This window comes from Kitasatospora sp. NPDC049285 (assembly GCF_040678815.1).
GTDB lineage: Bacteria > Actinomycetota > Actinomycetes > Streptomycetales > Streptomycetaceae > Kitasatospora.
The window spans coordinates 1-56,050 of sequence record NZ_JBFAQR010000025.1; the positions used below are offsets into that span (position 1 = coordinate 1).

Annotated in this window: 51 protein-coding genes and 2 pseudogenes (1 of these 53 cut by a window edge); 17 read left to right on the plus strand and 36 right to left on the minus strand. The window is 73.5% G+C overall.

Translation table 11 applies throughout. The features are described from left to right. Positions 1–466: 466 nt before the first annotated feature. Positions 467–1,732, minus strand: a complete 1,266-nt coding sequence (gene tyrS, locus AB0K51_RS17905) for a tyrosine--tRNA ligase (RefSeq protein ID WP_363455882.1) — start codon at positions 1,730–1,732, stop codon at positions 467–469. A gap of 226 nt (positions 1,733–1,958) precedes the next feature. On the opposite strand from tyrS, the gene AB0K51_RS17910 reads away from it, so the two are divergent. Continuing rightward, positions 1,959–2,468 (plus strand): HNH endonuclease, encoded by a 510-nt coding sequence (locus tag AB0K51_RS17910; RefSeq protein WP_363455885.1) that lies wholly within the window; start codon positions 1,959–1,961, stop codon positions 2,466–2,468. 78 nt (positions 2,469–2,546) lie between these two features. Here the strand turns inward: AB0K51_RS17910 and AB0K51_RS17915 are convergent, their stop codons facing one another. The 6 genes from AB0K51_RS17915 to AB0K51_RS17940 form a co-directional block, all read right to left on the minus strand. Then, positions 2,547–4,430: a PQQ-binding-like beta-propeller repeat protein gene (locus AB0K51_RS17915; RefSeq protein ID WP_363455888.1), complete on the minus strand. Its 1,884-nt coding sequence runs from the start codon at positions 4,428–4,430 to the stop codon at positions 2,547–2,549. Positions 4,431–4,530: 100 nt separating this feature from the next. Then, entirely contained in the window at positions 4,531–4,827 is a 297-nt protein-coding gene (locus AB0K51_RS17920; protein ID WP_363455890.1) for a 4a-hydroxytetrahydrobiopterin dehydratase, read from the minus strand. A gap of 68 nt (positions 4,828–4,895) precedes the next feature. Continuing rightward, on the minus strand, positions 4,896–5,663 hold the full coding sequence (locus AB0K51_RS17925) for a sulfite exporter TauE/SafE family protein (RefSeq protein ID WP_363455893.1): 768 nt from the start codon (positions 5,661–5,663) through the stop codon (positions 4,896–4,898). Between the two features lie 139 nt (positions 5,664–5,802). Continuing rightward, positions 5,803–6,831 (minus strand): SPFH domain-containing protein, encoded by a 1,029-nt coding sequence (locus AB0K51_RS17930; protein ID WP_363455896.1) that lies wholly within the window; start codon positions 6,829–6,831, stop codon positions 5,803–5,805. Positions 6,832–6,841: 10 nt separating this feature from the next. Continuing rightward, positions 6,842–7,252, minus strand: a complete 411-nt coding sequence (locus AB0K51_RS17935) for an NfeD family protein (RefSeq protein ID WP_363456104.1) — start codon at positions 7,250–7,252, stop codon at positions 6,842–6,844. Positions 7,253–7,375: 123 nt separating this feature from the next. Beyond that, positions 7,376–8,167: an ABC transporter ATP-binding protein gene (locus AB0K51_RS17940; RefSeq protein ID WP_363455899.1), complete on the minus strand. Its 792-nt coding sequence runs from the start codon at positions 8,165–8,167 to the stop codon at positions 7,376–7,378. A gap of 133 nt (positions 8,168–8,300) precedes the next feature. Here AB0K51_RS17940 and AB0K51_RS17945 point away from each other — a divergent pair, with 133 nt between their 5' ends. Next, positions 8,301–9,098 (plus strand): hypothetical protein, encoded by a 798-nt coding sequence (locus AB0K51_RS17945; RefSeq protein WP_363455902.1) that lies wholly within the window; start codon positions 8,301–8,303, stop codon positions 9,096–9,098. A gap of 40 nt (positions 9,099–9,138) precedes the next feature. Here AB0K51_RS17945 and AB0K51_RS17950 read toward each other — a convergent pair whose 3' ends face one another. From AB0K51_RS17950 to AB0K51_RS17960, 3 genes are all read right to left on the minus strand, one after another. Beyond that, positions 9,139–9,783, minus strand: coding sequence for a response regulator transcription factor (locus AB0K51_RS17950; RefSeq protein WP_363455905.1), 645 nt, complete (start codon positions 9,781–9,783; stop codon positions 9,139–9,141). Continuing rightward, positions 9,776–10,915, minus strand: coding sequence for a GAF domain-containing sensor histidine kinase (locus tag AB0K51_RS17955; RefSeq protein ID WP_363455908.1), 1,140 nt, complete (start codon positions 10,913–10,915; stop codon positions 9,776–9,778). The genes AB0K51_RS17950 and AB0K51_RS17955 overlap by 8 nt, the downstream gene beginning before the upstream one ends. Positions 10,916–10,986: 71 nt before the next feature. Continuing rightward, on the minus strand, positions 10,987–13,671 hold the full coding sequence (locus AB0K51_RS17960; RefSeq protein ID WP_363455911.1) for an FHA domain-containing protein: 2,685 nt from the start codon (positions 13,669–13,671) through the stop codon (positions 10,987–10,989). Between the two features lie 191 nt (positions 13,672–13,862). On the opposite strand from AB0K51_RS17960, the gene serB reads away from it, so the two are divergent. Further along, positions 13,863–15,122, plus strand: a complete 1,260-nt coding sequence (serB, locus tag AB0K51_RS17965; protein ID WP_363455913.1) for a phosphoserine phosphatase SerB — start codon at positions 13,863–13,865, stop codon at positions 15,120–15,122. 179 nt (positions 15,123–15,301) lie between these two features. Here the strand turns inward: serB and AB0K51_RS17970 are convergent, their stop codons facing one another. From AB0K51_RS17970 to AB0K51_RS17980, 3 genes are all read right to left on the minus strand, one after another. Beyond that, the gene (locus tag AB0K51_RS17970; RefSeq protein ID WP_363455916.1) at positions 15,302–15,829 is read right to left on the minus strand and encodes a histidine phosphatase family protein; all 528 of its coding nucleotides are present in this window, start codon (positions 15,827–15,829) and stop codon (positions 15,302–15,304) included. A gap of 99 nt (positions 15,830–15,928) precedes the next feature. After that, positions 15,929–16,051 carry an SGM_5486 family transporter-associated protein gene (locus AB0K51_RS17975; protein ID WP_363455918.1) on the minus strand — a complete coding sequence of 41 codons (123 nt, stop codon included), beginning with the start codon at positions 16,049–16,051 and terminating at the stop codon, positions 15,929–15,931. Positions 16,052–16,061: 10 nt separating this feature from the next. After that, a complete protein-coding gene (locus AB0K51_RS17980) occupies positions 16,062–17,318 on the minus strand; it encodes an MFS transporter (RefSeq protein ID WP_363455921.1) in 1,257 nt (418 codons plus the stop codon). 78 nt (positions 17,319–17,396) lie between these two features. On the opposite strand from AB0K51_RS17980, the gene AB0K51_RS17985 reads away from it, so the two are divergent. Next, positions 17,397–18,068: a FadR/GntR family transcriptional regulator gene (locus AB0K51_RS17985; protein WP_363455924.1), complete on the plus strand. Its 672-nt coding sequence runs from the start codon at positions 17,397–17,399 to the stop codon at positions 18,066–18,068. Positions 18,069–18,140: 72 nt separating this feature from the next. Here AB0K51_RS17985 and fabI read toward each other — a convergent pair whose 3' ends face one another. After that, complete coding sequence (gene fabI, locus AB0K51_RS17990; RefSeq protein WP_363455926.1) at positions 18,141–18,908, minus strand: enoyl-ACP reductase FabI; 768 nt, start codon at positions 18,906–18,908, stop codon at positions 18,141–18,143. Between the two features lie 2 nt (positions 18,909–18,910). Then, positions 18,911–19,630 (minus strand): 3-oxoacyl-[acyl-carrier-protein] reductase, encoded by a 720-nt coding sequence (fabG, locus tag AB0K51_RS17995; protein WP_363455929.1) that lies wholly within the window; start codon positions 19,628–19,630, stop codon positions 18,911–18,913. A 243-nt stretch (positions 19,631–19,873) separates the two neighbouring features. Here fabG and AB0K51_RS18000 point away from each other — a divergent pair, with 243 nt between their 5' ends. From AB0K51_RS18000 to AB0K51_RS18030, 7 genes are all read left to right on the plus strand, one after another. Next, on the plus strand, positions 19,874–21,004 hold the full coding sequence (locus tag AB0K51_RS18000; protein WP_363455932.1) for an MBL fold metallo-hydrolase: 1,131 nt from the start codon (positions 19,874–19,876) through the stop codon (positions 21,002–21,004). A 117-nt stretch (positions 21,005–21,121) separates the two neighbouring features. Beyond that, positions 21,122–22,687 (plus strand): TldD/PmbA family protein, encoded by a 1,566-nt coding sequence (locus AB0K51_RS18005; RefSeq protein WP_363455934.1) that lies wholly within the window; start codon positions 21,122–21,124, stop codon positions 22,685–22,687. Next, complete coding sequence (locus AB0K51_RS18010) at positions 22,687–24,081, plus strand: metallopeptidase TldD-related protein (RefSeq protein WP_363455937.1); 1,395 nt, start codon at positions 22,687–22,689, stop codon at positions 24,079–24,081. The genes AB0K51_RS18005 and AB0K51_RS18010 overlap by 1 nt, the downstream gene beginning before the upstream one ends. Positions 24,082–24,111: 30 nt before the next feature. Beyond that, positions 24,112–24,660, plus strand: coding sequence for an RNA 2'-phosphotransferase (locus AB0K51_RS18015; protein WP_363455939.1), 549 nt, complete (start codon positions 24,112–24,114; stop codon positions 24,658–24,660). 100 nt (positions 24,661–24,760) lie between these two features. Further along, on the plus strand, positions 24,761–25,114 hold the full coding sequence (locus AB0K51_RS18020) for a DUF3099 domain-containing protein (RefSeq protein ID WP_363455942.1): 354 nt from the start codon (positions 24,761–24,763) through the stop codon (positions 25,112–25,114). 224 nt (positions 25,115–25,338) lie between these two features. Continuing rightward, positions 25,339–25,569 (plus strand): hypothetical protein, encoded by a 231-nt coding sequence (locus tag AB0K51_RS18025; protein WP_363455945.1) that lies wholly within the window; start codon positions 25,339–25,341, stop codon positions 25,567–25,569. A gap of 78 nt (positions 25,570–25,647) precedes the next feature. Then, on the plus strand, positions 25,648–29,415 hold the full coding sequence (locus AB0K51_RS18030) for a tetratricopeptide repeat protein (protein WP_363455947.1): 3,768 nt from the start codon (positions 25,648–25,650) through the stop codon (positions 29,413–29,415). Between the two features lie 16 nt (positions 29,416–29,431). Here the strand turns inward: AB0K51_RS18030 and moaA are convergent, their stop codons facing one another. The 4 genes from moaA to AB0K51_RS18050 all read right to left on the minus strand — a co-directional run bounded on the left by moaA (position 29,432) and on the right by AB0K51_RS18050 (position 33,783). After that, positions 29,432–30,421 carry a GTP 3',8-cyclase MoaA gene (gene moaA / locus AB0K51_RS18035; RefSeq protein WP_363455950.1) on the minus strand — a complete coding sequence of 330 codons (990 nt, stop codon included), beginning with the start codon at positions 30,419–30,421 and terminating at the stop codon, positions 29,432–29,434. A gap of 137 nt (positions 30,422–30,558) precedes the next feature. Beyond that, the gene (locus AB0K51_RS18040) at positions 30,559–32,166 is read right to left on the minus strand and encodes a cation acetate symporter (RefSeq protein WP_363455953.1); all 1,608 of its coding nucleotides are present in this window, start codon (positions 32,164–32,166) and stop codon (positions 30,559–30,561) included. Beyond that, entirely contained in the window at positions 32,163–32,540 is a 378-nt protein-coding gene (locus AB0K51_RS18045) for a DUF485 domain-containing protein (protein WP_363455956.1), read from the minus strand. Before AB0K51_RS18045 ends, AB0K51_RS18040 begins: the two co-directional genes overlap by 4 nt. Before the next feature lie 199 nt (positions 32,541–32,739). Then, entirely contained in the window at positions 32,740–33,783 is a 1,044-nt protein-coding gene (locus tag AB0K51_RS18050) for a zinc-dependent alcohol dehydrogenase family protein (RefSeq protein WP_363455958.1), read from the minus strand. Positions 33,784–33,906: 123 nt separating this feature from the next. Between AB0K51_RS18050 and AB0K51_RS18055 the strand changes: the two genes are divergently transcribed. Next, positions 33,907–34,887, plus strand: a complete 981-nt coding sequence (locus AB0K51_RS18055) for a DEDDh family exonuclease (protein ID WP_363455961.1) — start codon at positions 33,907–33,909, stop codon at positions 34,885–34,887. Positions 34,888–34,918: 31 nt separating this feature from the next. Next, the gene (locus AB0K51_RS18060) at positions 34,919–35,713 is read left to right on the plus strand and encodes an SURF1 family protein (RefSeq protein WP_363456105.1); all 795 of its coding nucleotides are present in this window, start codon (positions 34,919–34,921) and stop codon (positions 35,711–35,713) included. On the opposite strand, the gene AB0K51_RS18065 is transcribed toward AB0K51_RS18060, so the two are convergent. Beyond that, positions 35,703–38,054: a SpoIIE family protein phosphatase gene (locus AB0K51_RS18065; protein WP_363455964.1), complete on the minus strand. Its 2,352-nt coding sequence runs from the start codon at positions 38,052–38,054 to the stop codon at positions 35,703–35,705. The genes AB0K51_RS18060 and AB0K51_RS18065 overlap by 11 nt on opposite strands. Positions 38,055–38,226: 172 nt before the next feature. Here AB0K51_RS18065 and AB0K51_RS18070 point away from each other — a divergent pair. The 3 genes and pseudogenes from AB0K51_RS18070 to AB0K51_RS18080 all read left to right on the plus strand — a co-directional run. Then, positions 38,227–38,649 (plus strand): annotated as a pseudogene (locus AB0K51_RS18070) (carbohydrate binding domain-containing protein); the annotation flags it as partial. Positions 38,650–38,808: 159 nt separating this feature from the next. Beyond that, positions 38,809–39,708 (plus strand): annotated as a pseudogene (locus AB0K51_RS18075) (right-handed parallel beta-helix repeat-containing protein); the annotation flags it as partial. Between the two features lie 42 nt (positions 39,709–39,750). Continuing rightward, positions 39,751–40,506: an SDR family oxidoreductase gene (locus AB0K51_RS18080; RefSeq protein WP_363455967.1), complete on the plus strand. Its 756-nt coding sequence runs from the start codon at positions 39,751–39,753 to the stop codon at positions 40,504–40,506. Between the two features lie 8 nt (positions 40,507–40,514). Here the strand turns inward: AB0K51_RS18080 and AB0K51_RS18085 are convergent, their stop codons facing one another. The 9 genes from AB0K51_RS18085 to AB0K51_RS18125 all read right to left on the minus strand — a co-directional run bounded on the left by AB0K51_RS18085 (position 40,515) and on the right by AB0K51_RS18125 (position 47,305). After that, the gene (locus tag AB0K51_RS18085) at positions 40,515–41,165 is read right to left on the minus strand and encodes an alkaline shock response membrane anchor protein AmaP (RefSeq protein WP_363455969.1); all 651 of its coding nucleotides are present in this window, start codon (positions 41,163–41,165) and stop codon (positions 40,515–40,517) included. Continuing rightward, positions 41,162–41,830, minus strand: a complete 669-nt coding sequence (locus tag AB0K51_RS18090) for a DUF6286 domain-containing protein (protein WP_363455972.1) — start codon at positions 41,828–41,830, stop codon at positions 41,162–41,164. Before AB0K51_RS18090 ends, AB0K51_RS18085 begins: the two co-directional genes overlap by 4 nt. Then, positions 41,827–42,171, minus strand: a complete 345-nt coding sequence (locus tag AB0K51_RS18095; protein ID WP_363455974.1) for a hypothetical protein — start codon at positions 42,169–42,171, stop codon at positions 41,827–41,829. Before AB0K51_RS18095 ends, AB0K51_RS18090 begins: the two co-directional genes overlap by 4 nt. Then, complete coding sequence (locus AB0K51_RS18100) at positions 42,171–42,362, minus strand: hypothetical protein (RefSeq protein ID WP_363455977.1); 192 nt, start codon at positions 42,360–42,362, stop codon at positions 42,171–42,173. Before AB0K51_RS18100 ends, AB0K51_RS18095 begins: the two co-directional genes overlap by 1 nt. Positions 42,363–42,400: 38 nt before the next feature. After that, positions 42,401–42,877, minus strand: coding sequence for an Asp23/Gls24 family envelope stress response protein (locus AB0K51_RS18105; protein ID WP_363455980.1), 477 nt, complete (start codon positions 42,875–42,877; stop codon positions 42,401–42,403). Positions 42,878–43,067: 190 nt separating this feature from the next. Beyond that, entirely contained in the window at positions 43,068–43,871 is an 804-nt protein-coding gene (locus AB0K51_RS18110; protein ID WP_363455983.1) for an enoyl-CoA hydratase/isomerase family protein, read from the minus strand. 243 nt (positions 43,872–44,114) lie between these two features. After that, positions 44,115–44,348 (minus strand): helix-turn-helix domain-containing protein, encoded by a 234-nt coding sequence (locus AB0K51_RS18115; RefSeq protein ID WP_363456107.1) that lies wholly within the window; start codon positions 44,346–44,348, stop codon positions 44,115–44,117. Positions 44,349–44,711: 363 nt separating this feature from the next. After that, on the minus strand, positions 44,712–46,310 hold the full coding sequence (locus AB0K51_RS18120; protein WP_363455986.1) for an ABC-F family ATP-binding cassette domain-containing protein: 1,599 nt from the start codon (positions 46,308–46,310) through the stop codon (positions 44,712–44,714). A gap of 86 nt (positions 46,311–46,396) precedes the next feature. Continuing rightward, a complete protein-coding gene (locus AB0K51_RS18125) occupies positions 46,397–47,305 on the minus strand; it encodes a hypothetical protein (protein WP_363455988.1) in 909 nt (302 codons plus the stop codon). Positions 47,306–47,679: 374 nt separating this feature from the next. Here AB0K51_RS18125 and AB0K51_RS18130 point away from each other — a divergent pair, with 374 nt between their 5' ends. Continuing rightward, positions 47,680–48,768 (plus strand): glycosyl hydrolase, encoded by a 1,089-nt coding sequence (locus AB0K51_RS18130; protein WP_363455991.1) that lies wholly within the window; start codon positions 47,680–47,682, stop codon positions 48,766–48,768. On the opposite strand, the gene AB0K51_RS18135 is transcribed toward AB0K51_RS18130, so the two are convergent. The 7 genes in view from AB0K51_RS18135 to AB0K51_RS18165 are tightly spaced (at most 33 nt apart) and all read right to left on the minus strand, a layout consistent with a single transcriptional unit that may run on beyond the window. Beyond that, positions 48,745–49,926: a GNAT family N-acetyltransferase gene (locus tag AB0K51_RS18135; protein WP_363455994.1), complete on the minus strand. Its 1,182-nt coding sequence runs from the start codon at positions 49,924–49,926 to the stop codon at positions 48,745–48,747. The two genes, AB0K51_RS18130 and AB0K51_RS18135, sit on opposite strands and share 24 nt — an antisense overlap. Then, a complete protein-coding gene (locus AB0K51_RS18140; protein ID WP_363455997.1) occupies positions 49,923–50,609 on the minus strand; it encodes a lipopolysaccharide biosynthesis protein in 687 nt (228 codons plus the stop codon). The genes AB0K51_RS18135 and AB0K51_RS18140 overlap by 4 nt, the downstream gene beginning before the upstream one ends. Positions 50,610–50,642: 33 nt before the next feature. Further along, positions 50,643–51,788: a glycosyltransferase gene (locus tag AB0K51_RS18145; RefSeq protein WP_363456000.1), complete on the minus strand. Its 1,146-nt coding sequence runs from the start codon at positions 51,786–51,788 to the stop codon at positions 50,643–50,645. After that, positions 51,788–52,573 carry a polysaccharide deacetylase family protein gene (locus AB0K51_RS18150; protein ID WP_363456002.1) on the minus strand — a complete coding sequence of 262 codons (786 nt, stop codon included), beginning with the start codon at positions 52,571–52,573 and terminating at the stop codon, positions 51,788–51,790. Before AB0K51_RS18150 ends, AB0K51_RS18145 begins: the two co-directional genes overlap by 1 nt. Beyond that, positions 52,563–54,284: a lipid II flippase MurJ gene (locus AB0K51_RS18155; protein ID WP_363456005.1), complete on the minus strand. Its 1,722-nt coding sequence runs from the start codon at positions 54,282–54,284 to the stop codon at positions 52,563–52,565. The genes AB0K51_RS18150 and AB0K51_RS18155 overlap by 11 nt, the downstream gene beginning before the upstream one ends. Beyond that, positions 54,281–55,603 carry an O-antigen ligase family protein gene (locus AB0K51_RS18160; protein ID WP_363456008.1) on the minus strand — a complete coding sequence of 441 codons (1,323 nt, stop codon included), beginning with the start codon at positions 55,601–55,603 and terminating at the stop codon, positions 54,281–54,283. The genes AB0K51_RS18155 and AB0K51_RS18160 overlap by 4 nt, the downstream gene beginning before the upstream one ends. Positions 55,604–55,607: 4 nt before the next feature. Continuing rightward, positions 55,608–56,050 carry the 3' portion of a sugar transferase gene (locus AB0K51_RS18165; protein ID WP_363456011.1) on the minus strand. The gene runs 1,057 nt beyond the window's last position, so the window shows 443 of its 1,500 coding nt (coding positions 1,058–1,500); its start codon lies beyond the right edge, outside the window — the gene reads right to left on this strand; it ends in the stop codon at positions 55,608–55,610.

The window sequence follows — 56,050 nt, forward strand, 5'->3', positions numbered from 1 at the left end:
GTTGACTTTTGGCACGCTGTTGAGTTCTCAAGGAACGGACACTTCCTTCAGGCGGCCTTCCGACCGACCCTCCGGGCGCTTCGTTCTTTCGTGTTTCCAGCTTATCAGATCCGAGCTTGTGCTCTTTCCCGACTCGCTTTCGCCCTGGGGTTTCCCTTTGAAGGTTTTTCCCTTTCGGCGCCCCCGAACTCTAGCAGACTTATCCGGTCCGCATTTCCCAGTCGGAATTCGAATGGGCGCGCGACGGATCGCTCAGCAGGGTTTGGGGTTCCGCCTCCCGGTCACGGCCGGAAGAGGCGACTCGGACTACGTTAGGTGACGGATCCGGGAGAGTCAAACACGACGGGCCGGATCTGGCTGGATCCGGCCCGTCGTTGGTGGGTCAGCAGGTCAACTGGCGTGTGTTTCAAGCCACCTGATGGTCCGTTCGGGTTCGATCCGGACTCATGGGAACTCTCAACTACCTTCAGGCGCTGGTGAGTTCGATGGCGGCGAGGTTGCGCTTGCCGCGCCGGAGGACCAGCCAACGGCCGTGCAGCAGGTCGGAGTCGGCCGCGGTGGCCTCCTCGTCGGTGACCTTGGCGTTGTTGAGGTAGGCGCCGCCTTCCTTGATGGTGCGGCGGGCGGCGGAGCGGCTGGGGGCCAGGCCGCATTCGACCAGGAGGTCGACGAGCTGGCCGAGCTCGGTGACGGTGGCCTTGGGGACCTCGGCGAGGGCGGCGGCCAGGGTGTCGGACTCCAGGTCGGCGAGGTCGCCCTGGCCGAAGAGCGCCTTGGAGGCGGCGACGGCGCGCTCGTACTGGTCCGCGCCGTGGACGAGGGTGGTGAGTTCCTCGGCGAGGGCGCGCTGGGCGAGGCGCGCGGCGGGGCGGTCGGCGGTCTCGCGCTCCAGTTCCTCGATCTCCTCACGGGAACGGAAGGAGAAGATGCGCAGGAACTTGGCGACGTCGCGGTCGTCGGCGTTCAGCCAGAACTGGTAGAAGGCGTACGGGGTGGTGAGTTCGGGGTCGAGCCAGACGGTGCCGGACTCGGTCTTGCCGAACTTGGTGCCGTCGGCCTTGGTGATCAGCGGGGTGGCGAGGGCGTGCACGGACTTGCCGTCGGCCTTGCGGATCAGGTCGGTGCCGGCGGTGAGGTTGCCCCACTGGTCGCTGCCGCCGGTCTGCAGGGTGCAGTTGTGGCGGCGGTTCAGCTCCAGGTAGTCCATGCCCTGGAGGATCTGGTAGCTGAACTCGGTGTAGCTGATGCCGGCGTCCGAGTTGAGGCGGCGGGCGACCGCCTCCTTGGCGATCATGTTGTTGACCCGGAAGTACTTGCCGACGTCGCGCAGCAGGCTGATCGCCGACATGCCCGAGGTCCAGTCCAGGTTGTTGACCATGCGGGCGGCGTACGGGCCGTCGAAGTCGAGGAATCGGGAGATCTGGCCGCGCAGGCGGTCGACCCAGCCGGCCACCGTCTCGGGGTCGTTGAGGACGCGCTCGGCGGTGGGCTTGGGGTCGCCGATCAGGCCGGTGGCGCCGCCGACCAGGCCGAGCGGGAGGTTGCCGGCCTGCTGGATGCGGCGCATGGTCAGGATCTGGACCAGGTTGCCGAGGTGCAGGCTGGGCGCGGTCGGGTCGAAGCCGCAATAGAACGTGACCGGGCCGTCCGCGAACGCCTTGCGCAGTGCGTCCTCGTCAGTGGACAGGGCAATCAGCCCGCGCCACTGCAGCTCGTCGACGATGTCGGTCACGGTCCCGCTTCTCCTTCGGTCGGGGGTCCGGCGCGCCGGCGGCCCGTCGGGCCCGCGCCTGGACGACTCCAGCGTCGTAGAGCCTACGCGTTCCGGGCCAGGGGGTTTCCGCGCAGGGCGGGTGCCGGGCCGGGCGGGTCGGAAATTCCGTTGTCGGGCGGGGTGCGGGCGTTCAGAGTGGTGCCACCGCCGAGCGGCGGGGGGTGAGCACTGGAGGTGGCCCGGGATGCGCAACACATTGGTACTGAACGCGAGCTACGAACCGCTGACCACGGTGCCGCTGCGCCGCGCCGTGGTCTTGGTGCTCCAGGACAAGGCGGTGGTCGAGCAGGCGCATCCGCTGCGGGTGGTGCGGGGCACGGGCGTCCAGGTGCCGGTGCCGCGGGTGATCCGGCTGAACCGGTACGTGCGGGTGCCGTTCCGACAACAGGCGCCGTGGTCGCGGCGGGGCGTGCTGGCACGGGACCAGCACCGCTGCGCGTACTGCGGGCGGCGGGGCACCACGGTGGACCACCTGGTGCCGAAGTCGCGCGGTGGCGCGGACAGTTGGCTGAACACGGTGGCGGCCTGCGCGGAGGACAACCAGCGCAAGGCGGACCGGACGCCGGAGCAGGCGGGGATGCGGCTGCTGCGGCGGCCGTTCGAGCCGACGCCGGAGGCCACGTTGATGCTTGCGCTCGGGCTGCGGGCGGGCGAGCTCGGGGAGCTCGCCGCCTGGCTGCCGGCGAGCGCGTGAGAGGCCGACGGGCCCGACCTGATCAGGGGACAGGTCGGGCCCGTCTTCCATGTGGGCCGTGCGGTGGCTGACGGGGGGTCAGCCCTTGCTGGTGAAGCCGGTGGCGATGCCGAAGTTGGTGGAGTGCTCGGGGACCGCGACCAGGTGGCCGCCGCCGCTGAGCACCCGGCCCGCGCCGAGCAGCGAGCCGGTGCCCTGCGGGAAGGCGCCGCCCTGGGTCTCCTGGCCGCCGGCCAGTGCGAAGCGGCTGAGGTGGGCGGGCTGGTCGAGGCGTTCGTCGACGGCGAGCAGCAGGCCGCCCGCGTCGACGCCGGCGGGGCGGGCCTTGCCCTTCTCGGCGATGGGGGTGCGCCACTGCGGCTTGCCGGTGGTGAGGTCGTAGGCGGCGACGGCGGCGGGGCTGCCGCCGCCGCCGGGGACGACCCCGGTGAACATGGTGTGGTCGTGGAAGTAGACGCCGGGGACGGCGGCGAAGGTGCCGTGGGCGACGTCCAGCCGGCCGCCGCCCTCGACGGCGAGCGGGATCTCGACCGCCGGGTCGCCCTCGGCGCCCCAGGCGAAGACCCGGTCGTCGGCGGGCTGGGCGCCGGTGGTGAGCACCACGGCGGGTTCGGCGGAGAGCACGGTGACGGTCTTGGGCTGGTTGTTGAGGCCGCGCCAGTACTTGACCTTGCCGTCGGCGGCGTTGAGGGCGACGGCCTGGTCGACCGGGTTGGAGTCGGCGCAGCTGCTGTGCAGCAGGACGGTTGCGCCGCCGGCGCCGCCGGAGAGGGTGCAGTACTTGCCCTGGCCGGCGTACTGCCAGGCGTCCTTGCCGTCGGCGGCGGCCCAGGCGACGGCCTTGTCGTCGCCGATCGCGATCACCTTGTCGTCGGTGACGGCGACGTGCGCGGCGTAGTTCTCCTTGGCGTCGGAGAAGCCCTTGCTCCAGGCGGCCTTGCCGGTCTTGGTGTCGACGGCGACGGCGGTGCTGCAGGGGCTCTTGGGGTCGGCGCTGCCGCGGTAGACGACGGCGCCGAGGCCGGACGGGTTGACGGTGGGTGAGAGTCCGCAGGGGACGGCGCCGTCGGCGGGCGGGGCGAGGGTCCAGGCGGGCTTGCCGTCGGCGAGGGCGTAGGCGCGGACGCCGGTGGCGTCGGCGCGGACCACGGTGTCGGCGAGCAGCCAGCTGCCGGCGAGGGTGTCGTCGGCGCCCTGCGCGGCGGCGGGGTCGACGGCGGCGGTCCAGGCCTTGGTGTGGGCGACGGCGATGTTCTGGGTGGTTCCCTGGTCGCCCTTGGCGGTGGGCTTGTCGTCGCCGCCCGAGGTGGCGAGCACGCCGGCGGTGACCAGGACGGCGAGGGCGGCGACGCCGGCGCCGACCCGCACCGCGAGGGCGCGGCGGCCGAGGGCCGGCTTGCCGCCGCCGCGGCGGCGGCCGGCGGGGCTGTCGGCGGTGTCCTGGTAGATGGTTGACGTTCCGTCGGATCCGGGCGCGAAGGGGTCCGCGGCGCTGGTCTGCGGGTAGTCGGTGGCGGTGACCGGTCCGGGGTCGGTGGTCTGCGGGGCCGGCTCGGCCTGCTGCTGCCCGGGGGCGGCGGCGGTGTAGAGCTGGGCCGCCGGGTCCTGGTAGCCGGTGTGCTGCTGGTAGCCGTGGTTCGGGTCGGCGTAGGCCTGCTGCTGGTAGGCCTGGTCCTGGTAGGCCTGCGCGGGGTACGCCTGCTCGGCGTAGCCCTGCTGCTGGGGGAAGGGCTGCTGGTACGCCTGCTGCGGGTCCGCGTACAGCTGCTGCTCGCCGTAGACCTGCTGCTGGTAGTAGAGCTGGGTGTCGGGGTCCACGTATCCGGGCTGCTGGTAGCCGCCGTAGGCCTGCTGCTGCGGGTCCTGGTAGGCGGCCTGCTGCTCGCCGTAGACCTGCTGCTGCGGTGGGGGGTACCAGGGCTGCTGGTGGTCGTACCCGGGCGTCGTGGGGTCCTGAGCCATGCGTTCCGTCCGTCCCGACTGCGGTCTGGCAAGCAGCCAGCATCTCACGGTCGGGGCACGGGTTTTGCCGGAACTTTGCGGGCCCGGGGGTGGGCCGGGGTCAGGCGGTGGCCTCCAGGGCCTGGTCGATCAGGTGTGCGAGGGTGACGTCGAGGCTGGTCAGGCCGCCTGCGCTGTGGGTGGAGAGGACGAAGGTGAGGGTGCGCCAGCGGATGTCGATGTCGGGGTGGTGGTCGAGCCGCTCGGCCTGCTCGGCGACGGCGTCCACGACCCGGATCGCGGTGGGGAAGCTCGCGGTCTCGGCGGTGCGGGCGATGGCCTCTCCGGTGCGCTGCCAGTCCGGGAGTTCGGCGAGGGCGGCGGTGATCTGGTCCTCGGTCAGGCGGGTGCGGCTCATGGCGTGGCTCCGTCCGGTGCGGGAGGCGGCTTCCATCGCCGAGCCTACGTCGGGTCGCGGCGCGCCGGTCACAGGAAGAGCAGCTTGGTGACGGCGGCGAGGCCGACGACCACGATCAGTGCGCGCAGGGCGGGCGGGGGCAGCCGGCGGCCGACCTTGGCGCCGAGCACGCCGCCGAGGGTGGCGCCGACGGCGATCAGTGCGGCGGCGGTCCAGTCGATGGTGGAGGTGAAGACGAAGAAGACCGCGGCGACGCCGTTGACGATCAGCGCGAGGACGTTCTTGATGCCGTTGATGGTGTGCAGGTCGTCGGGGAGCAGCATGCCCATCAGGGCGAGCAGCAGGACGCCCTGGGCGGCGCCGAAGTAGCCGCCGTAGATGCCGGTGAGGCCGACGCAGACGGTGAGCAGCCAGCCGCCGTCGCCGGCCGGGCGGGCGGTGCCGGCGGCGCGGCGGGCGGCCATCGCGCGGGCGACCCGGGGCTGCAGCACGACCAGGACCAGCGCGGTGAGGATGAGGACCGGGACGATGGCGTCGAAGGCCTTGCTGGGCAGGGTGATCAGCAGGACGGCGCCGGTCAGGCCGCCGATCAGCGAGGCGGTGCCGAGGCGGAGCAGGCGGCGGCGCTGCGTGGCGAGTTCGGCGCGGTAGCCGAGGGCGCCGGCGAGCGAGCCGGGGGCGAGGCCGAGGGTGTTGGAGACGTTGGCGGTGACCGGGGGGAGGCCGACGGCCAGCAGGGTGGGGAAGGTGATCAGGGTGCCGGAGCCGACGATGGTGTTGATGGTGCCGGCGGCGACTCCGGCGAGCAGGACGGCGAGCGCCTCCCAGACTGTCATCTGCTTTCCCCTCGGTTGGTGCTGTCGGCCGGTTGATCATGCCGGACCGTCTCAGCGCTTGGCCAGGGGGCGTCCGCGATCCGGAACGCGCGCGGGCCCCGCCCGACGCGTGGTCGGACGGGGCCTGCGGGGCGGCTGACTACTCGTCGATCTTCGGGTACTCGCGGGTCGGCTCGACCCGCGGGCGGGCGGTCTTGTTCTCGGTGTCCACCGGACGCGGACCGCTGGCCGGGTCGACCGGGACGCGGCTGGCGGGCGGCGGGACGGCTGCCGCGCCACCACCGTTGCCGTTGCCGCCGGCCATGCCGGTGAAGGCGCCGCCGAGGCCCTTGAGCGCGTCGCCGACCTCGCTGGGGATGATCCACAGCTTGTTGGAGTCGCCCTGGGCGAGCTGCGGCAGGGTCTGCAGGTACTGGTAGGCGAGCAGCTTCTGGTCGGCGTCGCCCTCGTGGATGGCCTCGAAGACGGTGCGGATCGCGGCGGCCTCACCGTCGGCCTTGAGCACGGCGGCCTGCGCCTCACCCTCGGCCTGCAGCACGGCGGCCTGCTTCTCACCCTCGGCGCGCAGGATCTGGGCCTGCCGGGCGCCCTCGGCGGTGAGGATCGCGGCGCGCTTGTCGCGGTCGGCGCGCATCTGCTTCTCCATCGAGTCCTGGATGGAGGTCGGCGGCTCGATCGCCTTCAGCTCGACCCGGTTGACCCGGATGCCCCAGCGGCCGGTGGCCTCGTCGAGGACGCCGCGCAGGCCGGCGTTGATCACCTCACGGGACGTCAGGGTGGATTCCAGGTCCATCGAGCCGATGATGTTGCGCAGGGTGGTGACGGTGAGCTGCTCGATGGCCTGGATGTAGCTGGCCACCTCGTAGGTCGCCGCCCGCGGGTCGGTCACCTGGTAGTAGATGACGGTGTCGATGTTGACCACCAGGTTGTCCGAGGTGATCACCGGCTGCGGCGGGAACGGGACGACCTGCTCGCGCAGGTCGATCCGGTTGCGGATGGTGTCGATGAACGGGACGACGATGTTCAGGCCCGCGCTGAGGGTGCGGGTGTAGCGGCCGAAGCGCTCCACGATCGCCGCGCTCGCCTGCGGGATCACCTGGATCGTCTTGATCAGCGCGATGAAGGCCACCACGACCAGGACGACCAGCACGATGAGGACGGGTTCCAACGCTTCTCCCCTAGACGACCAGGGCGGTGGCGCCCTGGATTTCCACGACGTCGACCTGCTGCCCGGGTTCGAAGACCGCCCCCGGATTGAGCGCACGGGCCGACCAGATCTCGCCGTTGAGCTTGATCCGGCCGCCGTTCCCGTCGACTGTTTCCTGTACGACTGCGGTGGCGCCGGTGAGCGCCGCCACGCCCGTGCGGTACTCCGGGCCCTTGTTGAGCAGGCGGTAGGCGACCGGCCGGACGAACACCAGCAGCGCCGCCGACACCCCGACGAAGACCAGGAACTGGGGTACCACGCCGCCGCCCAGACCGGCCGTCAGCGCGGCGGCGCCGGCGCCGGCCGCGAACAGCGCGAACTCGGGCATCGCGGTGACCACCAGCGGTATGCCGAGGCCGACGGCGAGCAGAAGCCACCAGATCCAGTTGTCCACAGATCCATCCTAGGGAGGTGCGGGCTCTCCCCGTGTGGCTTCCCGCAGGTGGACGGGCGGAAACCGGCCGTATGTACGATCGGTTTCCGCCGCCGCGCCGAACGGCGGGAATCAGCCGAGCGGGAGGCCCTGCGCGGTCCACCGGTCGCCGTGCCGCTCGACGGTCAGCGGCAGGCCGAAGCAGTGCGACAGGTTGCGCGAGGTGAGCGCGGTCTCGATCGGACCGGCCGTCAGCACCTTGCCCTGACGGATCATCAGCACGTGGGTGACGCCGGGCACGATCTCCTCGACGTGGTGGGTGACCATCACCATGGACGGCGCGAACTCGTCCTGGGCGAGCGCGCCGAGCCGGCGCACCAGGTCCTCGCGGCCACCGAGGTCGAGGCCGGCGGCCGGCTCGTCGAGCAGCAGCAGCTCGGGGTCGGTCATCAGGGCGCGGGCGATCAGGGTGCGCTTGCGCTCGCCCTCGGAGAGGGTGCCGAACTTGCGGTCGGTGAACGCCGCCATGCCCATCCGGTCGAGCAGCACCAGCGCGCGGTCCTCGTCGGACTGCTCGTAGGTCTCCTGCCAGTGCGCGGTCATCCCGTACGCGGCGGTGAGGACGGTCTGCAGCACGGTCTGCTCCGGCGGGAGCTTGTCGAACATCGCGGCGCTGGCCAGGCCGACCCGGGCGCGCAGCTCGAAGACGTCGACGCTGCCGAGCTTCTCGCCGAGCACGGCCGCCTCGCCGGAGGTCGGGAACAGGTAGGTGGACGCGACCTGGAGGAGCGTCGTCTTGCCCGCGCCGTTCGGGCCGAGCACCACCCAGCGCTCGCCCTCCTTGACCGACCAGGACACGTGATCGACGAGTGCGCGACCCTCCCGGACCACGGAAACGTCCACCAGCTCCAGCACGTCGCTCATGCCTACGCCTTCCCCAAATGCAAGAATCCGGCCGTCCGTGGGACCTGCGGGTACGGTCCTTCGGGGTGCGGTCCACCTGTGTCAGGCCAAACCTACGCCACCCGCCTGGCCCGGTTGTCCGTAGGCTGGTCCGATGCTCGCCACTCCTGCCGACAATCCGTACCAAGAACCCCGTTCGGGACGCCTCACCGCGTGGGGCAACGCGCTGCTGGCCGGGGCCGCCTCCCCCGACGACGCGGTCACCGCGGTCCAGGGCGTCGACGACGCGCACCGCGTCACCGGGCTGCCCGGGGAGCCGCCGGACTCGCTGCACGGGCTGACCTGGGCGCTGGGCCGGCTGCGCGCCCAGGGCGTCACCGGCCTGCGCCTGGCCCTCCCGGTGGCCGGACACCCGCTCGGGCTGTGCGGGCCGCCCGCCTTCAACTCCCTTGCCATGGGCGCCGGCGAGGCCGTCCTCGCGGTCGGCGCCCCGCTCGGCCTGGTCCCCGAGGTCGAGGTGTACGGCCCGGCCGGCGACCAGGGCGTCCGGGTGCTGTGGCAGTGCCTGCCGGTCGACGACGGGCGGCCCGCGGACGTGCCGTCACTGGACGAGGCGGAACGCGAACTCGCCGACGGGCTGCGCGAGGCCACCGCGCTGCTGACCCGGCTCGACGTCGCCGGGGCCGGTCCGGAGACGCTGCGCGCGCTGGAGGCCTTCCGCCGCCGCGGCCACAGCGAGCTGCTAGCCCCCGGCTACCCGCCGCGCGCCGTACGGGTGCTGGAGTCCGCCCGGCAGGTCGCCGCGCTGCTGTCGATCGCCTCCGACGGGCACGGCGCAGCGGTCTCCGCCGCCGAGATGGCCGCCCGCCGGGAGATCCTCGCCCCCCTGGACCGCACCGCCCGCCGCGCCCAGGTAGCCGCCTACAACGCCGCGGTCGACGAACGCGGCTGACACCAGGTCACCCCTGGGGCGCAGCGCGGCTGAGGACGCGTCAGCCCTGGTGGCGGACGGCCCAGAGGGCGGCCTGGGTGCGGTCGGCGACGTCCAGTTTCATCAGGATGTTGGAGACGTGGGTCTTCACGGTCTTCTCGGACAGGTGCAGGGTGCGGGCGATCTCCCGGTTGGAGCGGCCGTCGGCGATGTGCGAGAGCACCTCGCGCTCGCGGTCGGTGAGGTTGCCGCCCCGGCCCTGCGGGACGGCCGGGGTGTCCTCGGCGAGCAGCGCGGCGGCCAGCTCCGGCTGCAGCAGCACGTGTCCGGAGTGCACCGAGCGGATCGCCCCGGCCAGCGCCTCCGGGTCGACGTCCTTGTACACGTAGCCGGCCGCGCCCGCCCGCAGCGCCGGGACCATGGTGCGGTGCTCGGTGAAGCTGGTGACGATCAGCACCCGGGCCCCGCTGCCGCGTTCGCGCAGCAGCCGGAGCGCCTCGATGCCGTCCACGTTCGGCATCTTCAGGTCCATCAGCACCACGTCGGGGGCGAGCGCGGCGGCCTGTTCGACCGCCTCCGCGCCGTCCGCGGCCTCCCCCACCACCTCGATGTCGTCCTGCACCTCCAGGAAGGTGCGCAGGCCGCGGCGGACCACCTGGTGGTCGTCCACCAGCAGCACGCGGATCGGTGACGTCGTGTCAGGCACCGGGGACCTCCAGTTCGACCAGGGTGCCCCGGCCCGGGGCGGATTCCAGGGTGAGCCGGCCGCCGACCGCGGCCGCGCGGTCGCGCATCGACACCAGGCCGAGGTGCCGGCCGGCCCGCCGCACCGACTCCGGGTCGAAGCCCCGGCCGTCGTCACGGACCGTCAGCAGCACCCCGCGGGTCGGGGTGGCGGTCAGGGTGACGGCGACCTGCCCGGCCTCCGCGTGGCGCAGCGCGTTGTGCAGCGCCTCCTGGGCGACCCGCAGCAGCGCCGCCTCCTGCGCGGCGGGCAGCGCCCGCACCCCGGTGGCGGTGAAGTGCACCTTGGCGGTGTGGGCGCGGTCCAGCACCTGGACCTGGGAGGCGAGGGTGGCGACCAGGCCGTCCTCCTCCAGCGCGGCGGGGCGCAACTCGATCACCACCGCGCGCAGTTCGTCGGCCGCCTCGGCGGCCAGCCGGGCCACCTCGGCGAGTTCGGCGCGGGCCCGGGCGGGGTCGCGGTCGACGAGCTTCGCGGCGGCGCGGGCGGTGAGCCGCAGCGAGAACAGTTTCTGCGACACCGCGTCGTGCAGGTCGTGGGCGATCCGGGCCCGCTCGCCGGAGAGGGTCAGTTCGCGGCTGCGCTCGTACAGGCGGGCGTTGGCGAGGGCGAGGGCGGCGTGCGCGACCAGGATGCGCAGCAGTTCCTCGTCCTGGTCGGTGAAGCCGCCCGGCTTGTTGGCCAGGAACAGCGCACCGGCGATCTCGCCCTCGTCCATGATCGGCATGCCGAGGAAGTCGGTGAGTTCGGGGTGCGCGTCCGGCCAGCCGCCGAAGTCGGGAGCGGTGCGGACGTCGCCGAGCCGGGTCGGGCCGCGGTCGTGCAGCATCGTCGCCAGCACCCCGTGCTGGCGGGGCAGCGGTCCGATCGCGCGCCACTGCTCGTCGCTGACGCCGTCGACCACGAACTGGGCGAAGCCGCCGTGGTCGTCCGGGAGGCCGAGGGCGGCGTACTCGGCGCCGAGCAGGGTGCGCGCGGAGGCGGTGATCCGCTGCAGCACCTCCCGCACCTCCAGCGGGCGGCTCATCGCGAGGACGGCGGCGCTCACCGCCTCGATCGCGCGAAGCGACGGGTCGCGTCCCGGGGTGTCCATACCGCCACACGCTACCCCGGTGATCACGCCCGCCGCCTCGGCCGCAGGACCTACGTCGTAGGTCAGAGCGGCTAGCCCTTCTGCATGACCTCCGGCTCGTGGCGCTTCTGGAAGCGCTGGATGGCGAAGGCCAGACCCACCGAGATCACGATCATCGCGATCCAGTTGAGGATCATGTAGCCGATCGAGTGGTCCCACAGCGGGTCGACCGGGGAGGTCTCCGGCGGGCGGGCCACCACGACCGGGGAGATGTGCGCGAGGTCGAGCGTGTTGCCGCTGGCGGCGACGCCCCAGCGGGCGGGCATCAGCCAGGCGAACTGCTCCAGGCCGGGCTTGTCGAAGAGCTGGAAGATCGCGCCGGTGAAGACCATCTGCACGATGGCGAACATCACCAGCAGCGGCATCGTCTTCTCGGCGGTCTTCACCAGCGAGGAGATCGCCAGGCCGACCATCATCGAGGAGAAGCTCAGCAGGATCACGCCGATCGCCATCTCGGCGGCCGGCATGTGCTTCAGCAGCAGGCCCTCGGCGGGCAGGGTGCGGACCTTGAAGGCGATCGCCGAGATGATGCCGCCCTGCAGGAAGCTGATCGCGCCCAGCACGATGATCTTCGACAGCAGGTACGCGGACCGGGAGAGCCCGGTGGCGCGTTCGCGTTCGTAGATCGCCCGTTCCTTGATCAGCTCACGGACCGAGTTGGCCGAGCCGGACAGGCAGGCGGAGAACGCCACCACCATCAGGATCAGCCGGGCGACGTCGTTGCGGCCGTTGCCGCACGGTGCCAGGCCGCACTTGTCGGGGATCACCGCGGAGACCGCGCCGAGCACCAGCGGCAGCAGCACCGACAGCGCGATGAAGCCCTTGTCGGAGGCGATCACCGACAGGTAGCGGCGGATCAGCGTCCACAGCTGGGAGCCCCAGCTCTGCGGCTTCGATGGACGCATCTGGGCGTGCACGTTGGGCTGCGCCTGGGTGGCCACCGCGTCCACGTCGGCCGAGTACTGCCGGTGGTGCACCGAGTTGCGGTAGCGCCCGGCCCAGTCGTGGTCGGGGTAGTTCTCGAACGCCTGGAAGACGTCCGCCCAGGTCTCGTACCCGAAGAAGTGCAGCGCCTCGCCGGGCGGGCCGAAGTACGCCACCGAGCCGCCCGGGGCCATCACCAGCAGCCGGTCGCAGAGCGCGAGTTCGGCGACCGAGTGGGTGACCACCAGGACGGTGCGGCCGTCGTCGGCGAGGCCGCGCAGGGTCTGCATCACCTCGCGGTCCATGCCCGGGTCGAGGCCGGAGGTCGGCTCGTCCAGGAAGATCAGCGACGGCTTGGTGAGCAGCTCCAGGGCGACCGAGACGCGCTTCTGCTGGCCGCCGGAGAGCGCGGTGATCCGGTTGTCGGCGCGCTTGTCCAGGCGCAGCTCGTACAGCACCTCGTCGATCCGGCGCTCGCGCTCGGCCGACTCGGTGTCGCCGGGGAAGCGCAGCCGGGCCGCGTACTTGAGCGCGGTGCGGACGGTCAGCTCCTTGTGCAGGATCTCCGACTGCGGCACCAGGCCGATCCGGGACCGCAGTTCGGCGAACTGCCGGTACAGGTTGCGGCCGTCGTACAGCACCTCGCCGCGGTCGGCGGGCCGGTAGCCGGTCAGCGCGCGCAGCAGGGTCGACTTGCCGGAGCCGGACGGGCCGATCACCGCGACCAGCGACTTCTCCGGGACGGAGAAGCTCACGTCGTTGAGCAGGATCTTCTTGCCGCCCTTGTGCTCCACCTCCACCGTCAGGTGGTGCGCGGAGAAGGTGACGGCGCCGTTGTCGACGAACTCCTGCAGCTGGTCGCCGACCAGCACGAAGGAGGAGTGGCCGACGGTGAGCCGGTCCTGCGGGCCCATCAGCTGGCGCTGCACCGGCTGGCCGTTCAGGAAGATCCCGTTGTGGCTGCCGAGGTCGACGATCTCCCAGCGCCCGTCCGGCAGTTGCCGCAGCTCGGCGTGGTGCCGGGAGACCTGCAGGTCGGAGACGACGATGTCGTTGTCCAGCGCGCGGCCGATCCGGATGGTGCGCATCCCGGCGGCCAGGCTGCGCACCATGGTCGGGTTGCCCAGACCGCCGCCCTGCTGCGGCTGCCCGCCGAGCGGGTGGACCGGAGGCTGCGGCTGGACCGGCGGCTGACCCGGCGTCACCGGCGGCTGCTGGTACGGCGCCTGCGGCGGCACGGCCGGCTGCTGCACCGGCGCGCTCTGCTGCTGCGGGAAGCCGGGCCGCGGGGTGGGGGCGTCCCAGCTCTGCGGGATCGGCTGCTGCACCGGCGGCGGCCGGTGGCCCTGCGGCGCGGCCGGCCCGCCCGGGAACGGCTGCTGCTGGTACGGCGCCTGCTGCCCGGGGGTGGCCCGGCTGGTGGCGGCCTCGTGGATGTCGCTGGGCGCGGCCGGCGCGCCGGCCGGGGCGCTGAACGCCAGCCGGGGCCCGTTCTGCCCGTTTCCGAGGTGGATCACCCCGCCCGGGTGGACGGCGGTCTGCGCGACCCGGGCGCCGCCCACGAAGGTGCCGTTGGTGGAGCCGTGGTCGGTGAGCTGCCAGCCGGTGCCGTCGAAGGTCAGGCTGGCGTGCCGCCAGGAGACCCTGGCGTCGTCGAACGGGAAGTCCGAGTTCGGGTCGCGCCCGATGGTGTAGGACCGGCCGGGCTCCAGAACCCGCTGCCGGCCGTCAATCTCTAGTACGAGTTGCGGCAACTGTCCGCCCGCCCCGCTCTCCGGCCCCAGGATGTGCATCTGACGGGGGGAATCATTCCAGCCGCCGCGCTCCCCTCGAAAGTCGGGCCGCTGGACTGTGACCGCCCGGCAACACTGTCCGGAGCATGTCGCAAAGGGCCTACGGGTGTCCGGCGGGGGTACGCCCGGCGTCCCACGGGGCGGACGGGTGGCGTGGCCGCGCGGGCGGGCCCGGTAGCGTGGGACGCACCATGAACGGAACAGATCCGGCCGCTCAGGCCCTCCCCGCCGCCCCGTCCCGGAGCTCCGAGGACGAGCGCACGCTGCTGGTCAAGGTGTTCGGCAAGGACCGCCCGGGCATCACCGCGGGCTTGTTCACCACCCTGGCGGACTTCGGCGTCGAGGTCATCGACATCGAGCAGGTGGTCACCCGGGGCCGGATAACGCTGTGCGCCCTGGTCACCCCGCCGCCCGCGCCGGGCGTCGAGGGCACCCTGCGGGTCACCGTCCACCGCTGGGCGGAGGAGAACCGCCTGCAGGCCGAGATCATCTCCGGCACCGGCGACAACCGCCCGCGCCGCGAGGGCCGTTCGCACGTCACCGTGCTCGGCCACCCGCTCACCGCCGCCGCCGTCGCCGCACTCACCAGCCGGGTCTCCGCCGCGGGCGGCAACATCGACCGCGTGTTCCGCCTCGCCAAGTACCCCGTGACCGCGGTCGAGCTGGCCGTCTCCGGCGTCCCCACCGAGGAACTGCGCACCGTGCTGGCCGCCGAGGCCGCCGCCCAGCGCGTGGACATCGCCGTGGTGAAGGCCGGACTGCACCGCCGGGCCAAGCGCCTGGTGGTGATGGACGTCGACTCCACGCTGATCCAGGACGAGGTGATCGAGCTGTTCGCCGCCCACGCGGGCTGCGAGGAGCAGGTCGCCGAGGTGACCGCGCAGGCGATGCGCGGCGAACTGGACTTCGCCGAGTCGCTGCGCGCCCGCGTCGCCTTGCTGGCCGGCCTGGACGCCACCGTCACCGAGAAGGTCCGGGCCGAGGTCCGCCTCACCCCCGGCGCCCGCACCCTGATCCGCACCCTGAAGCGACTCGGCTACCAGGTGGCGATCGTCTCCGGCGGCTTCACCCAGGTCACCGAGCACCTGGTCGAACGCCTCGGCCTGGACTTCGCGGCGGCCAACACCCTCGAGGTGGTCGACGGCCGCTTCACCGGCCGGGTCACCGGCGAGATCGTCGACCGCGCCGGCAAGGCCCGCTGGCTGGCCCGCTTCGCCGAACAGGCCGGCGTGCCGCTGGAGCAGACGGTGGCGATCGGCGACGGCGCGAACGACCTCGACATGTTGAACGCGGCCGGCCTGGGCGTGGCGTTCAACGCCAAGCCGGTGGTGCGGGAGCAGGCCGACACCGCGGTCAACGTGCCGTTCCTCGACACCGTGCTCTACCTGCTCGGCGTCACCCGGGAAGAGGTCGAGGCGGCGGACGAGCTGGACGGGGCCACTGACCACTGAGGGGGCATTTCAGGGGCTCGGAGAACTGCGAGGCGAGTGTCTGACGGTCTCGGCTTGGCTGGTGGTTTTTGGAGACCTCCATGCGCCCGGACCTCGCAGCGCCCTCGTACCCCCACCGTCACGCACTCCCGCCGTTCCCCGGGCCCCTGAAGGGCCCCGGAGGGCCCCTTTCGGGGCTCTCAGTCTTGGGGGAGGAAGTAGGAGTCGAGCCGGGCGATTCCGGGTTCGACCTGCTTCCAGGAGGCGTTGAGGCTCAGGACGGCGACTGCGGCCGGGGGGAAGCCGTTGAGGCGCAGGCGGTTGAGGGCCTCCGTGTCGCCCTCGTCGCCGGCCAGGACCTGGGTGAGGCCGAGGACGCCGGGGTTGTGGCCGACCAGCAGGAGGTCGGTGTGCTCCTCGGGGGTCTCCTGGATCACTTCGATCAGCTGCCCGGGCTGGGCTTCGTAGACCCGGTCCTCGTAGACCGTCCTGCGGGGCCGCTTGGGCAGCTCGTGCGCGACCAGCTTCCAGGTCTCGCGGGTGCGCAGGGCGTCGGAGCAGAGCACGTGGTCGGGATTGATCCCGGAGTCGGTGAGCCAGCGGCCCGCGTCCGTGGCCTGCCCGCGTCCGCGGTCGGCCAGCGGCCGCTCGTGGTCGGTGACCTGGTTGGGCCAGTCGGCCCGGGCATGGCGGAGAACGATGATCCTACGAGGAGTGTCGGCGCTCATACCCCTAGAGCTTCGCAGAAAACCGCCGCCGGGTCGCGTGGTCCGCGAAGCTGCCACCCGCAGGGGTGGCGGCTTCGGCAAAGGGCCCCGAACTGCGGGTCAGCCCAGGTTCCGGGCGACGGTGGCCACGATCGAGATGACCACCACGATCGCGGCGATCAGGCCGAGCATCTGCAGCAGCTTCTTCTGGCCGTTCTGGGGGTTCGGGTCGAGTACGGGCATGCCCGCGAGCCTAGCCGACGACCTCGTCCTCGATGTGCCGGGCCCTGGCCGCCCGCAGGCCGACCAGGATCTGCGGCACCAGCAGCGCGGCCAGCAGGCCCAGCGGCAGGTACCAGTCGCCGGTGCGCTGGTACAGCGCGCCGACCAGGATCGGGCCGGGGATGGAGATCAGGTAGCCCACACTCTGCGCGAACGCGGACAGCTGGGTCACCCCGCCGGGGGTGCGGGCGCGCAGGCCGAGCATGGTCAGCGCGAGCGGGAAGGCGCACATCGACAGGCCCACCAGCACCGCCCACAGCCACGGCACCGTCCCGGCCGCGAACAGCAGGCCCAGGAAGCCGGTGATCCCGCACAGCCCCAGCGCCACCACGTACCGGCGCTGGTCGCCGCGGCGGGCGGCCAGGTTGGGCAGCAGGAAGGAGACCGGGACGCTGATCGCCATCACCACCGCGAGCAGCACGCCGGACGCCGACTCGGAGACCCCGGCGTCCTGGTAGATCTTCGGCAGCCAGCCCATCGCGCTGTACGCGCTGGTCGACTGCAGTCCGAAGAACGCGGCCAGCGCCCACGCGGTGCGGCTGCGGACGATCGGCAGCCGGGTGTGCGCACCGGCCGCGGTCCGGCCGCCGCGCTCCCGGCGCAGGAACCACACCACCAGCCAGATCCCGAGCGCGGCGACCGCCAGCACGCCCCACAGCCCGAGGCCGACCCGCCAGCTGCCGCCCAGCGCGCTGGTCAGCGGCACGGTCGCGGCGGCCGCCAGCGAGGTACCGACCGACAGCGCCATCGAGTAGAGGCCGATCATCGGGGCGACCCGGTCCGGGAAGTACCGCTTGATCACCACCGGCAGCAGCACGTTCGCCAGCGCCACCCCGGCCAGTGCCACCGCGGTCAGCAGCAGGAACAGCGCGGCGGACCCGGTGAACGAGCGGGCCAGCACGCCCGCGGCGATCGCCCCCATGCCCGCGGTCACCACGGTGAGCGGGCCCATCCGGCGGGCCAGCGAAGGCGCCGCGAAGCCCACCGCGGCGAAGCACAGCGGCGGCACGGCGGTCAGCAGGCCCGCCATGGTCGCGCTCATCCCCAGGTCCTCGCGGACCCGGTCGAGCAGCGGCCCGAGGCTGGTCACCACCGGGCGCAGGTTGAGCGCGGCGGCGGCCACCGCCACGGCGAGCAGCACGGCGGCGCCGCCGCTGCGGGCGGGGGCGGACGAGGGGAGGTCGACGGTCTTCGGCTGGGTGGCGGTGCGGTCGGCTGCGGTCGGCATGGGCGTAATCATAGAATCATGGGATGACTTATCGCACGCCGGTATCCTGATGACGTAGACCACAGAAGGAGTCCGACCTTGGCGCTGTCGACCACTCGCCGCACCCCGCTCTCCGACCAGGTGATCGCCCAGCTGCGCTCGCAGATCACCTCGGGCGAATGGCCGGTCGGCTCACGCATCCCCACCGAGGCGGAACTGGTCGACCAGCTCGGCGTCGCCCGCAACACCATTCGCGAGGCCGTCCGAGCGCTCGCCCACAACGGGCTGCTCGACATCCGCCAGGGCTCCGGTACCTACGTCCTCGCCACCAGCGAACTCGCCGGCGTGATGCACCGTCGGTTCGCCGACGCCGACCAGGACCAGGTCGCCGAGCTGCGCGCCACCCTGGAGACCTCGGCCGCGGGCTTCGCCGCGGTCCGCCGCACCGCACGCGACCTCGAACTGCTCGGCTCGGCACTCGAGCGACGCGATGCCGCCTGGCACGCGGGCGACCCGGAGGACTTCATCCAGGCCGACGCCGCATTCCACCAGGCCGTCGTCGCCGCGGCCCACAACGACGTCCTCGCCGCGGTCTACGCCGACCTCGGCGAAGTCCTCCGCGCCCACCTCCGCCACGACGTCGGCCCCGCCCTGCTCCCCCACCGCTGGGTCCCGCACACCGCCATCCTCGACGCCATCCGCGACGGCGACCCCGAACGCGCCTCCACCGAAGCGGGCCGCGCGATCGGCTTCTGCAAGACGGAAAAGTGATGCACTCAGGGAGACCACAACAGGGGCCCTGGGGGCATCCCCCCAGAGCCCCTGACTACCTACCCGTGTGCCTCAGGCGCCGATGGCGTGCAACCCGCCGTCCACGTGGACGATCTCGCCGGTGGTCTTCGGGAACCAGTCGCTGAGCAGGGCGACCACGCCGCGGCCGGCCGGCTCGGGGTCGGTGAGGTCCCACTTGAGCGGGGAGCGGGTCTCCCAGGTGGCGGCGAGGGCCGGGAAGCCGGGGATCGACTTGGCGGCCATCGTGCCGAGCGGGCCGGCCGAGATCAGGTTGCAGCGGATGTCGCGCTCGCCGAGGTAGCGGGCGAGGTAGCGGTTGGTCGACTCGAGGGCGGCCTTCGCCGGGCCCATCCAGTCGTACTGCGGCCAGGCGAACTGCGCGTCGAAGGTCAGGCCGACCACCGAGCCGCCGTCCTGCATGAGCGGGAGGAGCGCCATGGTGAGGGACTTCAGCGAGTACGCGGAGACCTGCATGGCGGTGGCGACGGACTCCCACGGGGTGTCGAGGAAGTTGCCGCCGAGCGCGTCCTGCGGGGCGAAGCCGATGGAGTGGACGATGCCGTCCAGGGTGGGCAGGTGCTCGCGGACCTGGTCGGCGATGCCGGCCAGCTGCTCCGCGCTGGAGACGTCGAGCTCGAGGACCGTGACCGGCTTCGGCAGCTTCTTGGCGATGCGCTCGGTGAGGCTGGGCCGGGGGAAGGCGGTGAGGATGATCTCGGCGCCCTGCTCCTGGGCGAGCTTCGCGGTGTGGAAGGCGATGGAGGACTCCATCAGCACGCCGGTGATCAGGATGCGCTTGCCTTCGAGAATTCCAGTCATGGTCAGTGACCCATGCCCAATCCGCCGTCCACGGGAATGACGGCACCAGTGATGTACGCGGCCTCGTCGGAGGCCAGGAACCGCACGGCCGAGGCGATCTCGGCGGGCGCGGCGTAGCGGCCCAGCGGGACGCCGGAGACGATCTCCTTGCGGCGCTCCTCGCTGAGCACTGCGGTCATGTCGGTGTCGACGAAGCCGGGCGCCACCACGTTGATGGTGATGTTGCGGGAGCCCAGTTCGCGGGCGAGCGAGCGGGCGAACCCGACCAGGCCGGCCTTGGAGGCGGCGTAGTTGGCCTGGCCCGCCGAGCCGCTCAGGCCGACGACCGAGGAGATCAGCACGACGCGGCCCTTGCGCGCGCGCAGCATCTTCGCGGCGGCCCGCTTGACCGTCCGGAAGGTGCCGGTGAGGTTGGTCTCGAGGACGGACGTGAAGTCCTCCTCGGACATGCGCAGCAGCAGGGTGTCCCGGGTGATGCCGGCGTTGGCGACCAGGACCTCGACCGGGCCGTGCGCGGCCTCGATCTCGGTGTACGCGGCCTCGACCTGCGCGGCGTCGGTGATGTCGGCGCGGACCGCGAGGACGTCGTACTTGGCCAGCTCCGCGGGGACCTCGCCCGAACGGCTGGTGATGGCGACCTTGTCGCCCGCCTCGGCGAAGGCCAGCGCGATGGCCAGGCCGATGCCCCGGTTACCTCCGGTGACGAGTACCGAGCGGCTCAACGGTCCACCTTCTCTCTAGATGTGCGCGCGGGCGACGTGCGCGCATACGCCACCTGCGACGCTATCGGTAGGGTGCGAGCTTGGGCGAAGCGGCCTCCGACAGGCGCGCCGGGCGAGATCTGTGGCAATCCGACAATGGGTGGCCCGGTCCGGGGCGGGAACGCGGAGTGCTCGGCGGCCGTTGGCCCGGAGGCGTGTCGGAGAGTCCGGGCGCCGAAGAGCGAGCCGATCGGAGCGGACGCGATGAGTGGTGCAGACCCTGGCCGGTCGGGCCGTCGGGCACTGGTGCTGGCGGCGGGGCTGGCGGTGGCGGGCGCCGCGGCGTGGGCGCTGCGCGGGCTGCCGGCGCAGTTCGGGCGCCGTCCCGACCCGCTGGACGTGCGGGTGCGCACCTCGCCGCAGTTCCGGGACGGGGTGTTCCACAACGCGCCGTCCGAGCTGGCCAGGTCCGCGCCGGGCTTCCCGGACTCGGCGACGCTGCGGCGGATGCTGTTCGAGCGGGACGGCCGGGTGCCGGAGCTGCCGGTGCCGGTGGTCCGCCCGGAGCCGGTGGAGCAGGCCTCGGACGGGGTGGCGGTGACCTGGTTCGGGCACGCCTCGGCGCTGCTGGAGGTCGAGGGCAGCCGGGTGCTGGTGGACCCGATCTGGTCGGACCGCTGCTCGCCCTCGCACCTGGCGGGCCCGAAGCGGCTGCACCCGGTGCCGGTGGAGCTGGCGGCGCTGCCGCCGGTGGACGCGGTGCTGATCTCGCACGACCACTACGACCACCTGGACCTGGACACCGTGCAGCAGCTGGTCGAGCTGCAGTCGGCGCCGTTCGCGGTGCCGCTGGGCATCGGCGGGCACCTGCGCCGCTGGGGCGTGCCGGAGCACCGGATCATCGAGCTGGACTGGGACGAGACCTGCACGCTCGGCGAGCTGACGCTGACGCTGACCGCCGCGCACCACTTCTCCGGCCGCGGCCTGACCCGGAACACCACGCTGTGGGGCTCGTGGGTGATCGCCGGGCAGCAGCGCAAGGTGTTCTTCACCGGCGACTCCGGCTACTTCGAGGGCTTCGCCCGGGTCGGCGAGCAGCACGGCCCGTTCGACGCGGCGCTGATGGCGATCGGCGCGTACGACGACGCCTGGGCGGACATCCACCTCAACCCGGAGGAGGCGGTCCGGGCGCACCTGGAGCTGCGCGGCGGGTTGCTGCTGCCGGTGCACTGGTGCACGTTCAACCTGGCGCCGCACCGCTGGGCGGAGCCGGTGGAGCGGCTGCTGGCGGAGGCGAAGGCGCAGGGCGTGCCGCTGGCGGTGCCGCGGCCGGGTCAGCGGGTCGAGGTGGCCAACCCGCCGGAGTTGGACGGCTGGTGGGAGGCACTGGCCTGACGGTCCGTCAGGGCGCGCGGGGATAATTGCTGGCCGAAACCGCGCTGGCCGGGGATGATGCGATCGGGCGCCCTCGGCCCGGGGGCGGCCTGACGCACCCTCGATCCAGGGAGCCCGATGCCCCCCTCCGCGCTGGACCCCCAGTTCCTCGCCTATCCGCTGCGGCCGCTGGCCGACGCCGCGCTCTCCCGGGCACGGCAACTCGGCGTCGCGCACGCCGACTTCCGCCTGGAGCGGGTCCGCTCGGCGGCCTGGCGGCTGCGCGACGCCCGCCCGGCGGGCTCCTCGGACACCGTGCAGCTGGGCTTCGCCGTCCGGGTGCTGCTGGACGGCGCGTGGGGCTTCGCCGCGGGCGTGGACCTCACCCCGGAGGCGGCCGCGGCGGTGGCCGAGCAGGCGGTCGCGGTGGCCCGGCTGTCCGGCGGGATCAGCCGGGCGGCGGGCTCCGCCGAGCGGGTCGAGCTGGCCCCGGAGCCGGTGTACCCGGACGCCTCGTGGGTCTCCGCGTACGAGGTCAACCCGTTCGAGGTGCCGGACGCCGAGAAGACCGGGCTGCTCGCCGAGTGGAGTTCGCGGCTGCTCGCGGCGGACGGCGTCTCGCACGTGTCGGCGGCGGTGCTGACGGTCCAGGAGAACAAGTTCTACGCGGACACCGCGGGCACCGTCACCACCCAGCAGCGGGTGCGGCTGCACCCGTGGCTGGAGGCGACCAGCGTGGACGAGCGCACCGGCGCCTTCGACTCGATGCGCACCATCGCGCCGCCGGCCGGCCGCGGTTGGGAATATCTCGCGGGGGCTCGGGGGTCATCCCCCGAAGATCGCAGCCCGCGCGGGGTGGGCTGGGACTGGGAGGCCGAACTGGCCGAGCTGCCCGAGCTGCTGGCGCAGAAGATGGCCGCGCCGAGCGTCGCGGCGGGCCGCTACGACCTGGTGATCGACCCGTCCAACCTGTGGCTGACCATCCACGAGTCGATCGGCCACGCCACCGAGCTGGACCGGGCGCTCGGCTACGAGGCCGCCTACGCGGGCACCTCGTTCGCCACCTTCGACCAGCTGGGCTCGCTGAAGTACGGCTCGGAGCTGATGCACGTCACCGGCGACCGGACCGCCGAGCACGGCCTGGCCACCATCGGCTACGACGACGAGGGGGTGGCCACCCAGTCCTGGGACCTGATCCGCGACGGCGTCCTGGTCGGCTACCAACTCGACCGTCCGATGGCGCAGTTGAAGGGCTTCGGGCGCTCCAACGGGTGCGCCTACGCCGACTCCCCGGCGCACGTCCCGGTGCAGCGGATGGCCAACGTCTCGCTGCAGCCCGCGGCCGACGGCCCGGACACCGCGGGCCTGCTCTCCCAGGTGGAGAACGGCCTGTACATCGTCGGCGACCGCTCCTGGTCGATCGACATGCAGCGCTACAACTTCCAGTTCACCGGCCAGCGCGCCTACGCCATCCGCAACGGCGAACTCGCGGGCCAGGTCAAGGACTTCGCCTACCAGGCCACCACCACCGACTTCTGGGGCTCGATGAGCGCCGTCGGCGGCCCGCAGACCTACGTGCTCGGCGGGGCCTTCAACTGCGGCAAGGCCCAGCCGGGCCAGGTCGCCGCGGTCAGCCACGGCTGCCCGTCCGCGCTGTTCCGTCAGGTCAACGTGCTCAACACCCAGCAGGAGGCGGGTCACTGATGTCCCTCACGCACCCCCACGAGCTGGTCGAGCGCGCCCTGGAGCTGTCCCGAGCGGACGGCTGCGTGGTGATCGCCGACGAGGAGTCCACCGCCAACCTGCGCTGGGCCGGCAACGCGCTGACCACCAACGGCGTCACCCGCGGCCGCCGGCTCACCGTGATCGCCACCGTCGACGGCGCGCAGGGCACCGCGGCCGGCGTGGTCGCCCAGGAGGCCGCCACCCTCGACGAGGTGGAGCAGCTGGTGCGCGCCGCCGAGGCCGCCGCCCGGGCCGCCGAACCCGCCGAGGACGCCCAGCCGCTGATCACCGCCCAGGGCGTCGACCCGCGTTTCACCGAACCGCCGGCCACCACCTCCGTCGAGGTGTTCGCCGACTTCGCCCCCGCCCTCGGCGAGGCCTTCGCCCGGGCCCGCGCGGGCGGCGAGCTGCTGTACGGCTTCGCCCGGCACGAGGTGCTCTCCAGCTACCTCGGCACCTCCACCGGCGTCCGGCTGCGGCACGACCAGCCCACCGGCTCGGTCGAGTTGAACGGCAAGACCGCCGACCTCGCCGGCTCCGCCTGGGTCGGCGCGGCCACCCGGGACTTCACCGACGTGGACGTCACCGCCCTGCACGCCGAGGTCACCCGCCGGCTCGGCTGGGGCCGCAAGCGGATCGACCTGCCGGCCGGCCGCTACGAGACCGTCCTGCCGCCGTCCGCCGTCGCCGACCTGATGGTCTACCTCTCCTGGTCGTCCGGCGCGCGGGACGCGATCGAGGGCCGCTCGGTCTTCTCCAAGGCCGGAGGGGGGACCCGGATCGGCGAGCAGCTCAGCCCGCTGCCGCTCACCCTGCGCTCCGACCCCGCCGAACCCGGCCTGCAGGCCGCGCCGTTCGCGCTCACCCGCTCCTCGGGCGAGAACGACTCGGTCTTCGACAACGGCGCGCCGCTCGCCGCCACCGACTGGCTGCGCGAGGGCCGCCTCGCCAACCTGCTGACCACCCGGCACTCGGCCGGCCTGGCCGACCTCCCGCTCACCCCGCCGATCGACAACCTGGTGCTGGAGACCGGCGCGCCCGACGCGCCGACCCTGGACCAGATGATCGCCTCCACCGAGCGCGGCCTGCTGCTCACCTGCCTCTGGTACATCCGCGAGGTCGACCCGGCCACCCTGCTGCTCACCGGCCTGACCCGGGACGGCGTCTACCTGGTCGAGAACGGCGAGGTGGTCGGCGCGGTCAACAACTTCCGCTTCAACGAGTCCCCGGTCGACCTGCTCGGCCGGATCACCGAGGCGGGCCGCACCGAACGCTGCCTGCCCCGCGAGTGGGGCGACTGGTTCACCCGGGCGGCGATGCCGCCGGTCCGGGTGCCCGACTTCAACATGAGCTCGGTCAGTCAGGCCTCCTGACCGGCCGTCGAACGACAACGGGGGACCCCGATGGACGAGAAACGCACCGTCAAGACGTCGAAGATGCTGTCACGCATCCTGCGGCACGACCCGGGAGCGGTCGGGGTCTCCCTGGACGCGGCGGGCTGGGTGGAGATCGACACCCTGCTCGCCGCGCTGGCCCGGCACGGCCGGGCGCTGACCCGGGCCGAGCTCGACCACGTGGTCGCCACCAACAACAAGCGCCGCTTCGCCTACTCCGCGGACGGCCGCTCGATCCGGGCCAGCCAGGGCCACACCGTCGAGGTCGACCTCGGCCTGCCCGTCACCGTCCCGCCCGAGGTGCTGTACCACGGCACCGCCACCCGCACCCTGGGCCCGATCCTGGCCGAGGGCCTGCGCCCGATGGCCCGTCAGGACGTCCACCTCTCGGCCGACACCGACACCGCGGTCCGGGTCGGCTCCCGGCACGGCCGCCCGGTCGTCCTGCGGGTCGACGCGGCGGCGATGGCCGCCGACGGGCACGAGTTCCGGGTCAGCGACAACGGCGTCTGGCTCACCGGCGAGGTTCCGCCGCAGTACCTCGCCCCGCTCGGCTGACGCCCGCGGCGACTCGGCCGACCCCGCGTGGGTCCGCCGGGCGTCAGCGGGGTTACCGTGGTCGACCGTAGGGTGCGCTCACTGACGAAGCGGGTGGAACATGCGCAAGAGCGCGGACGGCGAGGTCTTCCGGATCACCGGAGCCCGCAGCAGCCTGTCCGAGGACGTCCAGGGGCGGCAGCGCCGCTACGTCATCTCCATGCTGATCCGGACGGCCTGCGTCCTGCTCGCCGTGATCCTCTGGGACATCGAACGCTGGCTGGCCTTCGTGGCGCTGACCGGCGGCGTCCTGCTCCCCTACTTCGCGGTCCTGATCGCCAACGCCGGCCGCGAGCGGGCCCCCGGACTGCCCTCCACCTTTGCTTTCGCCCCCGACACGCCGCTGATGCTCGGCCCCGGCGGCACCGGTGGCGGTGGACGCGGCGGGGCGACCGAAACCGGTCCTTCGGAGTGAGGGTTCCTCAACTCGCGCGGATCATATGTCCGTTTATGCAGTGATATGACTGGTGGAAAGCTCAGACGATCCTCAAATTAATCATCAGAGGGACGCACTTCCGGGGCTCCCGCCGTGCCATACTTCCTTAGCGCTCCGCATCCCCCGTCGGAGCGACGGACCGACGCCGGGCAGCTCCCCCCGTGGCTGCCCGGCGTCGTCATGTCCGGGCATAGGATCGGACCATGGACACCGGCGCACACCCCCTCTTCGGCACCCCCACCGGCCCCGACGGCCCGCCGGTCTGCTCCGCCAAGGGCTGCCGCGAAGCCGCCGTCTGGTCCCTCCTGTGGAACAACCCCAAGCTCCACACCCCCGACCGCCGCAAGACCTGGCTCGCCTGCGACGACCACCGCGAGTCCCTCAGCCAGTTCCTCGCGGTCCGCGGCTTCCTCAAGGAAACCGAGCGGTTCTGACCGCCCGGTACGGCTGACAGGCCCCTCCCCCGCTCGCTACCGTCGGTCCTACAGTGCTCGGCTTCCGGGGGGAACCAGATGGCACGCACACCGGGACGGATGTCCCGCGCCGAGGCCCTGCGCCGCCGCGTCGACGCCCAGTTCGTCGGCCGACGCGCCCAACTGGCACTGTTCGCGGACAACCTCGCCAAGAACCCCGACCCGGACGCCGGCACCGATCCGGCCGAATTCCTCTTCCACGTCCGAGGCGTCGGCGGAGTCGGCAAGTCCACGCTGCTCGCCCAGTGGCAGACCGCCACCCGCCGAGCCGGCGGCGTGACCGCCGTGGTCGACGAGACCGCAGTCCACGGCGTGGAGACCGCCCTCACCGCCCTGGCCGCCCAACTCGCCGACCAAGCCGGACCGTTGCGCGACTTCGAGAAGGCCCTGGAGCGATACCAGCGCACCCAGGCGTCCCTGGACCCCGCCTCGGCCGACGGATCGCCTTCGCTCCCGGCCCGGGTGGTGGCCCAGGCGGCCCTGGGCACGGCCAACACCCTCGTCCCCGGCGCGGCCGCGTTCACCACACCGGAGACGGTCGCCCAGGGAACGGACCGGGTGCTCGCGGCCGTGCGCCGCCGCCGCCCCACCGGTGACTCCGAACTCACCCTGCTCAGCCGGGCGTTCGTCACCGAGCTCGGTCGGATCTGCCGGACGGACCGGACCCCGTGGGTGGCCCTGTTCCTCGACACCTGGGAGATCACCGGCCGCCACCTGGACAGCTGGCTGCGCGACCTGATCACCGGTGCCTTCGGCGACCTCCCGCTGGAGGTCCTGATCGTGCTGGCCGGCCGAGACGAACTCGCCGAACGGGACTGGGCCCAGCTGCGGGACGTCGTGGTGGACGTCCGGCTGGAGACCTTCTCCGCACAGGAGGCCCGCGACCTGCTCGCCGGTCGCGGCGTGCACGCCCCGGAGGCGGTGGACGCCATCATCCGGATGTCCCTCGGGCTCCCGCTGCTGCTCGCCCTGTTGGCCGGCACCGAGCCCGGCACCGCGGACGAGGTCACCGACGCCGGGACGGACGCGGTCGACAAGGCCGTCCAGCGCTTCCTGCAATGGATACCCGAGCCAGAACTCCGCGAGACGATCCTGGCCGCGGCGCTGCCGCCCCGGCTGGACCAGGACCTGTTCCGCCGCAGCGTCGACGACCCGGCCGCACCGCACTGGGAGTGGCTGCTCGCCCAACCCTTCGTCTCCGGCCACGACGCCTCCCACCAGTACCACGCGGTGGTCCGGGCCAGCCTGGTCCGCCACCGCCGGATCCGTTCATCGCGCCAGTGGCACGACGGTCACACCCGCCTGGCGCGGCACCACACCGACGCCCGTACCGCCCTCGAACAGACCCTGCCGGGCAACCGGTTCGGTGGCGACGCCCGACACCGCCGCCACCTCCTCGACGAGACCTACCACCTGCTCTGCGCCGACCCGGTGGCCAACCTGTCCGTGGCACTCGAACGCACCGCGGAGGCCGCCGGCCGCCACGCCGACCTGCTCCCCGCCTGGGCCGACACCCTCGACCTCGCCGCCCGGGACAGCGCCGACCCGGCCCTGACGCACTGGGCCGACCGGATCCGCGAGGCCGTCGACGACTGGGACCCGGAGGAGGAGGCGCTCGCCGTGCTCGTCTCCCCCGAACTGCCGCCACGGGTCCGCGCGCACGCCCTGTCGTGGCAGGCGCGCTACCTCATGGTCGGGCGATCGGACGCCGAGGCGCTCGAGCTGCTGGACCAGGCGGTGGCGCTCGCCCCGGGGCTCCCTCAGCCGCTGATCCACCGAGGCCTCGCCCACCACTTCCTGGAGCGGCGGGAAGCGGCGGCGGCCGATCTCGACGCGGCGCTGGGACTGGTCCCGGACTCCGCCGATGCCCTCATGGCCCGGGCCATGGTCCGCACCGCGAGCGGCCGCCCCGACGATGCCGTCGACGACTGTGACCGCGCACTGGCGATCGAACCGGGCGACCCGGCGGTGCTCGGGTTCCGCGCCGCCGCACACCATGCGGCGCAGCGCTGGCCCGAGGCGATCGCGGACTACACCGCCGCCATGGCCATCGATCCGTCGGATGCCTCCCTGTACATCGAGCGGGGTACCACGTACCGGGCGGCCGGCCGACTGGACGAGGCACTCGCGGACCTCACGGTGGGCGTCAGCCGGGGCCACGACGACTGGGCCCTGTACGAACGCGGCGAGGTCCACCGACTCGCGGACCGGTTCGACGACGCGATCACCGATTTCACCGCCGCCCTCGCCGTCAACCCCGCCAACGCCACCGCCCTCGCCCGACGCGGCGCCACCCACCGCCAGGCCGAACGGTACGACGACGCGATCACCGACCTCACCGCCGCCGTCGCCCTGGAGCCCGACTACGCGTGGGCCGTGGCCGAACGCGGCGCCGCGCACCGTCAGGCCGAGCGGTACGACGACGCGATCACCGACCTCACCGCCGCACTCATCCTGGATCCCACGTACACCTGGGCCCTCGGCGTACGCGGCCTGACGTACCGTCAAACCGAGCGGTACGACGACGCGATCGCCGACCTCACCGCCGCACTCACCATCGACCCCGACTACGCATGGGCCCTCAGCGAACGCGGCGAGGTCCACCGACTCGCGGACCGGTTGGACGACGCGATCACCGATTTCACCGCCGCCCTCGCCGTCAACCCCGCCAACGCCACCGCCCTCGCCCGGCGCGGCGCCACCCACCGCCAGGCCGAACGGTACGACGACGCGATCACCGACCTCACCGCCGCACTCACCATCGACCCCGACTACGCATGGGCCCTCAGCGAACGCGGCACCACTCACCGTCAGGCCGAACGGTACGACGACGCGATCACCGACCTCACCGCCGCACTCACCATCGACCCCGACTACGCATGGGCTCTCAGCGAACGCGGCGAGGTCCACCGACTCGCGGACCGGCCGGACGACGCGATCACCGACCTCACCGCCGCACTCGCCATCAACCCCGCCAACGCCGTCACTCTGACCCGGCGCGGTGCCGCCCACCGCCGGGCCGGACGGTACGACGACGCGATCACCGACCTCACCGCCGCACTCACCGTCGACCCCGGCTACACCGTGCCCCTCGGCGTCAGGGGCGATGCGTATCGCGCCGTCGGCCGGCTGGACGAGGCCATGTCCGACCTCGACGCCGCCCTCGCCGCCTCGGCGGCCGGTAGCCTGGATCTCTGGGTACAACTCACGCGCGGGCTGACGCACCGTCTGGCCGGGCGGCTCGACGACGCCGTCGCCGACTTCACCGCCGTGCTCGACATCGACTCATCGTTCGTAGCGGCCGTGAATGCGCGCGGGCTGACGCACCGTCTGGCGGGTCGGCTCGACGACGCATTCGCCGACTTCACCGCCGCCGCGGCCCTTGATCCCACGAATCCCGGACACCGGTGCGACGCCGCGTCGGTCCTCCGCCTCCAGGGGCGGCTCGGCGAGGCTCGCCAGGCCTTGGACGAGGCGGCCGCACAGGATCCGACCAACCTCGACCTCCTGCTGGAGGAGGCCACTCTGCACCTGCACGAGGTGGGGAGGCAAGGGTCGGCCACGGCCTGGAGCGCGTTCCGGGACGCGATGCGGAGCGACGACCCCGGAGCGGCCGGCAGCCAGGCGTTCGGCGTGTTCGTCTACGGCCTGATCGTCGAGGACACCGACATCGCGGCCCTGGTGGCCGAGTTCCTCGACGTCCCGGGTGCCCGGGGGATAGTCGACGTGGCCCGGGCCTGCCTCCACGACCTGCGGGGGACGGACGTGGAAGCGCGGGGCGCGGCCGCCGCCGGGCTGCTGCTCTGATCGGAGGGCGTCGCGGCTATCCGCCGATCGCCGACATCGGGCGCTGCGGCTGGAGGAACTCGGGGTCGTCGATGCCCGCGCCGGCCTTCTTGCCCCACATCGCCGCCCGCCACAGCTCGGCGAGTTCGGCGTCGGTCGCGCCGGCCCGCAGTGCGCCGCGCAGGTCGGTCTCCCCTTCCGCGAACAGGCAGTTGCGGACCTGGCCGTCGGCGGTGAGGCGGGTGCGGTCGCAGGCGCGGCAGAACGGGCGGGTGACCGAGGCGATCACGCCGACCCGGGCGGGGCCGCCGTCGACCAGCCAGCGTTCGGCGGGGGCGGCGCCGCGGACTGACGACGGCTCAGGGGTGAGGTCGAAACGGGAGCGCAGCAGCGTGAGGATCTCCGCGGCGGTGACCATCTGCGAGCGGTCCCAGCCGTGTTGCGCGTCGAGCGGCATCTGCTCGATGAAGCGGAGCTCGTAGCCCCGCTCCAGGCACCACTCCAGCAGCCCGGCGGCCTCGTGCTCGTTGACGCCGCGCATCAGCACCGCGTTGAGCTTGACCGGCCGCAGCCCGGCCTCCTCCGCCGCGGCGAGCCCCGCCAGGACGTCCGCGTGCCGCCGGCGCCGGGTCAGGGCGAAGAAGGTCTCGGGGTCGAGCGTGTCCAGCGAGACGTTCACCCGGTCCAGTCCGGCGTCGCGCAGTCCGGTGGCGACCCGGGCCAGCCCGATGCCGTTGGTGGTGAGCGAGATCTCCGGTCGCGGCGTGAGCGCGGCACAGGCCGTGACGATCGACACCAGCCCGGGCCGCAGCAGCGGCTCGCCGCCGGTGAAGCGGACCTCGCGGACGCCCAGCTCCGCCACCGCCAGGCCGACCAGCCGGACGATCTCCTCGTCCGTGAGCAGCGACGGCTTGCCGAGCCACTGGAGGCCCTCTTCCGGCATGCAGTAGGTGCACCGCAGGTTGCACCGGTCGGTGAGGGAGACCCGCAGGTCGACCGCCTGCCGGCCGTAGGTGTCGAGGAGCATCCCGGCCCGCCTTTCCGCTGGGAGCGGCGGGAACGCCGCCGGCCCGGTCGCCGGGGAGGCGACCGGGCCAGCTTAGCGAGGGACGGGGACGAGTCCCGGGAGCGGTCCGGCCCGTGGGCGCCGGCCGCCCCGACCGGTCAGTGCGCGCCGAGGCCGGTGAGCGAGCGGACCTCGAGCTCGGCGTACTTGGCCGGGTCGGCCTGTTCCTTGGCGAGCAGGGTGCCGAGCCAGCCGGCCAGGAAGCCGACCGGGATGGAGATCAGGCCGGGGTTCTCCAGCGTGAACCAGTGGAAGTCGCTGTGCGGGAAGAGCGAGTTCTTCCCGCCGGAGACCACTGGGGAGAAGATCACCAGGGTGACCGCGGTGATCAGGCCCGCGTAGGTGGAGGAGACCGCGCCGACGGTGTTGAACCGCTTCCAGAACAGCGAGTAGAGCAGGGTCGGCAGGTTGGCCGAGGCGGCCACCGCGAAGGCCAGGGCGACCAGGGCGGCGGCGTTCAGCTTGTCCGCGAAGATCGACAGCAGGATCGCGATCGCACCGATCGCGACGGCGGCGAGCTTGGCGGAGGCGACCTCCTCCTTCTCGCTGGCCTTGCCGCGGCGGATCACGTTGGCGTACAGGTCGTGGGCGAAGGAGGCCGAGGAGGCCAGGGTGAGTCCGGCGACCACGGCGAGGATGGTGGCGAACGCGACCGCGGAGATCACCGCGAGCAGGATCGCGCCGCCGGTGGAGCCGGCCCCGCCGCCGAGCTGTTCGGCGAGCAGCGGCGCGGCGGTGTTGCCGGCCGCGTTGGAGGCCTTGATGGTCTTGGGGCCGACCAAGGCGGCGGCGCCGAAGCCGAGGGCGAGGGTCATCAGGTAGAAGACGCCGATGATGCCGATCGCCCAGAGCACGGACTTCCGGGCGGTCCGCGCGGTGGGGACGGTGTAGAAGCGGACCAGGATGTGCGGCAGTCCGGCGGTGCCGAGGACGAGGGCCAGGCCCAGGCTGATGAAGTCCAGCTTGGTGGTGCCGGTGACGCCGTACTTGAGGCCCGGCTCCAGGAAGGCACTGCCCTTGCCGCTGGCGCTCGCGGCGGCGCCGAGCAGCTCGGAGAGGTTGAAGTGGTACTTGGCGAGGACCAGGACGGTCATCAGCGCGGTGCCGGCGATCAGCAGCACGGCCTTGACGATCTGCACCCAGGTGGTGCCCTTCATGCCGCCGACGGCGACGTAGATCACCATCAGGGCGCCGACCGCTAGGATGGTCCAGCGCTTGGCGCCCTCGCCGCTGACGCCGAGCAGCAGGGCGACCAGCGAGCCGGCGCCGACCATCTGGGCCAGCAGGTAGAAGATCGACACCACGATGGTGGAGATGCCGGCGGCGGTGCGCACCGGGCGCTGGCGCATCCGGAAGGCCAGCACGTCGGCCATGGTGTAGCGGCCGGAGTTGCGCAGCGGTTCGGCGACCAGCAGCAGCGCGACCAGCCAGGCGACCAGGAAGCCGATGGAGTAGAGGAAGCCGTCGTAGCCGAACAGGGCGATGGCGCCGGCGATGCCGAGGAAGGACGCCGCGGACATGTAGTCGCCGGAGATCGCCAGGCCGTTCTGGAAGCCGGTGAAGCCGCGGCCGCCGGCGTAGAAGTCGGCGGCGTCCTTGGTCTGCCGGCCGGCCCAGACGGTGATGCCGAGGGTGGCGAGCACGAAGACCCCGAACAGGATCATGATCAGGGTGCGGTGGTCGCTCGCGGAGCTGGCCAGGTTCATTCGGCAGCCTCCTCGGCCACGGCGGGACGGTCGACCGGCTGGGCCGGGAGCGCGGCCTCGGCGCCCTGGCGGATCCGGTCGGCGGCCGGGTCGAGCCGCGCACCGGCGTAGCGGGCGTACCAGGCGGCGATGGCGAAGGTGCTGACGAACTGCAGGATGCCGAGCACCAGCGCGACGTTGACGTTGCCGACGACCTTGGTGCCCATGAAGCCGGGCGCGTAGCAGGAGAGCAGGACGTAGAGCAGGTACCAGAGGAGGAAACCGGCGGTGACGGGGAAGGCGAACCCCCGGAAGGATCCGCGCAGTTGCTGGAACTCGGGGGATTCCTCAATACGTTGGAACGATTCGGGGACGGTCTCAGGGGGGCGTGCCACGCGGGACTCCTGACGTCTTCGGTACGGCGGACGATCAGATGGACGTGAGGGACGTCACATTGAGTGCGCTGCATGCTAGATCGATGACCGAGCAGCGGATAGCTTCCCCGCGCGATGTGGCCGAAAACTGACCAGAACACGCCACCGGGGCGGCCAGGAAAGGGCCGCCCCGGTGTGATGATCCGTCAATTGGGCTGTCTCAGAAGGCGATTCGCACCTTGAGCGCGGTCCGCTCGTCCATCGCCCGGTACCCCTCCGGGACCTCGTCCAGGCCCACCGTGCGGTCGAACACCCGACCCGGGTCGATCGCGCCGGACAGCACGTCCGGCAGCAGCTCGGGGATGTACGCCCGGGCCGGGGCCACGCCGCCGCGCAGCTGGACGTTCCGGCCGAACATCTGGCCGATGTCGACACCGGCGCTGCCGCCGTGCGGCACGCCGACGTAGCCGACCGCGCCGCCGTCCCGGGCGATCGAGATCGCGGTGCGCATCGACTCCTCGGTGCCGACCGCCTCCAGCACGGCGTGCGCGCCCTGACCGCCGGTCAGCTCGCGCACCGCCTCGATCGCCTGCTCGCCGCGCTCCGCCACCACGTCGGTGGCGCCGAAGGCGCGGGCGATCTCGGTCCGGGCGGGGTGCCGGCCGAGCGCGATGATCCGGCCGGCGCCGAGCCGGTGCGCGGCCAGCACGCCGCACAGCCCGACCGCGCCGTCGCCGACCACCGCGACGGTGGCGCCGGGCCGCACGCCCGCCGAGACCGCCGCGTGGTGGCCGGTGGCCATCACGTCCGAGAGCGCCAGCAGCCCGGGCAGCAGCTGCTCGTCCCCGGCCGCCTCCTTGGGCAGCTTCACCAGGGTGCCGTCCGCGAACGGCACCCGGACCGCCTCGCCCTGTCCGCCGTCCGAGCCGACCTCGCCCCAGAACCCGCCGTGCGGGCAGGAGGTCTGCAGGCCCTCGCGGCAGAAGTCGCACACGCCGTCCGACCAGACGAACGGGGCCACCACCAGGTCGCCGACTGTGACGTCGCGCACCTCGGGGCCGACCTCCTCGACGAAGCCGAGGAACTCGTGCCCGATCCGCTGCCCCGCGACCCGGGCGGCCACCCCGCGGTACGCCCACAGGTCACTGCCGCAGATGCAGGCGTTCAGCACCCGCACGACCGCGTCGGTGGGCCGCTGGATCCGGGCATCGGGCACCTCCTCGATCCTGATGTCCTTGGGTCCGTGGATCACGGTGGCGCGCATGAGGGTTGTCCTTCGTGCTGGGGAGAGGTGCCAGGGTGTCGCACCCTTGTGCCAAGCCTAAGCCGCCACTGGTCTGCGGGAATCGCACTGGGCCGTCCGCCACTGCACGTAGAGTGGTGCGCTATGCACGCGCCATTCCCGTCCTCGCCGTTCCCGGCACAGCGCTCCGGCCCCGGCGAGGGGGCGGCGCGCGGCTTCGCCGTCGTCGACGTGGAGACCACCGGCCTGGGCCGCTCGGACCGGGTGATCTCGGCGGGCGTCTACCAGCTGGACCGGGACGGCGAGGTGACCGGCCACTGGTACACCCTGGTGAACCCGGAGCGGGACCCCGGGCCGGTGTGGATCCACGGCCTGACCAGCGAGGCGCTGGAGGGCGCGCCGACCTTCCCGGAGGTCGCCGAGGAGTTCGCCGAGCAGCTGCGCGGCCGGGTGATGGTCGCTCACAACGCGCTCTTCGACTGGAACATGATCTCCCGTGAGTTCTCCCGGGCCGGGCTGCGCGCCCCGGTCGAGCAACGGCTGTGCACCATGGTGCTCGCCCGCGACCTGGCCCTGCCGCTGCCGAACGGCAAGCTCGCCTCGCTGGCCGCGCACTTCGGGGTCCGCCAGCGCCAGGCGCACCACGCGCTGGACGACGCCCGGGTGCTCGCCGAGGTGTTCCGGCCCTCGCTGCGGCTGGCCCGCGACGGCGGGGTGCCGCTGCCGCTGACCACCTGTGTGGCCGTCACCGACCTGGGCGAGTCCGACGCCGCGCCGGCGGGCGGCCGCGCCTGGAGCAGCTCGTACCGGCCGAGCCGCAAGCGCCCGCCGTGCCCGTACCCGAACCCGGGCCGCTGGGCGGACGGCAACCCGCTGGTGCAGGGCATGCGGGTGGCGATCACCGGCGACACCGCCACCGACCGGGAGCTGCTGGAGGACCGCGCGATCGAGGCCGGCCTGCACATCGCGGGCTCGGTCAGCCGGCTCACCAGCCTGCTGGTCACCAACGAGCCGAGCTCGTGGAGCGGCAAGGCCCGCAAGGCCCGCGAGTACGGCACCCCGGTGCTCGGCGAGGACGCGTTCCTGCACCTGTTGCGGGAGGTCGCGCCGCACCCCGGTGCGTGACGCGGCGGTAAGGAGGATTAGCGTGCCGGGTGTGTACCGATTCCTGCTGTCCGCGCGCTGGGCGGCGATCGCCGTGGTGGCGCTGCTACTGATCCCGACCATGGTCCGGCTCGGGTTCTGGCAGTACCACCGGCACGAGGCCCGGGTGGCCCGCAACCACCTGGTGGCGCAGAACCTGGGCAGCCCGGCGGTCGCCTTCGACGCGCTCTCCTCGCCCGGCTGGTCCGTCCCCACCGACCGGGTGTGGCGGACGGTCACCGCGCAGGGCCGGTACGACACCGCGCACGAGGTGGTGATCCGCGGGCGCACCGAGCCGGGCGGCAGCTCGATCGGCTACTTCGTGATCACCCCGCTGGTGCTCGCCGACGGCAAGGGCTCGGTGCTGGTCAACCGCGGCTGGGTGGACTCCGCCGCGGACGCCACCAGCTACCCGGCGGTGCCCGCCCCGCCGAGCGGCGAGGTCACCGTCACCGGGCGGCTGCGCGCCGACGAGACCGCCGCGTCCTCCGGCATCCGCGACCGCGGCGGCCTGCCCGACCGGATGTACAAGCTGATCAACAGCGAGCAGCAGGCCAAGGCCTCCGGCGCCACCGTGCTCGGCGGCTACCTGGAGCTGGCCTCCGCCGTCCCACCGGCCGGCAACCCGCCGGAGCTGCTCGCCGAGCCGGGCCACTCGGACATCGGCCCGCACATGGCGTACGCCGTCCAGTGGTGGCTGTTCGCCGCGCTGGTGCCGGTCGGCCTGGTGGTGATGGCCCGCCGCGAGGCCCGGCAGCCCGCCGACGAGGCCGCGCCCGCGCCGGAGGCGGTGGCCGCTACCAGCTGAGCGGCGACCGGCCGATCGGCTGCTCGGCCCAGATGGTCTTGCCGTTGCGGGTGTACCGGCTGCCCCAGCGCTCGGTGAGCTGGGCGACCAGGTACAGCCCGCGCCCGCCCTCGTCGGTGAGCCGGGCCCGGCGCATCCGCGGCTGGGTGGCGCTCGGGTCGGAGACCTCGCAGGTCAGCACCGAGGAACGGATCAGCCGCACCACGACCGGGCCGCCCGCGTACCGGATCGCGTTGGTGACCAGTTCGCTGAGCACCAGCTCGGTGGTGAACACCAGCTCGTCCAGCCCCCACCGCTCCAGCGCCCGGGTGGCCTCCCCGCGCACCCCGGCCACCGCCGCCGGGTCGGCCTCCAGCGTCCAGGCGACGATGTCCTCCGGCGGCACCGGGTGCAGCCGGGCCAGCAGCAGCGTGACGTCGTCGCTCTGCCCGGCGGTGGACATCTCCGCGACGATCGCCCGGCCCGCCGCCGCCAGGTCCCCGGCCAGGTCGGCCTCGGCGAGCCGGCCGGACAGCTGCGCCATCCCCTCGTCGAGGTCGCCGCTGCTGCCCTCGATCAGCCCGTCGGTGTACAGCGCGAGCACGCTGCCGGCCGGCAGCGCCCGCTCGGCGGCCTCGAACGGCAGCCCGCCGACGCCGAGCGGCGGCCCCGGGTTGACCCGCAGGTACTCCACCCGCCCGTCGGGGTGCACCACCGCGGGCGGCGGGTGCCCGGCGCTCGCGGCCTGGCACAGCCCGGTCACCGGGTCGTACACCGCGTACACGCAGGTCGCGCCGGACGGATCGGCGACGCCGCGTTCGCGCTCCTCCTCGCTGGCCTCCACCACCAGTTGGGAGACCAGGTCGTCCAGGTGCACCAGCAGCTCGTCGGGTTCCAGGTCGAGGTCGGCGAGGGTGCGCACGGCGGTGCGCAGCCGGCCCATGGTGGCGCTGGCCTGCAGGCCGTGGCCGACCACGTCGCCGGCCACCAGCGCGACCCGGGCGGAGGAGAGCGGGATGACGTCGAACCAGTCGCCGCCGACGCCGGTCGCGGTGTCGGTGGGCCGGTAGACACTGGCGGTGGTGGCGGCCGTGACGGTGGTCTCGGCGGGCGGCAGCAGGCTGCGCTGCAGGCTGACGGCGGCGCGGTGCTCGCGGGTGTAGCGGCGGGCGTTGTCCAGGGCGAGCGCGGCCCGCGCGGCGATCTCCCGCAGCAGGTCCAGGTCCTCCTGCTGGTACGGCCCGTCGGCCGGGTCGCGGCGGACGGTGACCCGGCCGAGCGGCCCGCCGCGGGCCCGCAGCGGGGCGGACATCGACGGCGGGTCGGCGCGGCGGGACGCCGGGCGGTCGAGCAGTTCGAGGCCGAGCGGCCCGAGCGGACGGCCGTCGCCGTCGGCCGGGACGGCGGCGCCGTTCGGCGGCACCGAGGTCGGGTCGGGCAGCGACTCCCGCCCGCTCGGCAGCCCGGCGGCGGCGGTGCGGCGCAGTGCGGTCAGGCCGTCGGGTCCCGGCGCCGGTTCGTCGCCGGTGAACACCGCCTCGGCGATGTCCACCTCGGCGCGCACGCCGAGCCCGGGCACCAGCACCCCGGCGAGGTCCTCGGCGGTGCCGACCACGGACAGCGACCCGCCGAGCGCGGCAGTGGCCCGGTGCAGCACGTCGGCGCGCCGCCGGTACCGGTGCAGCTCGGTGACGTCGCCGAACAGCGCGGTCACCCCGATCACCGCCCCGTCCAGGCCCTGCAGCCGGAACGCCTGCAGCTCCATCACCACGCCGCCGCGCGGGTCGTCCAGGGTGCGGATCAGCAGCTCGGCCCGGACCGCCGGCTCCCCGGTGGCCACCACCTGCCGCAGGATCGCCTCGGCGGCGGCCGCGTCGTCGGGGCGCAGGAAGTCACCGAGGCGGTGCCCGGACAGGTCGGCGGGCAGGCCGCTGTACGGCAGCAGGTGGGTGTTGGTGCGCACCAGCCGCAGGTCGCGGTCGAAGACGGCGAGGCCGAGCCGGTCCTGTTTGAACAGCTCCCGGGTGAACGCCTCGTCCTGCCGCCGGCGGGCCACCGTGTCGGCGGGCACCACCAGGACCAGCACCCGCACCTCGCCGTCCGCGGCGGCCAGCGGCAGCACCTGGTAGACGACGGTGAGCGGTTCGCCGTTGCCGGTGCGCAGCCGCACCTCGCCGGCCCGGCGGCCGGTCGCGGCGGCCTCGCCCTCCGCGAGCAGGTCGCGCACCGGACGGCCGGTGACCTGCTCGGCGCTGAGCGCCAGCAGCTTCTCGGCGGCGCCGCTCCAGCCCACGACGAGGCCATCGCCGTCGACCAGGGCCGCCGCGACGCCGTCGATGTCGGGCAACCGCCGACTGTCCATGCGCTGCACCTCGGGTGGGTGGTCCGGTCTCCCCCATCTTCGAACGGTTCCGGGCCGCGCGCCATTGCCGCCCGCTGGCGGCGCGCCCATTGACGCCCCGTATTGGTCTAGTCCACATTGCTGGGTGCACCTCGTCCGCAACCGCTCTCCCCCCACAACGGAGCGAACCGTCATGACGCACACCACCCGCCGCGGCCTCGCCGCGGCCGGGGCCCTCTGCCTGGGCAGCGCGGCCCTCACGCTGCTGCCCGGCCAGGCCACCGCCGCCACCGAACTGCTCACCAACCCCGGCTTCGAGACCGGCGCGCTCTCCCCCTGGAGCTGCACCGGCACCGCCCGGGCCGCCGCCACCCCCCACTCCGGCGGCTACGCCCTCAGCGGCACGCCCGGCGCGAGCGACCTCGCACCCTGCTCACAGACCGTCACCGTGCAGCCGAACACCTCCTACGCCCTGACCGCCTGGGTGAAGGGCTCCTACGTCACCCTGGCCGCCTCCGGCACCGGCGTCGCCACCTCCACCTGGACGGGTGCCGCCGACTGGGCGCAGCTCACCCGCACCTTCACCACCGGCGCCGCCACCACCCAGGTCACCGTCACGCTCAGCGGCTGGTACGGCACCCCGTACCTGGCCGACGACGTCTCGCTCACCGCGACCGGCACGGCCACCGCCACCCCGTCACCGTCCGCCACCACCACCGCCAGCCCCACGCCCACACCCACGCCGACGCCGACGCCGACTCCGACCGCGAGCTCCTCCCCGGCCGGCAGCACGGTCCGGGTCACCAACGGCAAGGAGCTGCAGGCCGCGCTGACCGCCGCCGCCCCCGGGCAGACCATCCAGCTCGCCGACGGCTCCTACGTCGGCAACTTCAAGGCCTCCACGCCCGGCACCGCCGCCGCCCGGATCACCCTCAGCGGCTCGCCCAACGCGGTGCTCTCCACCACCACCGGCGGCGGCAACGCGCTGTACCTGAACGGCGCCTCGTACTGGACGATCCAGGGGATCACCCTCACCGGCGCCCAGAAGGGCATCATGCTGGACGCCTCGACCCACGTGGTGATCGACGGGGTGACGGTCCATCACACCAGCATGGAGGGCGTGCACTTCCGCAACTCCAGCAGCGACGGGGTGCTGCGCAACTCCACCGTCCACGACACCGGCAGCGCCCACGACGGCAAGGGCGAGGGGGTGTACGTCGGCACCGCCAACACGCTCACCGACCGGAGCGACCGCGTGCAGATCCTGGACAACGTGATCGGCCCGAACATCGGCGGCGAGAACATCGACCTCAAGGAGGGCACCACCGGCGGCCTGGTCTCCGGCAACCGCTTCGACGGCAACGGCCTGACGAACGTCAACTACGACGACTCCTGGGTCGACGTGAAGGGCAACGGCTACGTCATCGAGAACAACACCGGCGTCCGGACCATGAACGACGGCTACCAGACCCACGCCCAACTGCCCGGCTGGGGCTGCGGCACCGTCTTCCGCGGCAACCACTCCGACCTGACCGGGGCGAGCGGCGCGAACGCCGCCAAGTACGCGATCGACGTCACCGACTACGACGCCGTCGCCTGCCCTGTGACCGTCACCGCGGACAACACCGTCACCGGCGGCACCGCCCTGGTCAACCCCGGCATCCCGGTGGGCTGACCCTCCCGCTCCGGGCCGGGCCGGCCGGGGAGAATGGTCGGCATGGATCTCGGACTGCAGGACAGGGTGTACGTGGTGACCGGCGCGACCAGGGGCCTCGGCCGCGCCACCGCCGAACAACTGGTCGCCGAGGGCGCCCGGGTGGTGATCAGCGGGCGCACGCCCGAGTCGGTCGCCGCCGCGGCCGCCGCCCTCGGCGACCACGCGCACGGCGTGGTCGCCGACAACGCCCACCACGACGCCCCGCAGCGGCTGATCGACGCCGCCCGCGAGCGCTTCGGCCGCTTCGACGGCGTACTGATCAGCGTCGGCGGTCCCACCGCGGGCCCGGTCGCCACCGCCACCGACGAGGCCTGGCACGCCGCGTTCGACGCGGTCTTCCTCGGCGCCCTCCGGCTCGCCCGCACCGCTGCCGAACATCTCGGCGACGGCGGCGTCATCGCCTTCGTCCTCTCCACCTCGGTCCGCCAGCCGATCCCCGGCCTCGGCATCTCCAACGGCCTGCGCCCCGGCCTCGCGATGGCCGCCAAGACCCTCGCGGACGAACTCGGCCCCCGCGGCATCCGGGTCCTCGGGCTGCTCCCCGGCCGCATCGACACGGACCGCGTCCGCGAACTCGACTCCCTCGCCGCCGACCCCGCCGCCGCCCGCGAGGCGGCCGCCGCCGGCATCCCGCTGCGCCGCTACGGCACCCCCGCCGAGTTCGGCCGGGCCGCCGCCTTCCTGCTCTCCCCCGCCGCCTCCTACCTCACCGGCCTGATGCTCCCGGTCGACGGCGGCGCCCTCCGCGGCCTGTAGTCCCCCGCCTACCGGACCCGCTTGGTCTTGCTCGTCCGCGCCTTGCGGGGCTTCGTCACCCGGATGCGGAGCTCCGTGGAGAGCTCGGCCAGGCCCAGCGAGTGGCGGGCGTGCTCGACCGGCCCGGTGCGGTAGGCGTCGACCAGTGCGCCGGTGTCGCCGTACGGCGACAGCCGGAGCGCGGTGTGCAGCTCGGGGCGGTGGGAGGCGCCGGTGACCCGGACGGTGACGCGGTCGACGTCGGGGAGCGCGACGGCCTCCGACTCGACCGCCTCCTCGACCGCGCGGCTGCGCACGTGCAGGGCGAAGTGCGGCTGCCCGGGCGCGGCCGGGGAGGGCAGGTCGACCCCGGCCGGGCCGCCGCGTCGCAGTTGGGAGAACAGCCACCACAGGCCGCCCAGCAGGAGAACCGTCGGAACCGCGACGGCCACCGGCCACCACCAGGACCGGGACGACCAGTCGGCGCGGGAGGCGGAGCTGAGCACCGGCTGGTCGGGCGAGGTGAGCGGCCACCAGCCGGGCGGGGTGATCCCCAGCCGGCCGTAGACGTCGAAGCCGCCGAGCAGCACCAGCAGCCCGCCGACCAGCAGGACCAGCCCGACCGCTGCCAGGACGGTGCGGTTGACGGCGCGTCGGGTGATCCGGCGGCGACGGCTCATCGGGGCGGCTCCAGCTCGGCGAGGTCCCGGCGGTGGCGGTGGTGTTCCTTCACCGGCCGGGTGCGGACGTCCAGCCGGTACGGCACGGCGAACGGGATGCGGGCCAGCTCGGCCCGCAACTCCTGTTCCACCCCGGCCGGATCGGTGGTCCCGGCGACGGTCACCCGGGTGCGACGGCGGCCCGCCCGCACCTGCCAGGAGTACACGTCGGCGCGTTCCCGGACCCGCCGGTCGATCAGCGCGGTGACCGCGCTGCGGTGGATCGCCGTCCCGCGCGGCTCCAGCGCCAGCCAGCCGCGCAGCCCCCGGGCGAACGCCAGCCACAGCAGCAGCACACCGAGCGTGACCGCGCCGGCGGCGAACCCGAGCACCCACGGATCGTCCAGGTGACGGGTCGCCAACTGGTCCGCCAGGTCCTGCCGCCAGGGCCTGGCGTGCCCGCCGGCCCGCACCGCGATCACGTCGTAGAGCAACGCCCCCGCCGCCACCACGACGACGGCCACCACGACCGCCGTCGCCACCCCGCGCTCGGCCCGCAGCCACCGCCCGCCCGACCACCGCTTCGGCTCCGGCTCGGGCTCCGGCTCGGGTGCGCCGCCTTCGACCTCCACCGCCTCGTCAGGCCGGACCGGCTCCGGCGGGACCGGCTCCGGCGGGGCGGTCATCGGGCGGCCGCCGCGTGGAGGCGGTCGATGACCACGTCGGCGACGGTGACGGGAGTGCCGGTGAGCTCGGTGACCCGCGCGCACGCGGCCTCGCGGGCGGTGCGGGCGAGGGTGGACACGTCGCAGGGGAAGGGGAGTTCGAGGTGCAGGGTGAGCCGGACCCGGCCGTGCGAGACCAGCACCGAGACCTGCGGGTACGGCCGCGGGCCGGGACGCTCCGCCCAGGCGGGGGCCAGCGCGTCGGCGGCGGCCCGGGCCGCGATCCGGCGGTACACCCGGTCCGCGATCCGCTCACCGCCGCGCTGTGCGGGCGGGCTCGCGACCACCCCCGGGTACGCCATCAACGCCGCCGGTCCCGGCCGCGCAGCAGATCGCCGAGGTCACCGAGCTCGATGTCGCCCTCGATCAGCCGTCCCACCACGAAGCCCACCGCGCCGAGCGCCGCGACCAGCAGGAACGCGGCGAAACCGCCGAAGTAGCCGGCGAAGCCGAGGGCCATGCCGGCGAGCAGGCCCACCAACGCCAGGTTCATCCGCTACTCCTTCGGGTTTCTCGCGACCGGACCACTTCTCACTGCACGCGCGGGCGCCGTCCCGACGACGAGGGCACCTCTTCCTCCTCCTCGTCCGGCTCGTCGGGCAGGTGGACGTCGTTGACCGCGATGTTCACCTCGACCACCTCCAGGCCGGTCATCCGCTCCACCGCCTCGATGATGTTGGCCCGCACCTGGCTGGCGAGCAGCGGGATCACCACCCCGTACTCCACCACCAGCGCGATGTCGATCGCCGTCTGCTTCTCGCCGACCTCGGCCTTGATCCCGCGTCCGACACTCGACTTCGACCCGGGCACCCGGTCGCGCATCGCCCCGAAGGTCCGCGTGAAGCCCGACCCCAGCGCATGGATCCCGGACACCTCCCGCGCCGCCATCCCGGCGATCTTCTCCACCACCCCGACCGCGAGCGCCGTCCGCCCGCGCTCATCACCGGACTGGCTCTCCGACACGCTCTTGTGCAGATCGGCGGGGGTGGGAGTAGGGCTCTGCGCCATCACGGGCCTCCTGACGTTCGACTCCAGCTATACCGCAAATCACCCCAACTCTGACATTCCGCCACACCTCACGCACCGTCAGTCCGCCAACCAAGAGCCGGATCACCCCCACCGACGCGAGCCGGCCGTCCACCGGGTGGCGGGGTGCCACGCGGTGGACGGCCGGCTCGCGGTCTGCGGTCGGGCGGGGTCAGGCCAGGCCGGCCAGCTCGCGCAGGCGGCGGGCCTGGGCTTCGCGTTCGGCTGCGCGCTGGGCGTCGTAGTCGCGGGCGGCGGCGCCGAGCAGGAGGGCCTTGGTCTCGATGACGGCACCGCGCGGGGCGGCGAGCAGGGCGGCGGCGAGGTCGCTCGCGGCGCCGGCCAGGTCCGCGGCGGGCACGGCCAGGTTGGCGAGGCCGATGGTGACCGCCTCCTGGGCGCCGACCCGGCGGCCGGTGGCGCAGATCTCCAGGGCGCGGGCGTAGCCGACCAGGTCGCTGAGCGGCTTGGTGCCGGCCAGGTCGGGGACCAGGCCGAGCGAGGTCTCCTTCATGGCGAACTGGACGTCCTCGGCGACCACCCGCAGGTCGCAGGCGAGCGCGAGCTGGAAGCCGGCGCCGACGGAGTGGCCCTGGACCGCGGCGACGGTGATCAGGTCGGTGCGGCGCCACCAGGTGAAGGCCTCCTGGAAGCCGGCGATGGCGGCGTCCAGCTCGGCGTCGGGCAGGGCGGCGAGCTGCAGGAAGGTGGTCTCGCCGGGGATGCCCTCGGGGGTGAACATCGCGCGGTCCAGGCCGGCCGAGAAGGAGGAGCCCTCGGCCTGCAGCAGGGCGACCCGGACACTGCCGGGCAGCGCGCGGCCGATCGCGGCGAGGGCGCGCCACATGGCGGGGGTCTGGGCGTTGCGGCGCTTGGGGTCGCAGAGGGTGACCACGGCGAGCTCGCCGTCCAGGTCGAGGCGGACCCCGGCCTGCTCCCAGGCGAGGCGGTCGGCGTCGGGGATGTGGTCGGTCATGGCGGTGCTACCTCCAGCGACTGGGCAGGGAAAGGCCCGCCGACCCCGACGGGCTACTGGAGAGTAACAAAGCCGTCCCGGCGCGTACAGGAACGCGTGCGCACGGGTCCGGAAACGGCGGTCGGCGGCTCGGGAGAACCCGGCCGCCGATCCGTTGTGGAGCATGGTGCGAGGCGAGCAGCGCGTGCAAGAGCCGTGGCGGCCGGGGCTGCTCGGAGGCCGCCCGCCGGAGGTGATGGGTCGTCAGGAACCGGCGACCGCAGCCGCCTTGCCCTTGCCACGGGTGGCGCCACCGCGACCCCGGAGGTTCACCCCGGACTCGCTGAGCATCCGGTGGACGAAGCCGTAGGAGCGGCCCGTCTCCTCCGCGAGGGCGCGGATGCTCGCGCCGGAGTCGTACTTCTTCTTGAGATCGGCCGCGAGCTTCTCACGCGCGGCACCTGTTACCCGGCTGCCCTTTTTCAGAGTCTCGGCCACCCGTGCCTCCTCGTAGAGGTGATCGGTCAGAATCCCATGATCACCCATTGCAAGGCTCCTGGCCACCCATTCGACAAGGTCGGTCGCGGGAAAGCGCAGTCCTGCGGTGGTGTTCGCTCCGCACCAGGGCGCTCACGCAGGGTGCACGCGCCCCCCAAGTGCTCCGCTGGGTGAGCGAATCCGCTGCTCAGCCCGGACCGTCAGCGGGCAAACCGCGCACGCCGGTCAGCGCCCCGACCGAAAACGGAAGCCGGGGCTCAGCTGTTCCCGGTTTCGCCGGAAGACCAGATCTTCTCGTACCACGGGCCGATCCGGCGTCTACTCCGCTGCGCCGTCCGGTGCTCACGGCCGGCTGGGCGGGGTTCAGGCCAGCGACACCAGATCGTGGTAGGCGGGGCTCCACAGGTCCTCGACGCCGTCGGGGAGCAGGATGATCCGCTCGGGCTGGAGCGCCTCGACCGCGCCCTCGTCGTGGGTGACCAGGACGACGGCGCCGGTGAAGGAGCGCAGCGCACCGAGGATCTCCTCGCGGCTGGCCGGGTCGAGGTTGTTGGTGGGCTCGTCGAGCAGCAGCACGTTCGCGCTGGAGACCACCAGGGTGGCCAGGGCGAGCCGGGTCTTCTCGCCGCCGGAGAGGACGCCGGCGGGCTTGTCGACGTCGTCGCCGGAGAACAGGAAGGAGCCGAGGATCTTGCGGATCTGCACCAGGTCGGTGTCCGGCGCCGAGGAGCGCATGTTCTCCAGCACGGTGCGCTCCGGGTCGAGCGTCTCGTGCTCCTGCGCGTAGTAGCCGATCTTCAGGCCGTGCCCGGGGATCACCTCGCCGGTGTCGGGCTTCTCCACCCCGGCCAGCATCCGCAGCAGGGTGGTCTTGCCCGCGCCGTTGAGGCCGAGGACGACGACCTTGGAGCCGCGGTCGATGGCCAGGTCGACGTCGGTGAAGATCTCCAGCGAGCCGTACGACTTGGACAGCCCGGAGGCGGTCATCGGCGTCTTGCCGCACGGGGCCGGGTCGGGGAAGCGCAGCTTGGCGACCTTGTCGGAGACCCGGGCCTGCTCCAGACCGGAGAGCAGCTTCTCGGCGCGGCGGGCCATGTTCTGCGCGGCGACCGTCTTGGTGGCCTTGGCGCGCATCTTGTCGGCCTGCGCGTTGAGCGTCGCGGCCTTCTTCTCCGCGTTGGCGCGCTCGCGCTTGCGGCGCTTCTCGTCGTCCTCGCGCTGCTGCTGGTACTGCTTCCAGCCCATGTTGTAGATGTCGATGGCGGAGCGGTTGGCGTCCAGGTAGAAGACCTTGTTGACGACCGTCTCGACCAGGTCGACGTCGTGCGAGATGACGATGAAGCCGCCCTTGTACGTCTTCAGGAAGTCCCGCAGCCAGACGATCGAGTCCGCGTCGAGGTGGTTGGTGGGCTCGTCCAGCAGCAGGATGTCGGCGTCCGAGAACAGGATCCGGGCCAGCTCGACGCGGCGGCGCTGACCACCGGAGAGGGTGTGCAGGGGCTGGCCCAGGATGCGGTCGGGCAGGCCCAGCGCGGCGGCGATGGTGGCGGCCTCGGCCTCGGCGGCGTAGCCGCCCTTGGTGAGGAACTCGGTCTCCAGCCGGGCGTACTTCTTCATCGCGTTGTCGCGGGTGGCGCCCTTGCCGTTGGCCATCCGCTCCTCGTTCTCGCGCATCTTCTTCAGCACGGTGTCGAGGCCGCGGGCCGAGAGGATGCGGTCGCGGGCGAGGACGTCGAGGTCGCCGGTGCGCGGGTCCTGCGGCAGGTAGCCGACCTCGCCGGAGGTGGTGACCGTGCCGCCGGCCGGCAGGCCCTCGCCCGCCAGCACCTTGGTGAGGGTGGTCTTGCCCGCGCCGTTGCGGCCGACCAGGCCGATCCGGTCGCCCGGGGCGATCCGGAAGCTGGCGGACTCGATCAGGATGCGGGCACCGGCACGAAGCTCCAGGGCGTTCGCGGAAATCATGGCTGGGGCACTCCTAGACGTGGGTATGGCACTCAGCCATGAGCCTCCAGTCTACGGGAGCCCGCGAACCGGTTTCCGGGCCCGCCCTACTGCTCGCAGAAGGGCGTGATCGCCGCGAACGGGACGGAGGTGGCGCCGCACGGGGTCTCGGGGACGCCGAGGGAGGTGTCGAAGGTCCGGGTGCCGATCACCGGGCCGTCCTCGATGGCGACCCGGTGGTTGTCGAGCCGGCGCAGCGTGACGTCGGGTCCGGCGGCGAGCTGGCCGCCGTGGTCGGACATCGAGAAGACCGTGATGCCGCCGGGGAGCTGGCGGGCGCCGCCGGCCGCGGGCGGGCAGGTGCGCGGGCTGAGCACCGCGTCGTCGGTGTGCACGGTGCGCAGCGGGTCGAACGAACAGCCCGCCGGCGGGCGGGAGTTGAAGCGCAGGTCGCCGTCCCGGTCGCGGAATCCCATGGTCAGGCCGGGGGTGACCACGGTGACCCAGGGCTCGACGTCGTTGACCGGCTGGAGGGCGGCCGCGGCCCGCTGGACCGCGGTCTGCCGGCGCTGGTCGTCGGTCCGGTCGGCTGCGCCGGGCTCGCCGTCGGCGCGCAGCCAGTCGGCCAGGCCGGGGACCGAGCGGTGCCAGCGCACCGAGTGGTCGGCCGGGTGGACGGAGGTGACCATGCCGTCGTCCCAGACCACCGCGGCGTTCTCGCCGACCATGGCGAGGTACAGCGCGGTGGCGCCCTCGCGCCGGTAGGACCACAGGTGCTCGCCGCTGCCCTGGGCGTACGCCTCCACGCCGGGGCCCACCTTCAGCTCCAGCTCGCCCGCGTTCAGCGACTGCACGCCGACCGGGCTGGCGTCCGCGGCGCCCGGCAGCGCCACCCGGTCGCCGAACGGCTCCGGCCGGTTGGCGTGCGCGGCGGCGCCGGCCGCGAGGACCAGCAGCACGGCGGCGGCGGGCAGGGCCGATCGGGGCGACAGACTGCGCAGCGGATTGAAGGACACGGCCGGAGCGTACCGTCCGGGCCCCCGCCGGGTCAGCTTGGTTACGGCGCGCCGCGTCGCGGTCCAGACCTTTATCCACTTCCGACACGACCCGCTCCGACCTGCGGCTGCGGCGGACCGGCGGCGCTCGGGGGCGGTTGGGGTACGACTCCGGACGGCGGACGGACTGTTACAGAGGTGAGACAGGATTCAGTTTGACGACGAGGCGACCGCCGGACTCCTCGCGGGTGCAGGACCGGCGGGGCGTGCCCGGGCGCCGGGCCCTGGGTACACCCGTACGACCTGCCACGTTAGGGTGACATGAGGCATTTGTGACGGTCTGTCAGGTTAGGCTCTCAGGACCCGCGTTGTCCCCTGGACCGGACGGAGAGCCCATGCGCCTCGGCCGACTCACCCTGGCCGCCGCCGCTCTGCTACTGCTCGTGACGACCGCGAGCGTGCCCTCCGGCACCCCGCTGAGCCAGACCGAGCGCCATGACGCGGTGCTCTCCTCGGACGCCATCCAGCCGCGCGGCGCGGCGCCCCGGCCGGTGGTGCAGCGCACCAGGCACGAGGTGCCGTTCGGCGCGTTCGTCGGCTCCTGGGACAACTACATCCCCAACATCGCCCGGATGGCGTCCTGGCTGAACAACGCCAACATGCAGGTCGGCCACACCTACCTGGCGGGCAACAGCTGGCAGGACGTCGAGGGCGATCCGACGGTGCTCGGGATGTGGTCGCTGTGGCGGCAGTCCGACCCGACCCGGCGGCTGGTGCTCGGCGTGCCGATGCTGGTGCCCAACGAGGGCAACGTCCCGGACGCCGAGGTGGCCCGGCTGCTGGCCCGCGGCACCAAGGGCGAGTTCGACCAGCACTTCCTGCGCCTGGCCCGCAAGCTGGTCGCGTTCGGCGGCGGCGACACCGTCATCACCCTCGGCTGGGAGATGAACGGCGTCACCTACACCTCGCGCTGCAAGCCCGACCCGACGGCGTGGAAGGCGTACTGGCGGCGGATCGTCTCGGTGATGCGCTCGGTGCCCGGCTCGCACTTCTCCTTCGACTTCACCCCCACCCGCGGCCTCGACGCCGTCCCGTGGACCCGCTGCTACCCCGGCGACGACGTGGTCGACATCATCGGCATGGACAGCTACGACCAGCCGGCCGGCGGCACCTTCGACCAGTACGTCGCCGAGCCGTACGGGCTGCAGGACCAGGTCGAGTTCGCCGCCAAGCGCGGCAAGCCGGTCTCGTACCCGGAGTGGGGGCTGTTCCGCAACGGCGACAACCCCGAGTTCGTCCGCCGGATGGTGGAGTGGATGCGCACCCACGACACCGCCTACCAGACCGTCACCGACTACTGCCCGCACGGCTTCTGGGGCTGCAAGCAGAACCCGAAGTCGGCGGCGGTCTTCAAGCAGCTGATGTCCGGCTCGACCGGCGCCGTCGGCCCGGTCGCCGCGTCACCGAAGACGCAGTCGCGCTAGCGCCTGCTTCACCCGCGGCAGCCGGGTCCGCAGCAGCTCCACCGCCGCCAGCCGGGCCCGCACCCGCACCGCGCGGGCCGCCGCGAACGGCGCCAGCCGCCCGGGGCCCAGCACCAGCCGCTGGTTGGGCAGCTGGTCCGGCCGCCAGCGCTGCTTGTACGGCTCCTGGCCGCGCAGCAGGCTCAACTGCGGGATGCCCTCGGCCCGGACCTCGTCCAGCGCCGCGCCGAACAGCAGCCCGGCGATGTCCAGCCGCTCGCGCAGCTCCGGGTGCGCCCCGTACATGTAGAGGCCGCCGAACGGGTCGCAGAGCAGCACCAGGTTCACCGCGACCACCTCGCCCGCCAGCTCGAAGCGGTGTATGGCCGCCCGGCGGGTGGCCACCAGCGCGGTGGTCGACTCGCTCAGGTGCCGCGCGAACCGCTCGGAGCGGTGCTCCGGGGTGACGCCGCGCGCCTGCCACTGCAGGACGTGCAGCCGCAGCAGCTCGCGCACCGTCTCCGGGACCTCCTCCGGCGTCGCCGCGTGCACCACCACGCCCGACTGGGCGATCTTGCGCAGCTTGACCCGGCTGCGCTGCGCGGTCTTGCCGGGCAGCCGCTTCAGCAGCTCCTCCATCGGCACGGCCGGCAGGTACTGGCAGAGCGAGTCGGCGAACCGGTGCCGGCGGCCGGCCCAGTGCGCGTACACCCGCTGCACGGCCGCGCCCGGGCGGACCTCGCGCAGCTCCAGGCTGTGCCACGGGCGGCGCAGCGGCAGCGCGTCGGCGAGCCGGGCGGCGGCCCGGTCGGCGCAGTCGTCGTCGAGCAGCACGTCGGTGAAGTCGACCAGGCCGCCGCCGAGGTTGGTCAGCCCGCCGAACGGGCCGCGGCGGCGCAGCGCGGCCGCGCCGACCAGCAGTCCGTCCCGCCGGACCAGCACCAGCACCAGCCCGCCGGGTCGGCCGTACTGCCGCCACCAGGAGGACAGCCAGGGCGCGGCCTGGAAGGAGGTGGCGGTCGAGCAGCGGTCGAAGAGGTCGTCCCACTCCTCGGCGTACCGGTCCAGGGCGTCGTCGTCGCGCAGCACCTCGGCGGTCCACCGCTCGCTGTCGGCGCCGGACCGGTCGGCCTGTTCGGGCACCCGCGCCTCGGCGCGGGGGTTCGGACGGACTCTCATCGGGCCTTCGCCGCCTCGGTCCTGGCCGGGCCGGCGGTGGCCGCGGCGGGCTTCTTGGCGGCGGGCTCGGGCACGGCGGCGGGCTCGGCCTGGGCGGGCAGCGCGGCATCGACGGCGGCGCTCTCCTGCGGGCGGCGGCGGGTGAGCATCACCAGGGTGCCGAGCAGCACGCCGGCCGCCGCGCCGACCCCGGTGTCCAGGGTCGCGGACGGCGAGGAGGGCGCGTCCGGCTCGGCCGCCGCGGCCAGCGGGACCAGCCGGACCCCGGTCTCCTTGCTGCTGGCGTTGCCGAAGGCGATCAGCGACTTCGCCACCGCGTCGGCGTTCTTCACCGCCTCCTCGGGCCGGGTGCCGGTGCCGGTGATCTCGATCATCGGCGCGTCCGGGGAGGTGGTGCCGCGGACCATCCCGGCCAGCGTGGTCACCGAGTGCCCGGACTCGGCGGCGGCCGCCACCAGCACCTGCGGCTGCCCGGCGAGGCGGCCGTACGCCTGGGCGAAGTTGACCGCGGTGGAGTTCTCACCGGGGTTCTGCGGGACCACCACCACGTAGGAGTTGGCGGCGTACGAGGGGTGCGAGACCAGCGCGTACCCGGCCCCGGCCGCCGCGCCCAGCGGGACGGCGAGGGCCAGCGGCCACCAACGACGGGCCAGCGCACGGGCGCTGCGGCGCGGATCGGACATCGGGACTCCAAGAGGCAGATCGGACAGGGGGGTTCAGTGGGCCGCCGGACGCCGCCGGGCGGCGCGATCGGCTCGGGGACCGGGCAGCCGAGCGGCCGACTCCCGGTAGAGCGCGGCCAGTTCGCCGGCGATCCGGGCCACGTCGTAGTGCCGGACCGCGGGCGGCACCGGCACCGGACCGCGCGGACCGGCCGCCAGCCGGGCCAACTCCCGCGCGTAGGCGGCGGGTTCGGACGGCAGCAGGCGAGCGTCGGGGGCCGCGTCGGGGGGGAGTTCGGCCAGTGCCGGGCAGGCCGAGTGCAGCACCGGCAGCCCGGCGGCCAGGCCCTCCAGCGCGGCCAGCCCGAAGGTCTCCCCGCGGGACGGCGAGACCAGGACGTCCATCGCGGTGAGCAGTTCCGGCACGTCGTCGCGCTCGCCGGTGAGCACCAGCCGCTCCCGGACGCCGAGTTGCCGGGCCTCGGCGAGCAGCCGCTCCCGCTCGGGTCCGGCGCCGACCAGCAGCAGCCGGGCGCCGGGCAGGTCGGCGAGGGCCGCCAGCGGCACCTCGAACCGCTTGCCGGGGACCAGCCGGCCGACCGCGCCGACCACGAACGCGTCTGGCGGCAGCCCGAGTTCGGCCCGCATCCGGTCCCGGTGGGCGGCCCGGTCGAGCCGGTACCGGGCGGCGTCGACGCCGTTCGGCAGCAGCCGGACCCGGGCGGGCGGCACGCCCCAGTCGGCGAGCACCCCGGCGACCTGGCCGGAGACCGCGACGGTCGTGCTGCCGAGCCGCTCCGCCGCCAGGTAGAGCGCCTTGACGCCGGGTGAGGTGGCCCGCCCCTCGATCACGCCGGCCTGCAGCGAGTGCTCGGTGGCCAGCACCGCCCGTACCCCGGCCAGCCGGGCGGCCAGCCGGCCGTACAGCATCGCCCGGTACAGGTGGGTGTGCACCAGGTCGTAGCGGCCGGTCCGGATCAGCCGGGTGAGCCGGGGCAGCACGCCGAGGTCGCGGTTGCCGCGCATCCCGAGGTCGTGGACGGTGAAGCCGTCGGCGCGCAGCTCCCGGGCGACCGTGCCGGGGTTGCTCAGCGCGGCCACCTCGTGCTCCTGGTCCTTCGGCAGGTGCCGCAGCAGCAGGGCGAGTTGGCGCTCCGCGCCGCCCGCGTGCAGGCCGGTGACCACGTGCAGGATCCGCATCACCGCTCCCCCGCCGGGACTCTCGGCGGGGCCCAGCGCAGCCCGGTGACGGCGTCCCGCCAGCGGTGCCGGCCGTGCTTGGCCCGCAGCCGCCAGGCACCGTCGCGGTCGCCGACGTAGCAGCGCGGCAGCGCGAACCGGCCGGTCAGCGAGGAGTGCTCGATCGCGCAGGCGTAGTCGTAGCCGGCCTCGGCGACCGCGCGGCTGGACGGCAGGTCGACCGCGCCGTACGGGTAGCAGAAGCCGGTGACCGGGCCGCCGACCAGGTCCTCCAGCGCGCACCGGCTGTCCCTGGTCTGCCGCTCCATCGCGGCGGGGGACAGCCCGGGCAGCGCCTGGTGGCCTAGGCCGTGCGAGCCGATCTCCCAGCCGGCGGCGGCGAGTTCGGTGACCTGTTCGACCGTCAGCAGCTTCTTGCGCGGGCCCTCGACGTCCCAGCCGTTCTCGGTGCCGAGCAGGTCCGGGACCACGTACGCGGTGGCGGTGAAGCCGTGCTCGCGCAGCACCGGGACGGCGTGCCCGGCGAAGTCGGCGTACCCGTCGTCGAAGGTCAGCCCGACCAGCCGGGCCTCCCGCCCGCGGGCCTGGGCGGCCAGCAGCTCGCGGATGCTGACGCCGCGTCGGCCGGTGCGGTGCAGGAAGTCCATCTGCTCGGCGAACCGCTCGGGGCTGACGGTCAGCAGGTACGGATCCTCGTCCTCCTCGGCGACCGAGTGGTACATCAGGATCCAGGGCGCGAGCCGGGGGGCGATCGCCTGGGCCGGCAGGCGGGGGTCAGCGTCCACGGGGCGGCTTCCCTTCGGCGGCAGGGGACGGGGCGTGCGGTCGGCGGGCCCGGGCGAGGCGAAGCCCCACGGCGAGCACCGGGCCGCGCACCGCCTCGGCGCCGAACAGGGCGCCGAGGACGGCGAAGACCAGCAGGACGGTGGTCCCGCCGAGCAGCGTGGCGGGCAGCGGCGCGGTCTGGCTGCGGGCGGCCAGCGCGCCCGCCGCGGCGGCGGGGACGGCGGCGGCCAGCAGCCTGGCCTGGCCGCCGAGCACCCGGGGCAGCCGCAGCGCGACGCCGCGCAGTATCAGCCCGCGCAGCAGCAGCGCGGCGGTGGTGGTGATCCCGGCGGCGTTCCCGGCGGCCAGGCCCGGCGCGCCGAAGCGCGGGGTGGCGAACACGCCGACCGCGAAGGTGACGGCGAGCCCGAGGCCCATCGCGCCGACCGGGTACCAGTCCGGCCAGGTGGTGCGGTCGCCCTCGGCCCGCGGCGCGTCGGCCCGGCGGACCACCGGCCGGACGCTGAAGTACGGCCGGACCATCACGCCGATCATCGCCTGCGCGGGCAGCCCGAAGCTGTACACCCGGATCACCGCGGCCGTGGCGGCGGTGTCGGCCGGGCCGAACGCACCGCGCTGGAAGAGCACCGCGACCAGGGCCGGCGCGCAGGCCAGCAGGAAGGCGGTGCCGAGCAGCACCACCGCGGCGGCCTGGCTGAGGTCCTTCTCCACCCGGTCGCGGGCGGCGGTGAGGTCCCCGGCGGCCAGCGCCCTGGCCACCACCGGGAAGGTGACGGTGACGATCAGGATCGCCGAGGTCATCGCCAACTGGGAGACCTTCGCGGCGTAGTTGAGGTGCGAGATGGTGCCGGGCGGCAGCCCCGAGCCGAGGTAGCGCTCGATGAACACCTGGGCCTGCCGGGTCAGCGTGAACGCGGCGACCGGCAACAGCGCCAGCGGGACCAGCACCAGCCCGGGCGCGGCCGCGCGCCGGCGGCTGCGGCGCCGCCGGGTGCGCAGCCGGCGGGCGAACGGGACCACCAGCACGCCGGCCATCAGCAGGCTCCCGAAGGTCACGCCGAGCGCGGCCGAGCGCACCCCGAGCAGCCCGTGGCCGCTGAGCAGCAGGGCCAGGATGCCCAGGTTGTACAGCACGTAGATGGTGGCCGGGGCGGTGAAGGCGTGCAGGGCGCGCAGCGCGGAGGCGAGGTAGCCGGCCACCCCGAACGGCAGGATGGTGAAGGCGGTGATCCGGGTGCAGGTGACCGCCAGCTGGGGGTCGGCCAGGCCGGGGGCGAGCAGCGCCACCAGCTGGGGGGCGCCGAGCGCGGCCAGGCCGGACAGCGTGCACAGCGCGAGCAGCAGCCAGGGCAGCGTGGCCCGGGTCAACTGCCGTACCGGATCCGGCCCCTGGGTACGCTCCTCGCGCAGCACCAGGGCCAGGCTGAAGGCCGGGACCATCAGGAACGCCATCGCGTCCTCGATCAGCAGCGGCGCGGCGGTCTCCGGGACGGTCCAGGCGACCAGGAACGCGTCGGTGCCCTGGTTGGCCCCGAAGTAGCGGGCCAGCAGCAGGTCGCGGAGGAGTCCCAGGCCGGACCCGGCCGCGCTGAGCAGCGCCGTCACCCCGAACGCCTTGACCAGGACGCCCCGGCGGGGCGGCACGGCGGCGGCGGGGCGCGGGCTCGGGACGGTCGCGGCGACCTCGGCCACCGGCTGATCGGTCGTCATGCTCCGGACGCTCCACGGGAGTCGGGTCCCGGCAGCGCGGTGCGGGCGGCCAGACCGAGGACCACGGAGGTCAGCACGGTGGTGGTGCCGCCGATGTCGGCGTAGAGGAAGTCCCAGAGCACCCAGCAGAGCAGGGCGAGCGCGGCCAGGCCCGGACCGGCGGCGCGGCGCAGGCAGCCGAGCAGCAGGGTGAGGAAGAGCGCCAGGTAGGCGAGCACGCCGAGCAGGCCCTGCTCGCTGAGCACCAGGAAGTACATGTTGTGCGGCGAGAGCAGCGGCTCGCGCTCGAACCCGATGGTGGGGTCGGCCGCGTCGCTGCCGGAGGAGAGCCGCAACGGCGCGTGGCTGTCGCGCAGTTGCTGGAACGCCTTGGGGCCGGCACCGGTGAGCGGGTGGTCCTGCCAGATCCGCCCGGCGGTGGCCCACAGGTCGTAGCGGTCGGAGACCGACTGGTCGGGCGCGGCGGAGACCGAGCCGATCGAGCTGAGCCGCTCGGTCACCCCGGAGGCGCCCAGGCCGAGCCCGCCGACCAGCACCACCGCGGCGGCGGCGCCCACCAGCACGCCCTTGACGGCCAGTCGGGCGTCGGCGCGCAGCAGCAGCACGGTGGCGGCGACCGCGGTGGCGATCCAGCTGCCCCGGCTGAAGGAGACCGCCAGCGGGAAGGCCAGGAACGCGGCGGCCGCCCACATCGCGGCGCGCAGCGCCCGGCTGCCGCCGGGTCGCCGCTCGGCCAGCGCGAGCGCGAGGGCGGCGAGCAGGCCGTAGGAGACCACGGTGGACATCGCCATGACGTCCAGCGCGCCGAAGGTGCCGACCGCGCGGATCGGCTGCCCCGTGTAGGAGGCGCCGGTGCGGGTGAGGTACTGGTGGGCGCCGACCACGCCCTGGATCAGCGCGGCGAGCACGAAGGAGCCGAGCACCAGGCGCTGGTCGAGCGCGTCCCGGACGGCGAGCAGCACGGCGGCGGGCACCAGCACGAAGATCTGGGTGAGCCGGACGAAGCCGGTGACGCTGGCCGACGGGTCGATGGAGTGCAGGGTGGCGACGCCCGCGGCCAGCACCACGCCGCCGAACAGCAGGGCGGCGGCCGGGTCGAGCCGGGGGGCGCGACCGCGCAGCAGGTCGAGGGTGATCAGCCCGACCAGGGCCAGCGAGGCGAGGTCGGCGGCGGTGACGTGCACGGCCGCGGTGACGTCCTTCTCCCCGGTCGGCACGCAGACCAGCAGCACGGTGGCCGCCGCCAGCAGGCTCGGCCGGGCCGGGACTATGCGGGTCAGCTCCTGGGCGGAGTACGGTCGTTGCAGGGTGAGGGCCACGGGTTCAGCTCCCGTCCGGGCGGACCACCAGGGCCGCGGTGCGGAGCAGGATCTTGGTGTCCTGCCACAGGCTCCAGCCCTCGATGTAGTGGTTGTCGAAGCGGGCCCGGTCCTCGATCGAGGTGTCCCCGCGCAGGCCGTTCACCTGGGCCAGTCCGGTCAGGCCGACCGGCACCCGGTGGCGGTCCGGGTACTCGGGGTACGCCTGGCCGAACCGCATGACGAAGTACGGGCGTTCGGGGCGCGGGCCGACCAGGCTCATGTCGCCGCACAGCACGTTCCACAGCTGCGGGAGCTCGTCCAGCGAGGTCTTGCGCAGGAACTTGCCGATCGCGCCCATCCGGTGGTCCTGCGCGATGTTCCAGCGGGTCGCCGACTCGTGCTCGTTGCTGGGGCGCAGGGTGCGGAACTTGAGGACGGTGAACACCCTGCCGTCCAGGCCGGTGC

Coding starts and splice junctions, on each gene's coding strand:
- AB0K51_RS18120 (WP_363455986.1), bottom strand. CDS start 46,310: ATGATTTCCGCGAACGCCCTGGAGCTTCGTGCCGGTGCCCGCATCCTG.
- AB0K51_RS17915 (WP_363455888.1), bottom strand. CDS start 4,430: ATGGCTCAGGACCCCACGACGCCCGGGTACGACCACCAGCAGCCCTGG.
- AB0K51_RS18135 (WP_363455994.1), bottom strand. CDS start 49,926: ATGAGAGTCCGTCCGAACCCCCGCGCCGAGGCGCGGGTGCCCGAACAG.
- AB0K51_RS18145 (WP_363456000.1), bottom strand. CDS start 51,788: ATGCGGATCCTGCACGTGGTCACCGGCCTGCACGCGGGCGGCGCGGAG.
- moaA (WP_363455950.1), bottom strand. CDS start 30,421: ATGCTCCTCGACACCTACGGCCGGCAGGCGGTCGACCTGCGGGTCTCC.
- AB0K51_RS17960 (WP_363455911.1), bottom strand. CDS start 13,671: ATGCACATCCTGGGGCCGGAGAGCGGGGCGGGCGGACAGTTGCCGCAA.
- AB0K51_RS17910 (WP_363455885.1), top strand. CDS start 1,959: ATGCGCAACACATTGGTACTGAACGCGAGCTACGAACCGCTGACCACG.
- AB0K51_RS18050 (WP_363455958.1), bottom strand. CDS start 33,783: ATGCGCGCCACCGTGATCCACGGACCCAAGGACATCAGGATCGAGGAG.
- AB0K51_RS18055 (WP_363455961.1), top strand. CDS start 33,907: ATGCACGCGCCATTCCCGTCCTCGCCGTTCCCGGCACAGCGCTCCGGC.
- AB0K51_RS17955 (WP_363455908.1), bottom strand. CDS start 10,915: ATGGACACCCCGGGACGCGACCCGTCGCTTCGCGCGATCGAGGCGGTG.
- AB0K51_RS17945 (WP_363455902.1), top strand. CDS start 8,301: ATGCTCGCCACTCCTGCCGACAATCCGTACCAAGAACCCCGTTCGGGA.
- AB0K51_RS18040 (WP_363455953.1), bottom strand. CDS start 32,166: ATGAACCTGGCCAGCTCCGCGAGCGACCACCGCACCCTGATCATGATC.
- AB0K51_RS18090 (WP_363455972.1), bottom strand. CDS start 41,830: ATGACCGCCCCGCCGGAGCCGGTCCCGCCGGAGCCGGTCCGGCCTGAC.
- AB0K51_RS18010 (WP_363455937.1), top strand. CDS start 22,687: ATGTCCCTCACGCACCCCCACGAGCTGGTCGAGCGCGCCCTGGAGCTG.
- AB0K51_RS18030 (WP_363455947.1), top strand. CDS start 25,648: ATGGCACGCACACCGGGACGGATGTCCCGCGCCGAGGCCCTGCGCCGC.
- AB0K51_RS18000 (WP_363455932.1), top strand. CDS start 19,874: ATGAGTGGTGCAGACCCTGGCCGGTCGGGCCGTCGGGCACTGGTGCTG.
- AB0K51_RS17975 (WP_363455918.1), bottom strand. CDS start 16,051: ATGCCCGTACTCGACCCGAACCCCCAGAACGGCCAGAAGAAGCTGCTG.
- serB (WP_363455913.1), top strand. CDS start 13,863: ATGAACGGAACAGATCCGGCCGCTCAGGCCCTCCCCGCCGCCCCGTCC.
- AB0K51_RS18085 (WP_363455969.1), bottom strand. CDS start 41,165: ATGAGCCGTCGCCGCCGGATCACCCGACGCGCCGTCAACCGCACCGTC.
- AB0K51_RS17980 (WP_363455921.1), bottom strand. CDS start 17,318: ATGCCGACCGCAGCCGACCGCACCGCCACCCAGCCGAAGACCGTCGAC.
- AB0K51_RS18065 (WP_363455964.1), bottom strand. CDS start 38,054: ATGGACAGTCGGCGGTTGCCCGACATCGACGGCGTCGCGGCGGCCCTG.
- AB0K51_RS17940 (WP_363455899.1), bottom strand. CDS start 8,167: ATGAGCGACGTGCTGGAGCTGGTGGACGTTTCCGTGGTCCGGGAGGGT.
- AB0K51_RS18005 (WP_363455934.1), top strand. CDS start 21,122: ATGCCCCCCTCCGCGCTGGACCCCCAGTTCCTCGCCTATCCGCTGCGG.
- AB0K51_RS17920 (WP_363455890.1), bottom strand. CDS start 4,827: ATGAGCCGCACCCGCCTGACCGAGGACCAGATCACCGCCGCCCTCGCC.
- AB0K51_RS18025 (WP_363455945.1), top strand. CDS start 25,339: ATGGACACCGGCGCACACCCCCTCTTCGGCACCCCCACCGGCCCCGAC.
- AB0K51_RS18105 (WP_363455980.1), bottom strand. CDS start 42,877: ATGGCGCAGAGCCCTACTCCCACCCCCGCCGATCTGCACAAGAGCGTG.
- AB0K51_RS18015 (WP_363455939.1), top strand. CDS start 24,112: ATGGACGAGAAACGCACCGTCAAGACGTCGAAGATGCTGTCACGCATC.
- AB0K51_RS18130 (WP_363455991.1), top strand. CDS start 47,680: ATGCGCCTCGGCCGACTCACCCTGGCCGCCGCCGCTCTGCTACTGCTC.
- fabI (WP_363455926.1), bottom strand. CDS start 18,908: ATGACTGGAATTCTCGAAGGCAAGCGCATCCTGATCACCGGCGTGCTG.
- AB0K51_RS18110 (WP_363455983.1), bottom strand. CDS start 43,871: ATGACCGACCACATCCCCGACGCCGACCGCCTCGCCTGGGAGCAGGCC.
- AB0K51_RS18095 (WP_363455974.1), bottom strand. CDS start 42,171: ATGGCGTACCCGGGGGTGGTCGCGAGCCCGCCCGCACAGCGCGGCGGT.
- AB0K51_RS18100 (WP_363455977.1), bottom strand. CDS start 42,362: ATGAACCTGGCGTTGGTGGGCCTGCTCGCCGGCATGGCCCTCGGCTTC.
- AB0K51_RS17925 (WP_363455893.1), bottom strand. CDS start 5,663: ATGACAGTCTGGGAGGCGCTCGCCGTCCTGCTCGCCGGAGTCGCCGCC.
- AB0K51_RS17970 (WP_363455916.1), bottom strand. CDS start 15,829: ATGAGCGCCGACACTCCTCGTAGGATCATCGTTCTCCGCCATGCCCGG.
- AB0K51_RS18080 (WP_363455967.1), top strand. CDS start 39,751: ATGGATCTCGGACTGCAGGACAGGGTGTACGTGGTGACCGGCGCGACC.
- AB0K51_RS18155 (WP_363456005.1), bottom strand. CDS start 54,284: ATGACGACCGATCAGCCGGTGGCCGAGGTCGCCGCGACCGTCCCGAGC.
- AB0K51_RS18020 (WP_363455942.1), top strand. CDS start 24,761: ATGCGCAAGAGCGCGGACGGCGAGGTCTTCCGGATCACCGGAGCCCGC.
- AB0K51_RS18140 (WP_363455997.1), bottom strand. CDS start 50,609: ATGTCCGATCCGCGCCGCAGCGCCCGTGCGCTGGCCCGTCGTTGGTGG.